The 56,026-nt window shown below is 75.0% G+C and carries 55 protein-coding genes (1 of these 55 only partly in view); 27 read left to right on the top strand and 28 right to left on the bottom strand.

The window, feature by feature from the left end; translation table 11 throughout:
• Positions 1 to 86, bottom strand: partial view of a LacI family DNA-binding transcriptional regulator gene (locus tag ACR9E3_RS04355; protein ID WP_460378837.1) — the 5' end (the start) only. The gene continues 964 nt to the left of window position 1, outside the view; only the first 86 of its 1,050 coding nucleotides appear in the window; its start codon is at positions 84 to 86; its stop codon lies beyond the left edge, outside the window.
• A 195-nt stretch (positions 87 to 281) separates the two neighbouring features.
• Between ACR9E3_RS04355 and ACR9E3_RS04350 the strand changes: the two genes are divergently transcribed.
• The 4 genes from ACR9E3_RS04350 to ACR9E3_RS04335 all read left to right on the top strand — a co-directional run bounded on the left by ACR9E3_RS04350 (position 282) and on the right by ACR9E3_RS04335 (position 4,665).
• A complete protein-coding gene (locus tag ACR9E3_RS04350; protein ID WP_460378836.1) occupies positions 282 to 1,583 on the top strand; it encodes an extracellular solute-binding protein in 1,302 nt (433 codons plus the stop codon).
• 67 nt (positions 1,584 to 1,650) lie between these two features.
• On the top strand, positions 1,651 to 2,592 hold the full coding sequence (locus tag ACR9E3_RS04345) for a carbohydrate ABC transporter permease (protein WP_460378835.1): 942 nt from the start codon (positions 1,651 to 1,653) through the stop codon (positions 2,590 to 2,592).
• A 2-nt stretch (positions 2,593 to 2,594) separates the two neighbouring features.
• Positions 2,595 to 3,428, top strand: coding sequence for a carbohydrate ABC transporter permease (locus ACR9E3_RS04340; protein WP_460378834.1), 834 nt, complete (start codon positions 2,595 to 2,597; stop codon positions 3,426 to 3,428).
• Between the two features lie 4 nt (positions 3,429 to 3,432).
• The gene (locus tag ACR9E3_RS04335) at positions 3,433 to 4,665 is read left to right on the top strand and encodes an ABC transporter ATP-binding protein (RefSeq protein WP_460378833.1); all 1,233 of its coding nucleotides are present in this window, start codon (positions 3,433 to 3,435) and stop codon (positions 4,663 to 4,665) included.
• Positions 4,666 to 4,852: 187 nt separating this feature from the next.
• Here ACR9E3_RS04335 and ACR9E3_RS04330 read toward each other — a convergent pair whose 3' ends face one another.
• Both ACR9E3_RS04330 and ACR9E3_RS04325 read right to left on the bottom strand, forming a co-directional pair.
• On the bottom strand, positions 4,853 to 5,824 hold the full coding sequence (locus ACR9E3_RS04330; protein WP_460378832.1) for a hypothetical protein: 972 nt from the start codon (positions 5,822 to 5,824) through the stop codon (positions 4,853 to 4,855).
• Positions 5,821 to 7,176 carry a sodium:proton exchanger gene (locus ACR9E3_RS04325; protein ID WP_460378831.1) on the bottom strand — a complete coding sequence of 452 codons (1,356 nt, stop codon included), beginning with the start codon at positions 7,174 to 7,176 and terminating at the stop codon, positions 5,821 to 5,823. The genes ACR9E3_RS04330 and ACR9E3_RS04325 overlap by 4 nt, the downstream gene beginning before the upstream one ends.
• Positions 7,177 to 7,380: 204 nt before the next feature.
• Between ACR9E3_RS04325 and ACR9E3_RS04320 the strand changes: the two genes are divergently transcribed.
• The 3 genes from ACR9E3_RS04320 (at position 7,381) to ACR9E3_RS04310 (ending at position 10,169) form a co-directional block, all read left to right on the top strand.
• Positions 7,381 to 8,247: a mechanosensitive ion channel family protein gene (locus tag ACR9E3_RS04320; RefSeq protein WP_460378830.1), complete on the top strand. Its 867-nt coding sequence runs from the start codon at positions 7,381 to 7,383 to the stop codon at positions 8,245 to 8,247.
• A 94-nt stretch (positions 8,248 to 8,341) separates the two neighbouring features.
• Complete coding sequence (locus tag ACR9E3_RS04315; protein ID WP_460378829.1) at positions 8,342 to 9,265, top strand: serine hydrolase; 924 nt, start codon at positions 8,342 to 8,344, stop codon at positions 9,263 to 9,265.
• A gap of 91 nt (positions 9,266 to 9,356) precedes the next feature.
• On the top strand, positions 9,357 to 10,169 hold the full coding sequence (locus ACR9E3_RS04310) for a serine hydrolase domain-containing protein (RefSeq protein ID WP_460378828.1): 813 nt from the start codon (positions 9,357 to 9,359) through the stop codon (positions 10,167 to 10,169).
• A gap of 141 nt (positions 10,170 to 10,310) precedes the next feature.
• On the opposite strand, the gene ACR9E3_RS04305 is transcribed toward ACR9E3_RS04310, so the two are convergent.
• The gene (locus ACR9E3_RS04305; RefSeq protein ID WP_460378827.1) at positions 10,311 to 11,042 is read right to left on the bottom strand and encodes a YaaA family protein; all 732 of its coding nucleotides are present in this window, start codon (positions 11,040 to 11,042) and stop codon (positions 10,311 to 10,313) included.
• A gap of 18 nt (positions 11,043 to 11,060) precedes the next feature.
• Between ACR9E3_RS04305 and ACR9E3_RS04300 the strand changes: the two genes are divergently transcribed.
• From ACR9E3_RS04300 to ACR9E3_RS04270, 7 genes are all read left to right on the top strand, one after another.
• Entirely contained in the window at positions 11,061 to 11,960 is a 900-nt protein-coding gene (locus tag ACR9E3_RS04300; protein ID WP_460378826.1) for a phosphotransferase, read from the top strand.
• A gap of 24 nt (positions 11,961 to 11,984) precedes the next feature.
• The gene (locus ACR9E3_RS04295) at positions 11,985 to 16,154 is read left to right on the top strand and encodes a TIGR02680 family protein (protein WP_460378825.1); all 4,170 of its coding nucleotides are present in this window, start codon (positions 11,985 to 11,987) and stop codon (positions 16,152 to 16,154) included.
• Positions 16,151 to 17,635, top strand: a complete 1,485-nt coding sequence (locus ACR9E3_RS04290) for a TIGR02677 family protein (protein WP_460378824.1) — start codon at positions 16,151 to 16,153, stop codon at positions 17,633 to 17,635. The genes ACR9E3_RS04295 and ACR9E3_RS04290 overlap by 4 nt, the downstream gene beginning before the upstream one ends.
• Positions 17,632 to 18,792, top strand: coding sequence for a TIGR02678 family protein (locus ACR9E3_RS04285; RefSeq protein ID WP_460378823.1), 1,161 nt, complete (start codon positions 17,632 to 17,634; stop codon positions 18,790 to 18,792). Before ACR9E3_RS04290 ends, ACR9E3_RS04285 begins: the two co-directional genes overlap by 4 nt.
• 106 nt (positions 18,793 to 18,898) lie before the next feature.
• A complete protein-coding gene (locus ACR9E3_RS04280; protein WP_460378822.1) occupies positions 18,899 to 19,300 on the top strand; it encodes an ArsR/SmtB family transcription factor in 402 nt (133 codons plus the stop codon).
• The gene (locus tag ACR9E3_RS04275; protein ID WP_460378821.1) at positions 19,281 to 19,766 is read left to right on the top strand and encodes an SRPBCC domain-containing protein; all 486 of its coding nucleotides are present in this window, start codon (positions 19,281 to 19,283) and stop codon (positions 19,764 to 19,766) included. Before ACR9E3_RS04280 ends, ACR9E3_RS04275 begins: the two co-directional genes overlap by 20 nt.
• A gap of 11 nt (positions 19,767 to 19,777) precedes the next feature.
• Positions 19,778 to 21,040: a DUF2399 domain-containing protein gene (locus ACR9E3_RS04270; RefSeq protein ID WP_460378820.1), complete on the top strand. Its 1,263-nt coding sequence runs from the start codon at positions 19,778 to 19,780 to the stop codon at positions 21,038 to 21,040.
• Here ACR9E3_RS04270 and ACR9E3_RS04265 read toward each other — a convergent pair.
• Together ACR9E3_RS04265 and ACR9E3_RS04260 are read right to left on the bottom strand one after the other, a co-directional pair.
• Complete coding sequence (locus ACR9E3_RS04265) at positions 21,013 to 21,780, bottom strand: EI24 domain-containing protein (protein WP_460378819.1); 768 nt, start codon at positions 21,778 to 21,780, stop codon at positions 21,013 to 21,015. The genes ACR9E3_RS04270 and ACR9E3_RS04265 overlap by 28 nt on opposite strands.
• 17 nt (positions 21,781 to 21,797) lie before the next feature.
• On the bottom strand, positions 21,798 to 22,667 hold the full coding sequence (locus ACR9E3_RS04260) for a LysR family transcriptional regulator (RefSeq protein ID WP_460378818.1): 870 nt from the start codon (positions 22,665 to 22,667) through the stop codon (positions 21,798 to 21,800).
• 70 nt (positions 22,668 to 22,737) lie between these two features.
• On the opposite strand from ACR9E3_RS04260, the gene ACR9E3_RS04255 reads away from it, so the two are divergent.
• Both ACR9E3_RS04255 and ACR9E3_RS04250 read left to right on the top strand, forming a co-directional pair.
• Positions 22,738 to 23,094 (top strand): nuclear transport factor 2 family protein, encoded by a 357-nt coding sequence (locus ACR9E3_RS04255; protein ID WP_460378817.1) that lies wholly within the window; start codon positions 22,738 to 22,740, stop codon positions 23,092 to 23,094.
• A gap of 50 nt (positions 23,095 to 23,144) precedes the next feature.
• Complete coding sequence (locus tag ACR9E3_RS04250; RefSeq protein ID WP_460378816.1) at positions 23,145 to 24,026, top strand: ABC transporter substrate-binding protein; 882 nt, start codon at positions 23,145 to 23,147, stop codon at positions 24,024 to 24,026.
• Here the strand turns inward: ACR9E3_RS04250 and ACR9E3_RS04245 are convergent.
• The 5 genes from ACR9E3_RS04245 to ACR9E3_RS04225 all read right to left on the bottom strand — a co-directional run bounded on the left by ACR9E3_RS04245 (position 24,010) and on the right by ACR9E3_RS04225 (position 27,145).
• Positions 24,010 to 24,588, bottom strand: a complete 579-nt coding sequence (locus ACR9E3_RS04245; protein WP_460378815.1) for a TetR/AcrR family transcriptional regulator — start codon at positions 24,586 to 24,588, stop codon at positions 24,010 to 24,012. The two genes, ACR9E3_RS04250 and ACR9E3_RS04245, sit on opposite strands and share 17 nt — an antisense overlap.
• The gene (locus ACR9E3_RS04240; protein ID WP_460378814.1) at positions 24,585 to 24,995 is read right to left on the bottom strand and encodes a VOC family protein; all 411 of its coding nucleotides are present in this window, start codon (positions 24,993 to 24,995) and stop codon (positions 24,585 to 24,587) included. The genes ACR9E3_RS04245 and ACR9E3_RS04240 overlap by 4 nt, the downstream gene beginning before the upstream one ends.
• A gap of 66 nt (positions 24,996 to 25,061) precedes the next feature.
• Positions 25,062 to 25,523, bottom strand: a complete 462-nt coding sequence (gene soxR / locus ACR9E3_RS04235) for a redox-sensitive transcriptional activator SoxR (protein WP_460378813.1) — start codon at positions 25,521 to 25,523, stop codon at positions 25,062 to 25,064.
• Positions 25,524 to 25,541: 18 nt separating this feature from the next.
• Positions 25,542 to 25,970: a hypothetical protein gene (locus ACR9E3_RS04230; RefSeq protein WP_460378812.1), complete on the bottom strand. Its 429-nt coding sequence runs from the start codon at positions 25,968 to 25,970 to the stop codon at positions 25,542 to 25,544.
• Between the two features lie 14 nt (positions 25,971 to 25,984).
• On the bottom strand, positions 25,985 to 27,145 hold the full coding sequence (locus tag ACR9E3_RS04225) for a DUF2786 domain-containing protein (protein WP_460378811.1): 1,161 nt from the start codon (positions 27,143 to 27,145) through the stop codon (positions 25,985 to 25,987).
• 135 nt (positions 27,146 to 27,280) lie between these two features.
• Between ACR9E3_RS04225 and ACR9E3_RS04220 the strand changes: the two genes are divergently transcribed.
• The gene (locus tag ACR9E3_RS04220) at positions 27,281 to 31,822 is read left to right on the top strand and encodes an AAA domain-containing protein (RefSeq protein WP_460378810.1); all 4,542 of its coding nucleotides are present in this window, start codon (positions 27,281 to 27,283) and stop codon (positions 31,820 to 31,822) included.
• Positions 31,823 to 31,833: 11 nt separating this feature from the next.
• On the opposite strand, the gene ACR9E3_RS04215 is transcribed toward ACR9E3_RS04220, so the two are convergent.
• Genes ACR9E3_RS04215 through ACR9E3_RS04195 form a run of 5 tightly spaced genes read right to left on the bottom strand, consistent with a single transcriptional unit; the run spans position 31,834 to position 35,122 of the window.
• Positions 31,834 to 32,898, bottom strand: coding sequence for an EcsC family protein (locus ACR9E3_RS04215; RefSeq protein WP_460378809.1), 1,065 nt, complete (start codon positions 32,896 to 32,898; stop codon positions 31,834 to 31,836).
• A 35-nt stretch (positions 32,899 to 32,933) separates the two neighbouring features.
• Positions 32,934 to 33,518, bottom strand: coding sequence for a nucleoside/nucleotide kinase family protein (locus ACR9E3_RS04210; protein WP_460378808.1), 585 nt, complete (start codon positions 33,516 to 33,518; stop codon positions 32,934 to 32,936).
• Position 33,519: 1 nt separating this feature from the next.
• The gene (locus ACR9E3_RS04205) at positions 33,520 to 34,251 is read right to left on the bottom strand and encodes a uracil-DNA glycosylase family protein (RefSeq protein ID WP_460378807.1); all 732 of its coding nucleotides are present in this window, start codon (positions 34,249 to 34,251) and stop codon (positions 33,520 to 33,522) included.
• Entirely contained in the window at positions 34,251 to 34,664 is a 414-nt protein-coding gene (locus tag ACR9E3_RS04200; RefSeq protein ID WP_460379066.1) for a nitroreductase family deazaflavin-dependent oxidoreductase, read from the bottom strand. The genes ACR9E3_RS04205 and ACR9E3_RS04200 overlap by 1 nt, the downstream gene beginning before the upstream one ends.
• A gap of 23 nt (positions 34,665 to 34,687) precedes the next feature.
• On the bottom strand, positions 34,688 to 35,122 hold the full coding sequence (locus ACR9E3_RS04195) for a DUF3293 domain-containing protein (protein ID WP_460378806.1): 435 nt from the start codon (positions 35,120 to 35,122) through the stop codon (positions 34,688 to 34,690).
• Positions 35,123 to 35,184: 62 nt separating this feature from the next.
• On the opposite strand from ACR9E3_RS04195, the gene ACR9E3_RS04190 reads away from it, so the two are divergent.
• The 4 genes from ACR9E3_RS04190 (at position 35,185) to ACR9E3_RS04175 (ending at position 37,924) form a co-directional block, all read left to right on the top strand.
• Positions 35,185 to 35,475, top strand: a complete 291-nt coding sequence (locus ACR9E3_RS04190) for a hypothetical protein (protein ID WP_460378805.1) — start codon at positions 35,185 to 35,187, stop codon at positions 35,473 to 35,475.
• Positions 35,476 to 35,481: 6 nt separating this feature from the next.
• Positions 35,482 to 36,666 (top strand): putative T7SS-secreted protein, encoded by a 1,185-nt coding sequence (locus ACR9E3_RS04185; RefSeq protein WP_460378804.1) that lies wholly within the window; start codon positions 35,482 to 35,484, stop codon positions 36,664 to 36,666.
• Positions 36,663 to 37,004 (top strand): hypothetical protein, encoded by a 342-nt coding sequence (locus ACR9E3_RS04180; RefSeq protein ID WP_460378802.1) that lies wholly within the window; start codon positions 36,663 to 36,665, stop codon positions 37,002 to 37,004. The genes ACR9E3_RS04185 and ACR9E3_RS04180 overlap by 4 nt, the downstream gene beginning before the upstream one ends.
• Positions 37,005 to 37,306: 302 nt before the next feature.
• Positions 37,307 to 37,924, top strand: coding sequence for a hypothetical protein (locus ACR9E3_RS04175; protein WP_460378800.1), 618 nt, complete (start codon positions 37,307 to 37,309; stop codon positions 37,922 to 37,924).
• Between the two features lie 152 nt (positions 37,925 to 38,076).
• Here ACR9E3_RS04175 and ACR9E3_RS04170 read toward each other — a convergent pair whose 3' ends face one another.
• From ACR9E3_RS04170 to ACR9E3_RS04140, 7 genes are all read right to left on the bottom strand, one after another.
• Entirely contained in the window at positions 38,077 to 39,930 is a 1,854-nt protein-coding gene (locus tag ACR9E3_RS04170; protein WP_460378798.1) for an RNA polymerase sigma factor, read from the bottom strand.
• Positions 39,927 to 40,850: an ATP synthase F0 subunit B gene (locus tag ACR9E3_RS04165; protein WP_460378796.1), complete on the bottom strand. Its 924-nt coding sequence runs from the start codon at positions 40,848 to 40,850 to the stop codon at positions 39,927 to 39,929. Before ACR9E3_RS04165 ends, ACR9E3_RS04170 begins: the two co-directional genes overlap by 4 nt.
• Before the next feature lie 149 nt (positions 40,851 to 40,999).
• Positions 41,000 to 42,127, bottom strand: a complete 1,128-nt coding sequence (locus ACR9E3_RS04160) for a M20/M25/M40 family metallo-hydrolase (protein ID WP_460378794.1) — start codon at positions 42,125 to 42,127, stop codon at positions 41,000 to 41,002.
• Positions 42,128 to 42,200: 73 nt separating this feature from the next.
• A complete protein-coding gene (locus tag ACR9E3_RS04155) occupies positions 42,201 to 43,262 on the bottom strand; it encodes a cobalamin-independent methionine synthase II family protein (RefSeq protein WP_460378792.1) in 1,062 nt (353 codons plus the stop codon).
• Positions 43,255 to 44,286, bottom strand: coding sequence for a hypothetical protein (locus ACR9E3_RS04150; protein WP_460378790.1), 1,032 nt, complete (start codon positions 44,284 to 44,286; stop codon positions 43,255 to 43,257). Before ACR9E3_RS04150 ends, ACR9E3_RS04155 begins: the two co-directional genes overlap by 8 nt.
• Positions 44,283 to 45,095, bottom strand: a complete 813-nt coding sequence (locus ACR9E3_RS04145) for an inositol monophosphatase family protein (RefSeq protein ID WP_460378788.1) — start codon at positions 45,093 to 45,095, stop codon at positions 44,283 to 44,285. The genes ACR9E3_RS04150 and ACR9E3_RS04145 overlap by 4 nt, the downstream gene beginning before the upstream one ends.
• Positions 45,092 to 46,846, bottom strand: a complete 1,755-nt coding sequence (locus ACR9E3_RS04140; protein ID WP_460378786.1) for a PEP-utilizing enzyme — start codon at positions 46,844 to 46,846, stop codon at positions 45,092 to 45,094. Before ACR9E3_RS04140 ends, ACR9E3_RS04145 begins: the two co-directional genes overlap by 4 nt.
• Positions 46,847 to 47,003: 157 nt before the next feature.
• Between ACR9E3_RS04140 and ACR9E3_RS04135 the strand changes: the two genes are divergently transcribed.
• From ACR9E3_RS04135 to ACR9E3_RS04125, 3 genes are all read left to right on the top strand, one after another.
• Positions 47,004 to 47,966 carry an AraC family transcriptional regulator gene (locus ACR9E3_RS04135; protein WP_460378784.1) on the top strand — a complete coding sequence of 321 codons (963 nt, stop codon included), beginning with the start codon at positions 47,004 to 47,006 and terminating at the stop codon, positions 47,964 to 47,966.
• Positions 47,967 to 48,035: 69 nt separating this feature from the next.
• Positions 48,036 to 48,644 (top strand): GNAT family N-acetyltransferase, encoded by a 609-nt coding sequence (locus ACR9E3_RS04130; RefSeq protein WP_460378781.1) that lies wholly within the window; start codon positions 48,036 to 48,038, stop codon positions 48,642 to 48,644.
• A gap of 19 nt (positions 48,645 to 48,663) precedes the next feature.
• Positions 48,664 to 49,896 (top strand): DUF998 domain-containing protein, encoded by a 1,233-nt coding sequence (locus ACR9E3_RS04125; protein ID WP_460378779.1) that lies wholly within the window; start codon positions 48,664 to 48,666, stop codon positions 49,894 to 49,896.
• 6 nt (positions 49,897 to 49,902) lie between these two features.
• On the opposite strand, the gene ACR9E3_RS04120 is transcribed toward ACR9E3_RS04125, so the two are convergent.
• Both ACR9E3_RS04120 and ACR9E3_RS04115 read right to left on the bottom strand, forming a co-directional pair.
• Complete coding sequence (locus tag ACR9E3_RS04120; protein ID WP_460378777.1) at positions 49,903 to 50,241, bottom strand: DUF6247 family protein; 339 nt, start codon at positions 50,239 to 50,241, stop codon at positions 49,903 to 49,905.
• Positions 50,242 to 50,338: 97 nt separating this feature from the next.
• Positions 50,339 to 51,163: a mycofactocin-coupled SDR family oxidoreductase gene (locus ACR9E3_RS04115; RefSeq protein ID WP_460378775.1), complete on the bottom strand. Its 825-nt coding sequence runs from the start codon at positions 51,161 to 51,163 to the stop codon at positions 50,339 to 50,341.
• Positions 51,164 to 51,289: 126 nt separating this feature from the next.
• On the opposite strand from ACR9E3_RS04115, the gene ACR9E3_RS04110 reads away from it, so the two are divergent.
• From ACR9E3_RS04110 to ACR9E3_RS04100, 3 genes are all read left to right on the top strand, one after another.
• Positions 51,290 to 53,602 (top strand): M20/M25/M40 family metallo-hydrolase, encoded by a 2,313-nt coding sequence (locus ACR9E3_RS04110; RefSeq protein ID WP_460378773.1) that lies wholly within the window; start codon positions 51,290 to 51,292, stop codon positions 53,600 to 53,602.
• A 21-nt stretch (positions 53,603 to 53,623) separates the two neighbouring features.
• A complete protein-coding gene (locus ACR9E3_RS04105) occupies positions 53,624 to 54,022 on the top strand; it encodes a VOC family protein (RefSeq protein ID WP_460378771.1) in 399 nt (132 codons plus the stop codon).
• Between the two features lie 195 nt (positions 54,023 to 54,217).
• The gene (locus ACR9E3_RS04100; protein WP_460378769.1) at positions 54,218 to 54,598 is read left to right on the top strand and encodes a YdeI/OmpD-associated family protein; all 381 of its coding nucleotides are present in this window, start codon (positions 54,218 to 54,220) and stop codon (positions 54,596 to 54,598) included.
• On the opposite strand, the gene ACR9E3_RS04095 is transcribed toward ACR9E3_RS04100, so the two are convergent.
• Genes ACR9E3_RS04095 through ACR9E3_RS04085 form a run of 3 tightly spaced genes read right to left on the bottom strand, consistent with a single transcriptional unit; the run spans position 54,595 to position 56,014 of the window.
• The gene (locus ACR9E3_RS04095) at positions 54,595 to 55,122 is read right to left on the bottom strand and encodes a nitroreductase family protein (RefSeq protein WP_460378767.1); all 528 of its coding nucleotides are present in this window, start codon (positions 55,120 to 55,122) and stop codon (positions 54,595 to 54,597) included. The two genes, ACR9E3_RS04100 and ACR9E3_RS04095, sit on opposite strands and share 4 nt — an antisense overlap.
• Positions 55,119 to 55,427 carry a DUF6092 family protein gene (locus ACR9E3_RS04090; protein WP_460378766.1) on the bottom strand — a complete coding sequence of 103 codons (309 nt, stop codon included), beginning with the start codon at positions 55,425 to 55,427 and terminating at the stop codon, positions 55,119 to 55,121. The genes ACR9E3_RS04095 and ACR9E3_RS04090 overlap by 4 nt, the downstream gene beginning before the upstream one ends.
• Before the next feature lie 11 nt (positions 55,428 to 55,438).
• Positions 55,439 to 56,014, bottom strand: a complete 576-nt coding sequence (locus ACR9E3_RS04085; protein ID WP_460378764.1) for a YdeI/OmpD-associated family protein — start codon at positions 56,012 to 56,014, stop codon at positions 55,439 to 55,441.
• Between the last annotated feature and the right edge of the window lie 12 nt (positions 56,015 to 56,026).

Raw genomic sequence — 56,026 nt, 5'->3', positions numbered from 1 at the left:
GTGGCCGCCGAGACCCCGGCCCGGCGGGCGACGTCGTCGAGCGTGGGGCGGACGGCCGCCCTCCCGTCGCTCGTGTCCCCGGTCACAGCAGTCCAGCATGACACTGCGCTGGAAGCGCTTCCAGAGCTGCGGCGACGTGCCCCGGAAGGGGTGGACCGCCGCTGCCCCAGATGTCCCACTGCGCTCGGTTCGTCGCTCTTCGTGCTTGACTTGTGAGACCTGTATCACCAGTCTCCCTCCGCAAGCGCTTCCAGCTCACAGCAGTGCGGGAGGGGAGACCGATGCGAGGCCCACGACGGCGGCTCACCGCGGTGGCCGCCGCGATCGCGGTGATCGCCGCGCTGTCCGCGGCGTGCAGTTCCGCGCCGGCCGGCCCCCCGACGCTGACCTGGTACATCAACCCGGACGACGGCGGCCAGACCGAGATCGCGGCGCGCTGCACCGCCGCCGCGAACGGGCGCTACACGATCGCAACGTCGACGCTGCCGCGCCAGGCCTCCGAGCAGCGCCAGCAGCTCGTCCGGCGCCTCGCGGCCAACGACTCGTCGATCGACATCATGAGCATCGACCCGCCCTACGTGCCCGAGTTCGCGCAGGCGGGCTTCCTGGCCCCGATGCCCCCGGCGGTCGAGGCGGCCGCCCGCGAGGACCGCGTGCCGAGCTCGATCGAGGCGTCGACCTGGCAGAACCGTCTCGTCGTCGTGCCGTTCTGGGCGAACACCCAGCTGCTCTGGTACCGCAAGGCGGCCGTCGCGGCGATGGGCCTCGACATGAGCCGGCCCGTCACCTGGGACCAGATCATCCAGGCGGCCGCGGCCAACCGGACCCAGATCGCCGCCCAGGGCGTGCGGGGCGAGTCGCTGACGGTGTGGGTCAACGCGCTCGTCGAGTCCGGCGGCGGCTCGATCATCACCAACGTCGGTGAGACCGACCCCGCGCTGATCCAGCTCGGCCTGAACGCCCCGCCCGGGATCGACGCCGCCCGCATCCTGCGGGAGTTCGGGGACGCCGGGGTCGCGCCACCGGGCTTCCCGACGGCCGACGAGGACACCAACGCCGAGTCCTTCCAGTCCGGCTCGGCGGCGTTCATGGTCAACTACCCGTTCATCTGGGGGAAGGCCAAGTCCGGGGTCGAGGAGGGCACCCTGCCGCAGTCCGTCCCCGACGACTACGGCTGGGCGATCTACCCGCGCACCTCGCCGGACCTGCCCAGCGCGCCGCCTCTCGGCGGCATCAACCTCGGCGTGGGCGCCTTCAGCGAGCACCCGGACCTCGCCTACGAGGCGACGACCTGCATCTCTAACCCCCAGAACTCCGCCTACTACTTCGTCTCGAACGGCAACCCGTCCTCGCGGATCTCGGTCTTCTCCGACCCGGCCGTGCTCGCCGAGTTCCCGATGGCCCCGGTCATCCGCGACTCGCTGACCCAGGCCAAGCCCCGCCCGCAGACCGCGTACTACGCCGAGGTCTCGGGCGGCATCCAGAGGACCTTCCACCCGCCGGGCGCGGTCGTGCCCGGCGCCACCAACCAGGCGGCGACGGACCTGATCACCGCGGTGCTCCGGAAGGAGGCTCTGCTGTGACCACCACAACGACCGCCATCGCGGTCGCTCCTGCGTCGCGCCCGCGCTGCCGTCGGTGGTGGGGGCTGTGAGCACGACGCTGGAACGCTCCGAGACGGTCGCCCCGGTCTCCAGCACGAGCGACAAGTCACGCGCCGAGCGGCGTCTCGGCTGGTACCTCGCCGGCCCCGCCTTCGCCGTGATGCTGCTGGTGACGGCCTACCCGATCGTCCAGGCGGTCTTCGACTCGCTGTTCGACTACCGCCTCACCGACCCGCAGAACTCCGCGTTCGTCGGCCTGGGCAACTACGGCGTGATCCTCACCGACTCGGTGTGGTGGACGTCGTTCGGCGTCACCGTGCTGATCACCGTCGTCACCGTGGCGGTCGAGCTCGTGCTCGGCTTCGCGCTGGCGCTGGTCATGCTCAACGCCCTGCGCGGCCTGCGCCCGGTCCTGCGCACGGTCATCCTCATCCCGTACGCGGTGATCACCGTGGTGTCGGCCTTCGCCTGGCAGTTCGCCTTCAGCGTCGACTCGGGCTTCGTGAACGCCTGGTTCTCGTTCCTCGGCACCACGGCCGACACCGACTGGTTCGGCACGCAGGGCTCGTCGCTGTTCGTCATCTGCCTGGCCGAGATCTGGAAGACGACGCCGTTCATCTCGCTGCTGCTGCTCGCCGGCCTCGCCCAGGTCCCGGACGTGCTGCAGGAGGCGGCCAAGGTCGACGGCGCGACGTGGTGGCAGCGGATGCGGCGGGTCACCCTGCCGAACATGAAGGCGGCGATCATGGTCGCGGTCCTCTTCCGCACCCTCGACGCCTTCCGCGTCTTCGACTCGGTGTTCGTCATGACCGCCGGCGCCAACAACACCGAGACCGTCTCGTTCCTCGCCTACCGCCAGACCATCGAGCGGGTCGAGATCGGGCTGGGCTCGGCGGTCTCCGTGCTGCTCTTCCTGTCCGTCGTGCTGATCAGCGTGCTGTTCATCAAGGGCTTCAAGGTCGACCTGTCCCAGGCGCGAGGGAAGTAGCGATGTCCACCCGCGAGAAGGTCGGCTGGGGGATCGGCGGCCTGGTCATCATCGTCTACTGCCTCTTCCCGGTGGCGTGGATCGTCTCCCTGTCGTTCAAGTCGTCCGACGACATCGCCAACGGGCAGTTCCTGCCCACCGTGTTCTCCGGCGCCAACTACGAGCAGATCCTCGTCGGCGACGCGGCCGGGCTCTTCCTCCCGGCGCTGGTGAACTCGTTCGGCATCTGCCTGATCGCCACGTTCATCTCGTGCCTGCTGTCGATGTTCGCGGCCTACGCGATCGCGCGGCTGGACTTCCCGGGCAAGAAGCTCATCCTGTCCACCGCGCTGGCCGTGGCGATCTTCCCGGTGATCTCGATCGTCACGCCGCTGTTCAACCTCTGGCGCCAGATCGGGCTCTACAACACCTGGCCCGGACTGATCATCCCGTACCTGTCGCTGACGCTGCCGATCTCGATCTGGACGCTCTCGGCGTTCTTCCGCGAGATCCCGTGGGAGATGGAGCAGGCCGCGCAGGTCGACGGGGCGACGCCGTGGCAGGCCTTCCGCAAGGTGATCGTGCCGCTGGCCGCGCCGGGCGTGTTCACCACCGCGATCATCGCGTTCTTCCTCGCCTGGAACGACTTCGTCTACGGCATCTCCCTGACCTCGACCGAGGCGGCCCGCCCGGTGCCCGCGGCGCTCGGTCTGTTCTCGGGCGCCTCGCAGTTCGAGTCGCCGAACGGCCCGATCGCGGCCGCCGCGGTGATCGTCACGATCCCGGTCGTGCTCCTCGTCCTGCTCTTCCAGCGGCGCATCGTCGCCGGTCTCACCAACGGCGCCGTGAAGGGATAAGACCATGGCCTCGATCGAGATGAGCCACATCGTCAAGCAGTACGGCGACGGCTACCCCGCCGTGAACGACGTGAGCCTCGACATCGCCGACGGCGAGTTCATGATCCTGGTCGGGCCGTCGGGCTGCGGGAAGTCGACGCTGCTGCGGATGATCGTGGGGCTCGAGGACATCACCTCGGGCGACATGGTCATCGGCGGGGCGCGCGTCAACGAGAAGGCGCCCCGGGACCGCAACCTGTCGATGGTGTTCCAGAACTACGCGCTCTACCCGCACCTGAGCGTCTACGAGAACATCGCCTTCCCGCTGCGCCTGGCGAAGGTGTCCGACGACGAGGTCCGCAAGCGGGTCGAGGAGGCCGCCGGCGTCCTCGAGCTCAAGGAGCACCTGCAGCGCAAGCCCGCGAACCTCTCCGGCGGCCAGCGCCAGCGCGTGGCCATGGGCCGGGCGATCGTGCGGGCGGCCGACGCGTTCCTGTTCGACGAGCCGCTGTCCAACCTGGACGCGAAGCTGCGCGGGCAGATGCGCACCGAGATCGCGCGCCTGCAGCGCCGCCTCGGCATCACGACCGTCTACGTCACCCACGACCAGACCGAGGCCATGACCCTCGGCGACCGCGTCTGTGTGCTGCGCAAGGGCGTCATCCAGCAGGTCGCCTCGCCGCGCGAGCTCTACGAGCAGCCGGTCAACCTGTTCGTCGCGGGGTTCATCGGGTCGCCGCCGATGAACTTCCTGCCGGCGAGCGTCGACGGCTCGAGCCTCGCCACGCCGTTCGGCACGGTCGAGCTGGGCGCCGAGCGCGCCGAGAAGATCCAGGGTCACGACCTGCTGCTCGTCGGCATCCGCCCCGAGTACTTCGAGGACGCGAGCCTGGTCGACGAGGCCAAGAAGCCGCACGGGTCGACGTTCAAGGCGCGCGTCGACGTCACCGAGTGGCTCGGCGACGCCCAGTACGCCTACATCCCCTACGAGGCGCCCGCCGAGATCGCCGAGCAGCTCAAGGAGCTCTCGCGCGAGCTCGACTCCGACCAGCTGCGCACCCAGGCCGTGGTGTCGATCGACTCGACGAGCCGCATCCGGGAGGGCCGCGAGGCGGAGTTCTGGCTCGACACCCGCAAGCTGCACGTCTTCGACCCCAAGACCGGCGAGAACCTCACCCGCGACGCCGAGGCCGGCCGGAAGCTGACCGAGATGGCCGAGGAGGACCGCGTCGAGCAGGTCGGGCGGGCGAAGGTCTGAGCCCGCGTCGGACGGGCGCGCGGGGCGCACACTCGCCGTCGATGTCGACCTACTGGCTGGTATCCCTCGCGAGGCGAGCGATACCGGCCAGTAACCGGTCGACGCCCCCGTGTCGCGCCTCTCGATAAGCCCCGGGGCGGCGGAGTGCCGCCGGATCACCGACGCCGGGGGCCGGGGCGAGTGAGGGTCAGAGCCGGTGCCAGGCCTGGGCGAGCTGGGACGCGATCGGGGTGACGACGCGGCGGTCGTTCCAGTAGTACGGGTGGGCCAGCGGGGTCCAGCCGAGCCACCAGGGGCCGACGTCGACACGCCGGTCCTCGGACACCGCCTTCGACCAGCGCTCGCTCAGCGGACGCAGGGGTGAGGCGATGACGTCGTCGGGGTCGTAGACGTTGACCCACTCGCCGCCCTGCCCCGGGTGGCGCCGGGTGAAGTCGGGGTGGGGCACGGCCAGCGGCTCGCCGAACCCGGGGTGGCGCTGCGCCCACAGCGCCAGCGGGCTGCCGAGCGTGTAGAACCAGCCGAACGTCTCCGCGCGCTCGAGCGGCGTGTCGCCGAGGACCGCGGCGGCCTGCGCGGCCAGCGGCGTCCCCGTGGCCACGCCCTGCAGGTCGTAGAGGAAGTCGCTCGCGACGACACTGCCGAGGCTGTGGCCGAGCACGGCGAGGGGTGCGTCGGGGCCGGCCCGCGTCGCGAGCTCGTGCAGGGAGCCGGCGAGGATCTCCTGCACGTGCTCGTAGTGCCCGGTCCCGTCGCGGCCCGAGTGGTAGGCGACGGCGTCGCCCAGGTAGTGGACGATCAGCCAGCGCAGGGTCGGGAAGTGCGCGTCGTCGAGTCCCGGCAGCCAGCGCAGGCCCGCGGTCGATGCGGCCGCGAGCAGCGCGGCGGTCGACCCCTGGCTCGCGCGGGCGGCGAGGCCGTCGAGGAGCCCGGCCAACCGTCGGGCCCCGCGGCCTCCGATCCGGTCGCTGAGCGCCTCCTGGCCCGGCTCGAAGACGGGCGCCCAGAACGTCGGTTCGATCACCAGCGCGTCGTCGGCCGGGACTCCCGCGATCCGGGTGAACTCCTCGCGCAGCAGGGCCGTCGCCCGGACCGCGTACTGCTCCCCGGCGCTCTCGACGCCGTGCACCAGCATGACGGCGAGCTTGCGACGCGTCACTTCGACTCCGTCAGCTCGGCGTACGGGGTGCGGAAGCCGTCCTTGACCAGCGCCACGACGGCCTGGCGGCGCAGCACGAACAGCACGATCGCCGCGACGAGGTAGACGCCGGAGACGATGAGGAGCTCGGCCTCCTGGAGCGCCTCCGGGAGCGTCGCGGCCAGCACGAACTGGGCCAGGAAGAGCACGAGGAGGCTGAGTGCACCCAGGACCGTGATCGACAACGTGACCAGCAGCGCGACGGCGAACAGCGACTGCGCCGCGGTGATCAGCAGCTCCTCGCGCTGGACCGCGTCCACCGGCAGGCCGTTCAGCGAGCCCGCCGAGATCGCGAACACGATCGGCAGGGTGCCGACGAGCAGTGACCACTGGTTGACCTTCGACGAGACGAGCGTCGCGAGCGCGTCGGTGGTCTTGAGCTGCCAGGCGTACAGGCCCGCGACGAGCAGTTCCGGGGCCTCCGAGGCGAGCGGCGCGAGCCACTGGACGAGGAAGAACTGGCTGATGCCGAGCTCGGTGCCTGTCTCGACCAGGGAGTCGGCGAAGGGCTCGGCGCAGGCCACGATGATCAGCGCGGAGACCACGAACAGGCCGATGTAGCCGGTGCGCCGTCGCGGCGCCTCCATCCGGCCGATCCACGCCGACGGCCCGATGAGGTCGGGGTCCTCGGCGGGTGCCTTGGAGACCCGGACGCTGTAGAGCACGAAGATGCCGACGAGGACGACGGTGTCGACCAGCGTGATGCTCTCGCGCAGCGGCAGGGTCAGCGAGTAGAGCGTCGCGACCAGCAGGAACACCAGCGGCACCGAGTCGGTGCGCATGAGCGTCACCTTGGTCGGGCGGCCCGGCTCGTGCGACGTCCCGGCCCCGCCCGACTGCCCCGCGTCGGCGCCCCCGACCCGCAGGCGGATCGCCGCGAGCAGCACGACGAGCGCCCAGCCGACGCCGACGAGGATCCGGTTGGCGCCGGTCATGTTGGCGAGCGCGAGCCCGCAGGGCGACTGCTCGGCCGACCCCGGCGGCAGGCACGTCGGGCCGTACTGGGCGTAGGCGGCGCCGCCCTGGGCGGTGAAGACGAAGTCGACGGCGTACTCGGGCAGCACCGCCACCAGGGCGAGCAGCGCGATCGCGAGCCCGGCCGAGATGTCGACCTGCGCGGCCTCGGCCGCCCACGACAGCAGGAACGCGGCGCCGACGATCGCCACGCCGAACAGCAGCGCGTCGACCGGCGGCGAGATGTGCAGGCCGCCGAACCGCAGCACGAGGCCGGGGACCGCGGCCGCCACAGCCAGCGCCACCAGCAGAGGGGAACGGTCGCCGCGACGGGTCGCGCCGCGGCTGCTGGTCGACATGTCCGTTTCTCTACCCCGCTCCCCGCTCCGGCACCCGCTCGACGCGCCCTTTCACATCCCGATCACGCCGAGCGCCGCATCCCGGCGCCGAGCGGCGGCCGACCGGCCTGGTGCGCAGGCGATTTGTCACGTCCCGCATTCTCCGGCACGGTGACGTGCCGGCATCCCAGCCCGATCGCTCCCCGCTCCCCCGAGGTGGTTGCCGTGTCACCCTTGCCTGCCCTGTCCGTCGACGCCCTCATCCGCATCGGCGTGACCGTCGCCGTCATCGTCGTCATCGCCGTCGTGCTGCGGTTCGTGGTCAACCGCGTCATCAGCCACGTCTCCGCCGGTGCAGGTCTGCCCGGCATGCTCAGCCTGCTGCGCAGGCGGCGCGGGGTCACCGACGCCGACCGCATCCAGGCCTTCGGGTCCGCCCGGCGCGCGCAGCGTGCCCGCACCGTCGGCTCGGTGATCAAGAACGCCGCCACGATCCTGATCTTCGGAACCGCGTTCATGATGGTCCTGGGCCAGTTCGGCGTGAACCTCGCGCCGGTCCTCGCCTCGGCCGGCGTGCTCGGGCTCGCCATCGGCTTCGGCGCCCAGAACCTCGTCAAGGACTTCCTGTCGGGGATCTTCATGCTCCTCGAGGACCAGTACGGGGTCGGTGACCACGTGGACCTCGGCGACGCCGTCGGCACCATCGAGCGCGTCGGCCTGCGCACCACGACGGTCCGCGATGAGTCCGGCATGGTCTGGTACGTGCGCAACGGCACGATCGAGCGCGTCGGCAACGGCTCGCAGGACCACGCCGTCGCCGTCGTGGACGTGCCGCTGGCCCTCGACACCGACGTCACGAACGCGGCGTCGATCGCCGAGGACGCCGCCGCCACCGGTATCGACGAGCACGGCCACGGCCACGACGTCCTCGACAAGCCGCAGGTGCTCGGCGTCCAGTCCCTGTCCGCCTCCGGCATGACGCTGCGGCTGACGGTCCGCACCAAGCCCGGCCGCCAGTGGGCCGTGCAGCGGGTCATGACCGAGCGCGTCGTTGCCGCCCTCCGGGCGGACGAGGTGGTCCTGGCGGCCTAGCAGCCGCTCGGTGTCGCGTGACCGGCGTGTGACGCCCTCGGCGGCTGCCGTGTGTCGGCGCGCGACCCCGTGGCAGGAGGCGCACGATCGAGGGGTGATCGTCGGCCGCCTCCGCCGCGGGACCCGTCTCGTCGCCGTGCTGCTCGCCGCGGCCGCCCTCGCCACCGGCTGCGCGCAGGTCCGGTCGTGGACGGGACAGACGCCGACCCCGCCCCCGCCGGTCGCGGCGCCGCCGCCGGTGGTGACCACCCCGCCGCCGACGACCACGACCACGCCGACACCCCCGGCGTCCCGCGCCCAGGAGGCCGTGGACGCGACCGCGCCGGCCGCCCAGGAGCGCGACGACGTCACGCTCGGGGTGGCCGTCCTGGACCGCACGACCGGGACGACGACGGTCAACGACGCCGGCGACACCCCGCTGCGCGCCGCGTCGGTGGCCAAGCTGTTCACGATCGTCGACATCCTCACCCGCCGGGAGGCCGGCCAGATCCAGACGAGCGACGGCGACGAGCAGCGGTTCCGCCGCGCCTTGAGCCTCAGCGACGACAACGCGATGAACGCGCTGTGGTCGAGCTACGGCGGGCCGGAGGGCATCCGGCGGGTGTCGGCGCTGCTCGGGATCTCGGAGACCAGCCCGCCCGACGACACCTCGCAGTGGGGTGAGGTCGAGACCTCGGCGCGCGACGTGGCGACGCTCTACAGCTTCGTGCTCACCCGCCTCACCGACCCCGACCGCGACTTCGTCCTGGAGTCCCTCGAGGCCGCCGCGCCCACCGCGGCCGACGGCTTCGACCAGGCCTTCGGGCTGCTCGACCCGTCCCGGCGCGGGACGGCGGCGGCGAAGCAGGGGTGGCTGTGCTGCCTGCAGTCGAGCATCGACCTGCACTCGACGGGGCTCCCGGACGCGAGCGGGCGCTACGTCGTGGTGCTGCTGTCCAACCAGCCGCGCGGCTACGACGCGGCCAAGAGCCTGCTCGACGACGCCGCGGCGGCGGCCCGCGACGCCCTGTCGACCTGACCGGGTGCGGCTCCGCCGCATGTGAGCACTTCGGAGTGCTGGAGCACTCCGAACTGCTCACCAGCGCGCAGCCCACCTAGGGTCGGGCGCCGTGCAGAGCCTCGCCCAGATCGACGACTGGCCCGTCGAGCACGCCGCGGCCGGGGTGATCGCCGCCGACGGCACCGTGCGCGGCACCCGCGGCGACACGGCCCGCCGCTTTCCGCTCGCCTCGGTGACCAAGCCCCTCGTCGCGACCGCCGCGCTGGTGGCGGTCGAGGAGGAGGCGGTGACGCTCGACCAGGCCGCCGGCCCCGAGGGGTCCACCGTGCGGCACCTGCTCGCGCACACCTCGGGGCTGGCGTTCGGGGAGCACCGCGTCGTCGCGGAGCCGGGCACGCGGCGGCTGTACTCGTCGGCGGGGTTCGAGGTGCTGGCCTCGACCATCGAGGACGCCACCGGCATCGGGTTCGCCGACTACCTGCACGAGGCGGTCCTGGCGCCGCTGGGGATGACGTCGACCACGCTCGACGGCTCGGCGGGCCACGGGGCGACCTCGACCGTCGACGACCTCCTGCGCCTCGCCGCCGAGCTCCGGGCGCCGACGATCCTGCACACGTCGACCCTCGCCGAGGCGACGTCGGTGCAGTTCCCGGGGCTCAACGGCACGATCCCGGGTTTCGGGCACCAGAAACCGAACGACTGGGGCCTGGGCTACGAGCTGCGCGACGGCAAGTCGCCGCACTGGACGGGGACGGCGAACTCGCCGCGCACCTTCGGGCACTTCGGCCAGTCCGGCACGTTCCTGTGGGTCGACCCCGAGGCCGGCGCGGCGTGCGTGGCCCTCACCGACCGGGACTTCGGCGACTGGGCGAAATCCGCTTGGCCGACCTTCTCCGACGCGGTCCTCGCCGACCTCACCTGAGCGATCGTGTCAGCCTGGCGTCCACGCTGACGTCAGACATCAGGAAATCAACCACGATCTTGGTCGCGTCGAGCTGGTGGAAATACTGACGTTGAACGTCAGCCTGGACGCCAGGCTGACACCACCCCGTGCGTCGCCCACCTAACGCGGCACCACGAGGACGAGGGCGTGCTCGCTCGCCTGCTCGACGGCCAGGCCCGCGTCGCGGAGCAGGGCGAGCACGCCGCCCGCGTCCTTCGGGCGGCGGCGGGACGAGGCGAGCAGGCGGGCGGCGTGGCCCTTGTGCGACTTGTTGGCGTGGCTGACCACCGTCCGCGAGCCGTCGGCGGCCTCGCTGTGCACGTCGAGGGTGACGGCTCCGCGCGCGGGCCCGAGCGCGGCGTACGGGCCGGAGCGCAGGTCGACGACGAGGTCGTCCATCTCGTCGAACAGCGGCATCAGCTCGGGGCGCCACGCGACCCGGAGACCCTCGCGCCCGGGCAGCGTGCTCCCGCCCGAGAGCCGGTAGGCCGGGATCGGGTCGGTGCCGCCGACCAGCCCGAACAGCGCCGAGCAGACGAGCAGCCGCTGCCGCGCGGCGGTGGTCAGCGAGCCGGGGTCCAGCGCGTCGTAGAGCACACCGGTGTAGCGGCGCAGCGCCGGCGCGGTCGGCGACGACCACAGCGCGGCGTTGCGGGCGATCTCGTCGTCCTGGCGCTCGGAGATCCCCAGCGCCGCCCTGGACGCGGGCAGGTCGGCGGCCAGCGCGACCACCTCGTCCACGAGCGCCTTGCGCGTCGGGTTCAGCGACGGGAACGACAGGGTGTCGAGGTCCAGCGGGCGTCCGCGACCCCCGGGCGCCTTGGTCTCCGAGGGCGGCAGGACGACGAGCACGTGCGGCACGGTAGCCCCGTGGAGGAGCGCGGCACCGAGGCGTGGCGGCACGAGGTGCTCGCCTGGGTGGCCGCGACCACCGGCCTGCGCCCGACCGCTCCGGTCCGGCAGCGGCACCGCGCCTGGTCGACGGTGTTGCGGATCCCGACACGGGAAGGACCGGTCTGGCTCAAGGAGCCGGTGCCGGGGATGGCGCACGAGGTCGGCCTGCACGCGCTGCTCGCCCGTCTCGCACCCGACGCCGTCGCGACCCCGCTCGCCGTCGACACCGCCCGCGGCCGGCTCCTGCTCCCCGACACCGGCCCGAGCGTCCGGGACGTCGGCGCCGACCCGTCCGCCGCGATGACGGCCGCGCTCCCGCGGTACGCGAGGCTGCAGCGCGCGGTGGCGGGGCACCTCCAGGACATGTCGGCGCTCGGCGTCCCGGACGCGACGCCGCCCGCGCTGCCGGCCCGCTACGCCCAGGCCGTCGCCACGATCGGCGGCGAGGCGCGGTGGGCCGCACAGATCGCCGACTGGGCCGCCCGGCTCGACGGCCCCGTCCCGTCGAGCGTCGACCACCAGGATCTCCACGTCGGCAACGTGCTGGTCGACGGCCGGTTCCCCGACTGGGGTGACGCGGTGCTCGCCCACCCCTTCGCGAGCCTGCTCGTCGCGCTGGGCTCGCTGCGCCGGACGCTCCAGGTGGCCACCGAGGATGCGGCGATCACCCGCCCCCGCGACGCCTACCTCGAGGTGTTCACCGATCTGGCCCCGCGCGCGGCACTGGCCGACCTCGCCGCGACCGCCTGCCGCGCCGCCGTCGTCGCCCGCGCCCTGACCTGGACCCGCGGCGCCGCCGCCGACCCCCGGTTCACCCACACGCCGCGCGAGGTCCTCGACGTCCTCGGCGACGCCGACTGGCTCGCAGGCACCTGAACCACGCTCCGTACCCTCGTCCGGGTGCCTGCCGAGGATCAACAGCGCTGGAAGCCCTCCCGCGCCGGCATCCTGAACGTCTACCAGTACCAGGACGAGGTGCTGGACTTCGCCGACGGACGGCTGCTGCTGCGCGGGGTCAACGGCTCTGGCAAGTCGACGGCGATGAACATGCTGCTGCCGTTCCTGCTCGAGGCCGACGTCCGCAAGATCGACGCGGCGGGCGAGCAGCGGGGCGTGCTGCGCAGCTGGATGCTCTCGGACAACGACGACACCCAGCGCACGGGCTACCTGTGGATCGAGTTCGAGCGTCAGGGCGAGTACCGGACGGTCGGCTGCGGCATCCGCGCCAACCGCAGCACCGACCGCGTCACGGTGTGGTGGTTCTCCACCGATCGCCGGGTGCGGATCGACCTGCGCCTCACCGAGGCCGACGTGCCGTTCTCGATCGACGTGCTGCGCTCGGAGCTCGGCACCCGCGGACAGGTGTTCACCTCGACCGCCGAGTACCGCGCCGAGATCGCGCGGCGGTTCTTCGGCGGCGTCGACCCCGGGTCGTACTTCCGGCTGCTGCACCAGGTCCGCAACCCGCGCGTCGGCGACCGCATCGACACCGACCTCCCGCGCACGCTGCGCGAGGCCCTGCCGCCCGTGCCCGAGGACGCGGTGCACGACGCCGCCCAGCCGCTCGAGGACCTCGAGGACCACCGCCGCAACGTCACCGACCTCACCCGCACCGCCGAGGCGCTCGACGCGGTCGTCGAGGTCTACACCGACTACGCCCGCCGCGTGCTGATGACCGAGGTCGAGGCCGCCGGCTCCGCGGTCGACGTGGCGCGTACCGCCGCCCGGCGGCTGGACCGCGACCGCGCCGCGGCGGAACGCGCACGGACCGCCCAGGCCGCGTCGGTCCGCGACGTCGACGAGCTCGCCGCGGAGGAGCGGCGCGCGACCGCCGAGCGGCAGGGTCTGGTCAGCCTGCCCGAGTTCACCGCGCACGCGGAGCTCCTGCGGCGCCGCGACGAGCTCGCCCGGGCCGACACGCAGGCCCGCGGCCGCGAGGCCGACCGGGACCGCGCCGCCGAGCGCACCGGGGCCGCGGCGTCGCGCGTGGCCGGGGCGCGGGGGCAGGTGGAGTCCGACCTCGCCGGGGTCACCGAGTACCTGGCGGCGGTCGCGACCGCGGCCCGCACGGCCTCGGCGACGGCGGTCGTCACCCGGCTGCCCGACCCGCCGTCGCTGGTCACCGAGCCACGCCGGGACGAGGGCGGGCAGACCACCGTCGACGCTCCGCCGGACCCCGACGCCGCGGACCCGACCGCGGACCTGCCCGGAGCCCTCACGGGGATCGGCGACGCCCTGCGGTCCCACCGCACCACCGTGCGCGGCCTGCGCGAACGCGCCGTCGCCGCCGACCGGGAGACGACCGCCGCCGACCGCGCCGAGGCCGAGGCGGCCGACGCCCGCGGACGTGCCGGGGAGGCCGCGGAGCAGGCCGACGCCGCCCGCCGGGCGGCCCGCTCCGCCGCGGACGAGCACCGCGCCGCCGTCGGGACCTGGGTCGACCGGTTCCAGGCGCACGTCGCCGCCGTCCCCGCGGCCGAGCCGGACGGCACCTCGGGCTGGTTGCCGCTGCCGGACGGCGACGACCACCACGACGACCCCGGCGACGTCGACGCCGGCGCTGACGACCCCGGCGCTGACGACCACCGCGACGACGACCTGCGCGCCGCCGCCGACCGTGCCGTGCGCGCCGCCCGCACGCAGGCCGACGCCGCGTCCGCCGCGCTGGCCGACGCACGGTCGCGGGCGGGCACCCGCGCGGAGGCGGTCGAGGCCGAGCTCACCGAGCTGCGCGCCGAGCACGCCCGGGTCGAGGCCGCGGCGGAGCTCCCGCTCCCGCGCGCCCCGTGGCGGCGGGACACGCAGGTCGAGGACGCCGCGCTGTTCGCCGCGGTGGTCGACTTCCGCCCCGACGTCGACGACGCCGCCCGCGCCGGGCTCGAGGCCGCGCTCGAGGCGTCCGGCCTGCTCACCGCGCACGTGCGCGACGACGGGACGGTCCGGGACGGTGACGGCGAGCTGCTGGTGGCGCCGACCGGCGCCACGGGTCCCGACGACGGTCTGGGTCGGTGGCTCGCCCCGGCCGACACCGGCGCGGTCGCCCCCGACGTCGTCACCCGGGTCCTCGCGGCGGTGGGGACGGCCCCCGGACCCGGGCTCTGGGTCTCCGACGACGGGGCGTTCGGCGCCGGGCCGCTCCGGGGCCGGCACCGCAAGGACGCCGCCGAGCACGTCGGCGCCGGGGCCCGCGCCCAGGCCCGCGAGCGGCGTCTCGCCGAGCTCGCCGCCCGGGCGGCGGACACCGAGGAGCGGCTCGACGCCGCCCGCGCGGTGCTCGCCGCCCTCGACGGGCACGCCGACGGCCTGCGGTCCCTCGTTCGCGAGCTGCCCCCGACCCGCCCGGTCGACGACGCCGTCGCCGCGGCCACCGGCGCCGTCCGCTACGCCGAGGAGGCCCAGGGCCGGGCGGCGCAGCAGGCGTCGGCGGCGGACGAGGCCCGGCGTCGCGCCGACGACGCCTGGGCCCGCCTCCAGCAGGAGGCCGGTGACGCCGGGCTGCCCACCGACCCGTCGCGGCTCGAGGAGCTGGGCGAGGCCGTCGGCGACGCCGAGCGAGCGCTCGCGGCCGTCGAGGCCGCCCGGGAGCGGACCCACCGCAGCGTCGGGGTTTGGCTGGAAGCGATCACCGCGTGGGACCGGGACGGCGCCGACCACGCCGCCGCCCTCGCCGCGCACCGCGCCGCCGACGAGCACGCCGGGTCGGTGCGCACCGAGCTGGAGACGATCGAGGCGTCCCTCGGCGAGGAGCCCGCCAAGGTGGCCGCCCGCGTCGCGGAGCTCGACGACCAGCTGCGCGACGTCGCCGACCGGCTGGAGACCGCGCGCGGGGCGAAGGAGTCGGCCGCGGTCGCGCTCGCCCAGGCGGACGGCCAGGTCGAGAGCGCCGTCGCGACGGCGGCCGAGCGCGAGGCCGCCGTCCGGGCCGCGCGCCGGCGTCTCGCCGACGTCGTCGAGACCCCCGGGCTGCTCCCCGCCGCGGAGCGGCACGTCGACACCGCCGCGGAGCGGAATGACGGCGAGGACGAGCCGGAGCCCGTCCCCGCCACCGCCGACACCCTCGAGGGCGCGCAGGAGCTGGTCGCCGCCCTCCGGGAGCGCCTCTCCGCGCCGCGGAACAACGTCAGCGAGGACGCGCTGGAGAAGGCCCTGCGGACCGCGCGTGACGCGCTGGGCGGCGGCGGTCGGGACATCGAGAGCCGGCGCACCGCCGACGGGATGCCGATGGCGGTGTTCGTCACCAGCGGGTCGCGGGCGACGCTGCCGCAGATGGTGCTGCGTGTCGCCGTCCAGAAGCGTCAGGCCGAGGGGCTCTTGTCGGCCCAGCAGGACCAGGCGCTGCGCAACCTGCTGCACGGCCGCATCGCCCGCGAGGTCGCCGACGCGCTGTTCGCCGCGCGGGAGCTGGTCGACCGGATGAACCGCATCCTGCGCGGGGTCACCTCGAGCCAGGGCATCGGCGTGAAGCTGCAGTGGCGCCCGCGCTCCGATCTCGACGCCGACACCGCGACGGCGCTGGAGCTGCTCGGCACCCACCCGGACCTGCGCAAGCCCGAGGACGACGACCGGGTCCGCGAGGCGGTGAAGGGTCTCGTCGAGCAGGCCCGGGCGGAGAACCCGGAGGCGTCGTACCGCACCGTCATCGGCGAGATCCTCGACTACCGGACCTGGCACGAGATGCGGATCTACCTCCGCCGCCCGGGACGCTCCGACGAGCTGCTCACCCGTCGCACCACGCTGTCGGAGGGCGAGAAGAAGCTGGTCACCGTGCTGCCGATGGCGTCGGCCGCCGCCGCGAGCGCCGCGGCGCACGATCCGCACGGGGTCGGCGCGCCCCGCCTCGTGCTGCTCGACGACGCCTTCGCCAAGGTGTCCGAGGACAACCACGCGAAGCTCTTCGGCCTGCTGGTCGACCTCGACGTGGACTTCGTCGTGACCTCCGAACGGCTGTGGGGCACGCACCCGAACGTCCCCGCGCTCGCGATCACCGAGGTCCTGCGCGACCCCGAGCTGCGCGCGATCGCGCTCGTCCACTACCGCTGGGACGGGTCCGCGCTGGCGGTCTCGGCGTGACCGGCGCGTCCGCCCCTCGGGACGGTGTCCGGACGTCGGTCTTCGCCTACGTCACCGAGTCGCCGGACTACCGCGCGATCCTCGCCGTGTTCGCCGGGACGTTCTTCGCCGAGCTGACGCCGGCCGACGTCACCGCGCGGCTCGACGATGCCGGCACGGCGATCGACGAGCAGACCGTGACGCTGCGCCTGGAACAGCTGCGGGCCTGGGGGAACCTGGAGGTCTCGGCGTCGGTGGGGCAGGTCGGCACCGTCGAGGACTACTACCGGCGCCGCAACCGCTACCTGATCACCCGCGTGGGCCAGGAGGTCCACGACGTCGTCGAGGGCGTCCTCGCCCAGGTCGACGACGTACGGGACGTGTCGCTGGGGCGGTTGGAGCAGCTGCGGGCGGGGCTGGAGACCCTCGCCCGGCTCGACGCCGCGACCGCGCCGCCGGACCGCCTCGCCGAGGCCGTCCGCGGCGTGTTCGACCCGCACGTCGCGTTCTCCGCGGAGATCACGCAGTTCTTCGCGGCGATCAACCAGTGGCAGTCGCGGTTCGACCTCGACGCCGACGAGTTCGCGTTCTTCTCCGAGGTCCTCGTCGGCTACGTCGGCGAGCGGCTCGAGACGCTGCGCCGGGCGGCGCGGCCGATCGCCGCGCTCCTGGAGACGGTGGGCCCCCGCGTCCCGACGATCGTCGACCGCGCCGCGGACGGCCTCGCCGCGCGGGTCGCGGCGGCCGGGCTCTCGGCGGTGCGGGTGCGCCGCGAGCCCGGGGCTGCGGTCGCGGACTGGGAGAACCTGGCGTCGTGGTTCGTCTCCTCCCCGGGCCGGCCGTCGCGCGTCCAGACCCTGGAGCGCGACGCGGTCGACGCCGTCCGGACCCTGACCCAGAACCTCACGCGGCTCTCACGGACCGGCACCGCCGGGTCGTCGCGGCGCGTCGATTTCCTGCGGCTCGCGATGTTCTTCGGACGGTCCGACGCCACGCGGGCCCACGAGCTGGCGGCGGCCGCGTTCGGTCTCCACGGCGCCCGGCACCTCGGGGTGGCCGGGGGCGACGACACCGACCCGGTCTCGTCGTCGATCTCGTGGTGGGACGCGCCGGTCGCCCCGGTGCCCGTGTCCCTGCGCGAGCGCGGCGACACGACCAGCCGGGGCCGGACCTCGCGGGTCGCCGACCGCAGCCAGGAGCGTCGCCACCTGCTCGCCCGGCGGGCCGAGGTCGAGAAGCGGGCGGCCGCGGCGCGCGCGGAGCTGCTGGAGGCGGGCGCCGCGGCGTTCACCGACCGGCTCTCCGAGCCCGCCCTGCGCGAGCTGCAGCGTGTCCTCACCCGCGCCGTCGCCGACCTCGGCCCGGCTGCGGCGTCCGGGTCGGTGGCGCTCGACGGCGTCCGGTGCGTGGTGACAAGGACGCCCGGCGAGACGACCACGGTCCCGACGCACGGCGGGTCCCTGCGGCTGGAGGGGCTGGCGCTAACCGTGGAGCCCACGTGACCGCGCCGCGGACCGACCCGCAGCGCGACACCGAGCTCGTCGTCGCCACCCGGGCGCTGCTCGCCCGGCCGTGGCGCACCGTCGAGTCCGACCCGGACCTGTTCGCGCTCATCCGCCGGCACGCGGACGCGCTCGACACCTGGTTCTCCACCGAGCTGACCTACCGGCTCGTCGTCACCGCCGACACCGCGCGCCTGGTGAAGACCGGTCACGTGCCCACCGACCGGCCGCTGCGCACCGTCTCGACGTCCCCGCGGGCGTTCACGTCGGCGGAGTACACCGCGCTCGCCCTGGTGCTGGCGGCGACGACGAGCGGCCCCGACCGGACGAGCCTGCGGGACCTGGTCAACGCCGTGCACTCCGCGGCGGCCGAGGCGGGCGTCGTCCAGGACACCGATCCCGCGTCCCGGCGGGCGCTGGTGACGGCCCTGCGGTGGCTGATCGCGCACGGGATGCTGCGCGAGCTCGACCGCGGGGTCGCGAGCTACGAGCACGACGCCGACGCCGACGCGCTGCTCGAGGTGCGCCAGGACCGGATGGCGCTGCTGCCGACGGCGGCGCTGGTGGGGGCCGAGACGGCGGACGAGCTGGTCGAGCGCGCCGGCGAGCGGGGGTCGGCGACGACGACGGTGCGGCGCCGGCTGGTCGAGGACCCGGTGGTCCTCGCCGAGGACCTCGAACCGGCGCGGTTCGCCGAGCTGCGGCGCCGGGCCGCGGACGAGGCCCGGCGGATCGAGGCGCGGACCGGGCTCGTGCTCGAGGCGCGGGCCGAGGGCGTCGCGGCGCTCGACGTCGACGGCGGGTGCTCCGACACGGCGTTTCCCGGCAGCGGCACGGTGGCGCACGCGGCGCTGCTGCTGGTCAGCGAGCTGATCTACCAGTTCCGGCCCGCCGAGGACCCGGAACCGATCGCCTGGCCGTCGGTGCGCGAGGTGCTGGGCGAGCTGGTCGGCGAGTACGGGCGGTACTGGTCGAAGGCCGCGATCGGCGACCCCGAGCGGTTCTCCCTCGACGTCGTCGGGCTGCTCGAGTCCATGCGTCTGGTGGTACGCGAGGCCTCCGGCGCCCTGCGCGTGCTGCCGGCGGCCGCCCGCTACGTCCCGGCGGTCACCGTCGCCGAGGGCGACGAGGAGGACGAGCAGCCGACGCTGCTCTGAGGGTTTGTCAGCGAAGTGCCGTCGCAGACGCTCAGCGTCCGTATCGGGACTTCGATCACCGACGTGTAACTGGACGGTTCATGAAGCTCCTGGTTACATATCGGAGGTGTTCCCCGCCGAGGCGCTCGCCGACCCGGTCCGCCGGGCGATCGTCGAGCGTCTCGCGGAGGGCGAGGTCGGGGCGGGCGAGATCGCCGAGGCGTTCCCGATCAGCAGGCCGGCGATCAGCCGCCACCTGCGGGTGCTGCGCGAGTCCGGGCTCGTGGTCTCGCGGGTCGCGGGCCAGCACCGCATCTACGCCCTCGACCGCCGCCCGCTGGCCGAGCTCGACGCCTGGCTGGAGCGGTTCCGGCCGCTGCCCGTCGCCGGTCCTGCGCGCCGGCTCGACGCCCTCGACACCGAGATCCGCCGCGGGCGCCGCGCCCGTCGCGCCATCGAGAACCCCGAGAACCCCGAGAACCCCGATAACCCCGACCAGGGAGACGACCGTGCCGACACCGCCGGCTGAGACCCGCACCGAGCCCGACGGCGCCACGACGCTGGTCTGGCGCCGCCCGTACCCCGACCCCGTCGAGGACGTCTGGGCCGCGATCACCGAGTCCGAACGCCTCGGGCGCTGGATCGGGACGTGGACCGGCGAGCCCGGCGTCGGCCGGACCGTCGCCTTCACGATGACCGGCGAGGCGGACGCCGGCGGCGAGGTCGCCGAGCCCGTCGACGTGCGGATCACCGCCTGCGACCCGCCGCACCGGCTCGCCGTCGAGTTCCCCGAGAACGAGTCCGACCGCGTCTGGCACCTCGACCTGCGCGTCGAGCCCGACGGCGACGGCGCGGTCCTCGTCTTCGCGCAGTCGCTACCCGAGGGCCTGAGCGCCTCGGACCTCGACGCCGGCTGGCGCTGGTACCTCGACCGCCTCGCCTCCGCCCTCGCCGGCACCCCGATGCCCGACTGGTCGGCGTACGAGCCCGCGTGACGAGGCACGGGGTGTCTCAGCCTGGCGGCCACGCTGACACTGGACGTCAGGAAAGCCACCAGCTCGCGGCCGTTCCGCCCGTCCTCCTCGACGCCACGTTCGATCCGCTGTGGCGCCAGATCGCCGCGGCGCTCGACCGGCGCGGTCTGGCCGACCGACGCCCGGTCGCGCTCCCGCGGGGCCTCGATGCGCGGGTTCACGCGCGTCTCGGCGAGGTCCTCGGACACCGCTTCCCCACGACACGGCACCGTCTCGACCTCACGGCCCTGGACCGCGGGCTGGCGGCCCGCGGCACGGACCTGCTCGCCGTGCTCGCCGCCGCGGGCCACACCCCGGCGGGACGCAAGGAGGCCCGCGACGACGATCGCGCCCGCCGCGACGACCGCGACGCGGTGCTGCGCGACGAGGCCCGCGCGCGTCTGGGCGCGGAGCCGTGGGTGGACGCGTGGGCGCTGTCCGCCCGGCGCTGGGCACCCGACGCCGGGCAGGCGCGGCGCGCGGTCGACGTCGTGGCCCGTGTCCTGGACCAGGCGGATCACCGCCGGAGCCGCGGCGAGGTCGCCGCCCGCGTGCTCGGGTCCGCGCACGCCCTGGACCGTGGCACCGCCGAGCGCCGCTGGGTCCGGGCGGCCCTGGCGCACCGGGCGGGCGACGCGCACCGCGACGACGCCGACCTGTGGAACGCTGCCGGCCTCCCCGGCGACGTCGTCTCCGCGCCGACCCTGACCTGGCACCTGCCGCTGCTCGGTGACGGCGTCGCGGCGGGCGTCCGGGCGATGACCGCCGCCGGTGCCCCCGCACCGCTGACCACCCTGACCGTGCGCGACCTGGCGGTCGCCGTGCCGCCCGGGTGCGTGGTGCTGTCCGTGGAGAACCCCCGCCTGCTCGAGGCGGCGGCGCAGCAACGTCTCGCGGCCCCGCTGGTCTGCACCGCCGGTGAGCCGACCGGCGGTGCGCTCGCGCTGCTCGAGGCCCTGCGGGAGGCCGGCGCCGTCGTCCGCCACCACGGCGACGTCGACGCGGGCGGCCTGCGCATCGCGTCGCGGCTGTACGACCGGGGCATCGAGCCCTGGCGGATGACCGCCGACGATTACCGGACCGCCGTCGCGGAGGCCGACGTCGACCTGCCGGCCGTCGACCCGGACGCCGTGCCGCCGACGCCGTGGGACCCGGAACTGCAGCTCGCCGTGCGGGAGGCGGGCCTCGCGGTCGAGCAGGAGCGGGTGATGGACGACGTGCTCGCCGCTCACGTCCTCGAGGCCGGGCGTTCCTGACCCGTCGGTTCCCCGCGCAGCTCGCGGGCGAGCAGCGTCGCGGCAGCCGAGCCGGAGGGGATCGCGACGATCGCGACGAACGGGATCACGGCGAGCAGGTAGGTCGGGATGCCGACGCCCCAGGTCAGCAGCCGCCGGGTGCGCAGCAGCGCGCGCCGGCCGCGGAAGTCCAGGCCGCGGCGCTGCAGGGCGGGCGCGGCGAGCTCGATCATCAGCAGCCGCCCGCCGACGAGCGCGGCGCACACGGGCGCCAGCACCGGGCCGACGACCGGGATGAGGCCGAGCAGGAACAACGGGATCGCGGCGAGCACCGAGAGCCCGACGAGCACCAGGCCGTCGCGCGCGCCGCGGGCGATCGAGCGCACCCACGAGGGCTCGGCCGCGGCCGGCACGGGGCCGACCTGCTCGTCGACGATCTCGGCGAGCTTCTCGTAGAACGGCCCGCCGACGGCGAGCGTGACGGCGACGAACGTGACCACGGCGATCGCTCCGGCGGCCCCGACGAGCGCCGCGCCGGCCGCGACCCGCGCGATCGTGCGCGCCGTCCCCGACCACCCGTCGGCGAACGGGGTGAGCCCGGACGTGAGCTCCGGGAGCCAGGCCACGAGCGCCACGATCCCCGCGACGTAGAAGATCGAGACGATCAGGGCCGGGATCGCGCCGAGCAGGAGCAGGCGCGGCGTGCGGAACACCGTCGCGGCGCCGCGGACGAAGAGCCGTACCCCGAGCAGGAGGTCCACCGGTCCGATTCTCGCGGTCACGGGATCCAGTCACGAGCCCGGGCGAGCAGCGCGCGGGCGGCGGGGCTCAGGGGCGTGTCGCGGCGGCGGGCGAGGTCGATCCGCGCCCGCACCTCGGGGGTCAGCGGCGCCACGCGCACGTCGTCGCGGCCCGCGACCGCCGGTGCCGGGACCACGGCCACGCCGAGACCCTGACGGGCGAGGTCCACCAGCACGGCCGGCGAGCCCGCCTCGAGCGCCGGGCGCAGCGTCACCGCGGCGTCGGCGGCCGCGCGGTCGAGCGCCGCCCGCACCCCGGCGCCCACCGGCAGGGCGATCACCGGGTGCTCGGTCAGCTCGGCGGCCGTGACCGTGTCGCCGAGCGGGGAGTCCGGAGGGAGCACGGCGACCAGGGGGACGTCGAGGACGACGTCGACGTCGAGATCGGGTGGTGCGTCGCCGTCGCGGCCGACCCAGGCGAGGTCGAGGTCGTGGGCGCGCAGGCCGTCGAGCAGCGCGTCCGTGGCCGCCTCGACCAGGCGGATCTCGACGCCGGGGTGGGTGCGGTGGAAGTCGCCGAGCAGCCCGGGGAGGTCGACGACGCCGCCGCCGCGCACCATGCCCACCGAGACCCGGCCGCGGACGAGTCCCGCGATCTCGTCGGCGGTGTCGCGCACCGCGGCCACGGCGGCGAGCGCGGCCCGGGCGTGCGGCAGGACCGCCTCCCCGGCCGGCGTGAGCCGCACCCCGCGCGCCGACCGGTCGAACAGCACCTGCCCGAGCTCCCGCTCCAGCCGCGCGATCTGGGCGCTGATGCCGGGCTGGGCGACGTGCTCCCGGGCGGCCGCCCGCGTGAACCCGCCCTCCTCGGCGACCGCGACGAGGTACCGCAGCTGGTGCAGCTCCATCATCAGAGCTTATCGCGGGGACCATTGACAGCTCTTGGACTTCTGGAGCGCTCCGGCCGAGGCTGGAGTCATGAGCGAGAACAGGACCCCCGCCGAGACCATGACCGCCTACTTCGACGCCTGGCGCCGCCACGACGCCGAGTCGCTGCGCGACGTCCTCGCCGACGACGTCGTGTTCGACGGCCCGATGGGCCACGTCGAGGGCGTCGACGACAACGTCACGGCTCTGCACGGCCTGCTGGGCATCGTGACCGCCGTGGACGTCCAGCACGTCTTCGTCGACGGGCCCGAGGTCTGCACCGTCTACGACTTGCACACCACCGAGACCGACGCGCCGCTGCGCACCGTCAACTGGGCCCACGTCGCCGACGGCCGCGCCCGCACCATCCGCGCGATCTTCGACCCCCGCCCGCTCCTGCGTACGTGAGTGAACTTTGGTGCTATAGCCCCAAAGTTCGCTCACATAGGGTCGGGGACGTGCGGATCGCGTCGCTGCTGCCCGCGGCCACGGAGATCGTCGGGGCGCTGGGGCTGGCCGACGATCTCGTGGCCGTGACGTTCGAGTGCGACGAGCCCGCCGGCATCCGCGAGCGGCGACCCGTCGTCGTCGACACCGCGCTGCCGGCGGGGCTCACGCCGGGCGAGATCGACGCGATCGTCCGCGACCGGGCCGCGCGGGGCCTCCCGCAGTACGACCTCGACCGCGAGGGCCTGCGGGCCGCCGCGCCCGACCTGGTGCTCACCCAGGACCTGTGCCGGGTGTGCGCGCTGCCCGAGGCGACGGTGTCCGAGGCACTCGACGAGCTCGACCTCGACGCCCGCGTGCTCACCGTCGACCCCCACACCCTCGACGAGGTGCTCGCGGCCGTCGGCACCGTCGCCGACGCCGCGGGGGTGCCCGAGGCCGGCGCACGCCTCACCCTCGACCTGCAGCGACGTCTGCGCGCGGTCGACGAGGCCCTGGCCGGACGACCACGACCCCGCGTCCTCGCCCTCGAATGGGTCGATCCCCCGTTCCTGCCCGGTCACTGGGTGCCGGCGATGGTGCGCCGTGCGGGCGCCGAGCCGCTGGCCGGCATCGACGGCGGACGCAGCGTCGCCACGACGTGGGACGAGGCGCGCGCCCAGGAGCCCGACGTCGTGGTCGTCGCCCCGTGCGGGTTCGGGCTCGACGACGCGGTGGCTCAGGCGGCGGACGTGCGGGCCCACCTCCCGGGCGTCCCGCTGGTCGCCGTCGACTCCGCCTCCTACGTCGTGCGCGCCGGCCCGCGGCTGGTCGACGGGATCGAGGCGATCGCCCACGCCCTGCACCCCGACGCGGTGCCCGCCCCGCCGGGCCGGGTCACACGCCTCGCGTGATCATCTCCGCCAGCTGACCGGCCAGCTCGCCGGCCTCGGCCGGATCGCCCAGCGCCTCCGGCAGCGTCAGCTGGTCGAGGATCAGCCCCTCCATCGCGTGGTGGAGCAGCGCCACGGCCCGGCGACCACCCGGCGCCCCGGCCTGCTCGTGGAACGCGACGTCCTGCTCGAAGCGCGCGCGCACCGTCGCGGTCAGCGACCGACGCAGCGCGGGGCGCCGGGTGGCCTCGAGGCGCAGCTCCAGCAGCGCGACGTAGACCTCGCGGCGCTCGAGGACGCGGGCGAGCAGCCGCCGCATCACCGCGGGCGTCGGCGCACCCGCGAGCGCCGCACCCAGCTCCTCCTCCCCGGGCTCGAGCCGGGCGTGGATGCGCTCGCCGAGCTCGGCGAGCAGGGCGTCGCGGTCGGTGAAGTAGTTGGTCGCCGTACCCGTCGCGACCCCGGCCCGCGCGTCCACCGCCCGGAACGTCAGCCCCCGCGCCCCCTGCTCGGCGAGCACGGCGAGCCCGGCGTCGAGCAGCTGGTCGCGCCGCGCGGGATTGCGGGGGGCGCGGGGGCTCACCCGGCGGCCTGCTCGGCCAGCCACGCCGGGTCGGGCGTCGTGACCTGCACGATCTCGATCCCCGTACCGGCCGGGTCGCGCACGAGGAAGCGCCGCTGACCCCACGGCTCGTCGCGCGGCGGGACGCCGACGGGCACCCCGAGGGCGCGCAGGCGCGCGTGCTCGGCGTCGACGTCGTCGACCAGGAAGGCGAACACCACACCGCGCACCGGGCCGGCGAGGTCCTCGCCCAGCGCGTGGTCGCGGTGGACGACACACACCTCGAGGTCGTCGTGCCCGTGCTGGCGCAGGCTCACGAACCAGCCGATGTCGAACGCCACGGTGAAGCCCAGGACGTCGACGTAGAACGCGCGGACCGCGGCCACGTCCTCGGCGTGCACGCACATCCCGACGGTGCTGAAGCGCATGGGACCTCCTGACCACGTCATCTGTCGTGGTCAGAGATTAACCACGACGCATGACGTGGTCAACGGTCAGCCGACGAGCCGGCGCGGGCCGGGTCCTTCCTCCCCGAAGCGGTCGCCCGGGTTCACGAGCGAGCACCGGTCGATCGACAGGCACCCGCACCCGATACAGCCGGTGAAGTCGTCGCGCAGTTGCTGGAGGCGGTGGATGCGGTCGTCGAGCTCCTCCCGCCACTGCGCGGAGAGCCGTTCCCAGTCCTGACGGGTGGGCGTGCGGCCGTCGGGCAGCGAGTCGAGCGCCGACCGGATCTCGGCGAGCGGGATGCCGACACGCTGGGCGATGCGGATGAACGACAGCCGCCGCAGCACCACGCGGCGGAACCGGCGCTGGTTGCCGGCCGTCCGCCGGCTGTGGATGAGGCCCTCGCGCTCGTAGAAGTGCAGGGCGGACACCGCGACACCGCTGCGCTCGGCGACCTCGCCCACCGACAGCTCCTGGCCGGGATGCGGGCGCACGGGGTGGTCGGTCATGGCGACGACGGTAGAACCTCAACCATTGTCGAGGTCAAGGCCCGAGGTGGCGAGCAGCCGCACCGTCGCCACCGCCGCCTCCTCGGTGCGCGCCCCCGCCCGCTCCGCCCACGACGACACGGTCTCGCCCACGGCCAGGGCGGCGCCGAGCCGGCCTTCGGCGCCCTCGAGGTCGCCGGGAACGACGACCCCGGCGGTCACCGCGTCACACGCCTCCAGCACCCGCTCGCGCCGGCGCGCGAGGTGCTCGGCGAGCACGTGGCGCAGCTCGGTGAGCGCGGCGTCGTCACCCCCGGCGAGGTCGGCGGCGGCCCGGCGCAGCAGCGCCTGCAGCGACTCCGGCGGCAGACCGGGGTCGGTGGGCCGCGGCGCGGCCTCGGGCGCGTGGCCCCGCTTGGCGTCGCGGCGACGCTGCTTGGCGGCGCGTCGCTCGCGGTTGCCGGCCATCCGCCCATCCTCGCCTACCCCTCAGAGAGGGCGTCGCGGCCCGGGGTGAGGCTGGCGGCGTCCGCGGCGGCGCGCCCCGCCGCCCATCCCGCGCCGTTGCCGACGCTGAACCGACGCCGCGTCAGTCGCGGGAACAGCTCGCCGACGGTGCGTTCGACGACCTCCGCCCGCGCGGCCAGCACCGGCAGCAGGGCCTCGCCGAGCTCCGCCCGGGCGTGCGCCTGCGCCTCGTGCGCCGCGGCGGTGAGCCGCTCGCCGATGCGGGTGGCGTAGGCGAGCAGGAAGGCGTGGCGGAACGAGCGCCGCCGGGCGCGGGGCACCGTCTCGTCGTCGGCCGCGAGCATCGCGCGGTCGGCCTGCACGAGCAGCGAGGTGACCAGCAGCTCGACGGTCGCGAGGTCGGCGGCGTGCCCGACGACGGTGACCATGTCGAGCGCGCCGAGGCTGATCGCGCGGCACCGGTTGGCGGTCGCGACCTGGTGGACGAGGCTCGACTTCGCGCTCGCGTAGGGCGGGTCGAGCCACAGGCGCCGGGCCGACGCACGCGGCTCGGCGTCGACCGGAGCCCCCACCAGCGCCTGCTCGAGCGCGTGGCGGCCCATGAGCTCCTGGGCCTTGGCCGAGAGCGCCTCGGCCTCCTCGGGGAACTCGGTGGACTCGGCCTTCGCGAGCAGCCCGCGCACCCGCGCGAGCACCCGGGCGTCGACCCCCTCCGGCGCGCGGGCCTCCTCGCCGAGCCACGGCAGCGCGGGCAACGTGCGCATCAGGCCCACGAGGGCGACGCTCGCGGCGAGCGCGTCGTCGGGGTCGAGCCCGCGCACGCTGCTCCACTGCGCCACCAGCGGGACGTCACGGGGCAGCGGCGTCCCCTCGAGGTCGGGGGCATCCCCCCGTGGCCGCCGGGCCGCCGCGGCCCCGAGCACGTCCACCGCCAGCACGACCCGGCCGGCCGTGAGCCGCCGGCGCACCACCTCGGTGACGTCGCGGGCGCCCCAGCCCCGCTCGTGCAGCGTGTCGGCCGCGTCGAGCAGGGCGAGCTGCGCGCCCATCAGCAGCGTGCGCCCGGCGCCGTACCGCGTGCGCAGCACCCGTACGGCCTGCTCCGCCCGTCCCCCGGAGGCCGCCAGCCCCGTGAGGAACCGCGCGGCCTCGGCCGGATCGTCCCCCGTGCCCATCCGCCCCGCCTCCTTCCCGCTCCGTCACGGGGTTCGACGGTGGCGACGCCCCCACGGTTCCATCCCGGCGACCGGCCACGCGTGATCACCTCCGGGATGCGATTCTGGACCGCCGGTGACGTGAGGGAAGGGAGCGTGGTCGTGCCGCAGGAGGCGCCCGCCGAGCGCCCCGAGAACGACCCGGCCCTGCGCGACCGGGTCCAGCGGTTGGTCGGGGTGCTGCGCCGGGTGGCGCTCGCCCGGGCCCGGCCGGTCCGGCACACCCGCCACCACGTCGGCGAGCTCGCCCTGGTCGACGTCGCCGACCAGTCGGCCGTGCGCCGCCCCCGCGAGGCCGGCGACGAGATCCTCCGTGCCCGGCCCGAGGGCCCGATGCGCGCGACGTTCGACGCGCTGTTCGACCTCATGCGGACCGCCGCCGACCAGCCCGAGGCCGTCGAGCTCGTCCTCGCCGGCGGGCTGCTCCACGCCCCCGGCCACGACGTGCGCGTCCCCCTGCTGACGCGCCCGGTGCGCATCGAGCACCGCGACGAAGCTATGGTCGTGACGCTCGCGGGCGACGCGACCCGCTGGGAGGACGACGAGCTGCTCGCCGGCACCGGGATCGTCGACGACGCCGCGCCCCCCGAGGACGGAGCGCCGACCTCACCGCTCGACACCGACCTCGTGACGCTCCTGGAGAGCTGGGCCGACCGCCACCTGCGCGTCCCGGCCCGCCGCGGCGACGACTGGATCGGCCCGACCGGGAGCGAGGCGGCCCTCGTGCCGGCGCCGACCCTCGTCGCCCGCCGGCGCGGGGCCGCGGCGCTGCGCGCGTTCTACGACGCGATGACGGCGGACCTCGCCGACCCGAGCAGGCCGCTGCCCGTCGGCCTCGCCCAGCTCGTCGCCGCGATCGAGCCGCGCGACCGTGCGGCCTGGCTCGCCCGCGCCGGGCACGACGAGCCGCCCGTCACCGACCCGCTGTTCCCGCTGCCGGTCGGCGCGGCGCAGGGCCGCATCCTGTCGCGGCTGGGTCGCGACTCGGGCGTCGTCGTGGAGGGTCCGCCGGGCACCGGCAAGACCCACACGATCGCGAACCTGCTGTCCGCGCTGCTCGCCGAGGGCCGCCGCGTGCTCGTCACCAGCGAGAAGGCGCAGGCCCTGCGCGTGCTGCGGGACAAGCTTCCCGCCGAGATGCGCGACCTGTGCATCTCGCTCGCCGAGGCCGACGACGAGCCCGGCGTCGGGGCGGGCATCGCCGGCCTGGCCGCCCGCAGCACGGAGTTCGACCCCGACGACGCCGAACGCACCGTCGCCGAGCTGACCGAACGCCGGGACGGGCTGCTCGCCGAGCGGGACACGGCGCTCGACGCGCTCGTCGCCGACCGCGCGGCGGAGACGGCCGTGCAGCGCGACCTCGGGCCGGGGATGACCGGGACGCGCGCCGAGATCGCCCGCCGGGTGCGCGACGCCCACGACCGCGACGGCTGGCTCGCCGACGTCGTCGACCCCGACGCGGACCTGCCGGCCACGCCACCGCTCGACGCGGCGGAGTTCGCCGAGCTGCGGACGCTGCTGGCCGGCGACTCCCCGGCGCGGCGGGCGCGGGCCCGCCAGCTGCTGCCGCCGCCGGTCGAGCTGCCGCCCGAGGAGCACATCGCGGATCTCGCCGCCACCGTCCTGCGCGGGCTCGACGCGACCTCCGGCGACACCGGCGATCTGGTCGCCGCGCTGGGCCGGCTGCCCGCGGACGCGGCCGAGCACCTGCCCGCGGTCAGCCGCCGGGTCGCGGACGCCCTCGCCGACCTCGACGAGTCCGGCGACGAGACCCCGTGGGCCCGGGAGGTCGCCGACGCGGTCCTGTCCGGGCGCGCCGGGCACCTCTGGGGCCGCGCCACCGACGGGCTGCGCGACGTCGACGTGGTGCTCGAGCACGATCGCCGCGCCGGGTCCGCCCAGGTCCGCGTGGAGGACGGCGTCGACGTCGCCGCCGCCGCGCCGGCGTTCGAGCGCTTCGCGCAGTTCCTGGCCGACGGCGGGCAGACGCGCCGGATGTTCAAGCCCGACGAGCAGAAGGCGGTGGAGCCCTACCTGGCCGGGGTCCGCCTGCACGGCGCCGAGCCGGCCACCGTCTCCGGCGCGGAGGCGATCGTCCGCCACCTGCGGATCCTCGAGATCACCGACCGGCTCTCCGAGGCCTTCGCCCCGCTCGGGCACCCGCTGCGCCGCGCCGAGCACCGGGCCATGCTCGTCGAGCAGGTGCTGGCGCTGCGTGCCGCGTGCCTGTCGGTCGGCCGGGTCCTGACCGCCGCGGTCGGCGTGCGGCGCCTGCTCGCGGCGTTGCCGCCCGACCAGCGGCCGCGGATCGACTCGCTGGCGCGGTTGCGGGTGTTCGCGACGCTCACGCTCGACGTCGACGACACCCGCGCCGCCGACCTCGCCCGCGGCGAGCTCGACGAGGTGGTCGAGCGTCTGGAGAGCGGGGCGCCGCCCGATCGCCGCGCACCGGAGCTCGTCGCCGTCCTGGAAACGCTGCGCCGCCGCGACGCCGACGGGTACGCCGAGGCCGTGCTCGGGGTGGAGTCCGCGCACGACGAGGCCCGGGCCCAGCGCCGCACCGACACCCTGTCCGCGCGGCTGGAGAAGGCGGCGCCGGGCGTGGTGTCGCTGCTCTACGCCCACGCCGGCGAGCCGTGGCCCGACCGTGAGGAACGGTTCGAGCAGGCCTGGGCCCACGCCCGGGCGGCGGCGCGCGTGCGCTCGTGGGCCGACGCGGAGTCGGCTCCGGACCGTCTCGCCGACCTCGACGTCGAGCTCGCCCGCGCGACCGCCCGCCTGGCGTCGGCACGGGCGTGGCGGGCCTGCCTGACCCGGATCGGCGCCGAGCAGATGCGCGCGCTGCAGAGCCACCGCGCGTCGATCGCCGCGGTCGGACGGGGCACCGGACGCCACGCCGACCGCTACCGGGCCGCGGCCCGCGAGGCCGTCGAGGTCGCCCGCGACGCCGTCCCGGCGTGGGTGATGCCGATCCGCGAGGTGCTCTCGGCCGTCGCCCCGCGGCCCGACGCGTTCGACGTCGTGATCGTCGACGAGGCCAGCCAGGCCGACCTGACGAGCCTGTTCCTGCTGTGGCTCGCGCCGCGGGTGATCGTGGTCGGCGACGACCGCCAGTGCACCCCGGCCGACGTCGGGGGCGGGACGCTGGAGTCGTCCTTCGCCCGTCTCGAGCACGACCTGCCCGACGTGCCCTTCTACCTGCGCAGCCAGTTCACGCCCCGGGCCAGCGTCTTCTCGGTGTTCCGGGCGACGTTCGGGCCGCCGATCCGGCTGCGCGAGCACTTCCGGTCGATGCCCGAGATCGTCGGCTGGTCGTCGCGCGAGTTCTACAGCGGGCCGGGGGAGGAGGACCTCCCCCTCGTCCCGCTGCGCCAGTTCGGCGCCGACCGCCTGCCGCCGCTGCGGGCCACGTTCGTGCCGGACGCGCAGGCCAGCGGCACGGGGTCGGGGCTGACCAACGACGCCGAGGCATCCGCGCTCGTCGACGCCGTCGCGCGCTGCGCGGCCGACCCGGCGTACGCGGGCGCGACGTTCGGGGTCGTCGTGCTGCAGGGCCACGGGCAGGTCGAGCTGATCGAGAGCAAGCTGCGCGACCGTCTCGGCGTCGCCGCGTGGGAGGCGCGCCGGCTGCGGGTCGGCGTGCCCGCGGACTTCCAGGGCGACGAGCGCGACATCGTGTGGCTCTCGATGGTCGTCGCTCCCGGCCGGCGGCTCGTCGCCCTCACCGCCGAGCGCTTCCGCCAGGGGTACAACGTCGCCGCCTCGCGCGCCCGCGACCAGTGCTGGCTGTTCCACTCGGTGCGCGCCGACGACCTCGCCGAGGCCGACCTGCGCCGCAAGCTGCTCGAGCACGTCACCGCCACCGAGCCCGTCGGCTCCGCGGGCGCCCCGGAGAACCGTCCGGCGCCCGCCGAGGTCGACCGCGACCACCGGCATCCGGCGTTCGGGAGCCTGTTCGCCCAGCGGGTGTTCGCCGACCTCTCGGCGCTCGGCTTCGCGGTCGTCCCGCAGGTCGAGGTGCACGGGCGCACGCTCGACCTCGTCGTGACCGGCGCGAACGGGCGGCTCGCCGTGGTGTGCGACGGTGACGAGCAGCGCCGCCCGGCGACCCGCGCCGACGTCGAGGCCGAGCACGACCTGCGCCGGTGCGGCTGGCCGGTCGTGCGCGTCCCCGAGTCCCGCTACGTCGCCGACCCCGAGGGCGCGCTGACCCCGGTGCTCGACGCCGCGGCGGCCGCCGGGATCACGCCGTCGGCGCCGACCGGTCCGCTGGCCGTCGTCGAGACGGCGCCGGGGGAGGGCGGCGAGTACCGGCCGCGGCGCGGACGCTCCGGGCGCGCGGTGCTCGGGGAGGCGGCGCCGGAGACGCTCGAGGACCTCGTGGACGACCTCGCCGCCCAGGGCTTCCCACCCCCGCGCCGCGACGCCCGCGTGCACGACCCCCGCGGCGGCGGTGTGCTCGCGGACGCCGCGATCCTCTGGCCGACCGGCATCAGCCGCCGCGCCCTCGCCCCGCCCGTCGTCCTCGACCCCGAGCTGGGAGAACCCGCCCGCGACCGCCTCCGGGCGCTCGGCTACCAGGTGTTCACGTCGATCGCCGACGTGCGCGCCCACGTCGCCGCAGCGGCCGAAGGATAGTTCGGCGCGGCTCAGGCCCCCGCGAAGATCTCGTCGCCCTCGTCGTCCATGTCGTCGCCGCCGTCGTCGGGCTCCCCGTCGACGTAGGGCCGGTAGGTGGCCGGGTCGAAGGGCAGGTCGACGCCGAAGGGCAGCTCGTACTTGTCGTGCAGGAAGCGCTCGCCGTAGAGGTGGACGGCGGTGTCGACGACCTTCGCCAGCAGCCGCGCCGAGAGCACCGCCCCCACGCCGATGCCGAGGACCGGCACGAGCTGGGCGGCCTCGCGCTGACCGATCTGGCTCAGCAGGCGCCGGTGCACGGCCCCGCCGAGCCGCTTGATCTGCGCCTGCTGCTGCTTGCGCTTCTGGTTCTCCTGCGTCTTGGCCGTGATGAGCTCGATGACTTCCTGATAGGCCCCCGGCGTCTCGTCGTCCCCCGAGAGTCCGACGGCCAGCACGGCGAGGGCGATGAGCTGCTCGGACCGCTTCGTCACGTCGTAGCCGTGATAGGCCGCGACGTGCGCGACGGCGCGCGTGCAGGACGCGACGGTGAGCAGGGCGTCGCCGGTGAGCGTGACGATCGTGACCGCGATCCCCGGCAGGCTGCCGATCCCGGCGCCGTTGGACCCGCCCGCCACCGCCGTGACGCCCGCGCCGGTGAGGAAGCCCGTGACACCGCCCTGCACGCCGGCGAACACCGTGTAGCCGAGGTCGAGGCGCGGCATCGCTGCCTGCACGTCGGCGATGTCCAGCCCGCGGATGTCCTTGAAGTCGGTGACCTCGTGGCCCAGCGCGCGGAAGTCGGCGAACACCGCGTCGCGCCGCAGGGTCGCGGCCCCGGCTCCGGCACCCGCCGAGGCGAGCTGGTGGAGCGCGTTCTGGACCCCGTCGTCGACCTGCGACACCCCGGGGATTCGCCGCAGCAGGCCGGTGACCTCGGCGCGGACCCCCGCCACCCCGTCCCACAGCGGGCTGAGCAGGCCCGACGAGCTGGTCAGCTCGCGATCCTTCCACTGCACGACCTCGCGCCAGTGCTCGGCGTCGCCCGGCGACAGGTCCGGCGGGGGCGCGGGGATGTCGTCGGTCGTCGTGCTCACGCCGGGGACGGTACCCACAAGGTGGACGTTCGACCTCATCGACGACGTGACATCCGCATGTCCAGCGACCCGTCGGGGCGCCGGCGGACGATCACGTCGGCGGCGTCGGGCAGATTCTCGTGGGCGGCCAGCACCTGCTCGCGCGCCCGCCAGGTCGCGCGGTGCGGGGCGTAGAGCGGCCAGTCCTCGCGGGCCCGCAGCCGCCGTTCGCGCTCGCCGGGCTCGGCGTCGACCCAGACGGTCAGCGCCTCGTGGGCCCGCAGCACCGTGGCCCCCGCCCCGCAGCCCTCGAGGACGACGACCCGCGCGGTCAGCGGCCGCTCGAGCTCCGGGCCCTCCTCGCCGCGCTCCCAGTCCCACGCGCGCCACCGGGGTGTCCGCCCCGCGCGCAACGGTTCGACGAGCCCCGCGACGGCCCGCGCCGGACCCTCCTCGAGGCCCGCCCAGCCGCGGTAGAACTCCTCGATGGAGACGACGTCGACGTCGTCCTCGTGCCCCAGGTCCTGCGCCAGCGCCGTCTTGCCCGCCCCGGAGAACCCGTCGATCCCGACGACCGCGGTCGCGCCGACCGACGGCGGCAGCGTCCTCAGGTGGTCGGCGAACGACGCCGGCGACGTCACGTCAGAACGGCCGGCGACGCCCGGCCGGCCCGCCGGCGGCCGGGCGCACCTTCTCGCCCCGGGCACGCTGGCCGGCCAGGCGCATCGCCTCCACGATGAGGTCGCTGTTGCCGCGCCCGGTGGCGGCGTCGACGCGCGGGTAGACGAGCGGGCTCGGGTGCGGGGCGAAGGCGACCGTCGCGTCCCGCAACCCGCCCGGCAGACCGCGGCGGGCGATCCGCGCCCACGCCCGAGCCGCCGGCCGGCCCAGGACCACGACCTCGGTCGGCGCGGGGTCGAGCAGCTCCAGCAGCTGCTCGAGGTAGGGCAGCGCGCGCACCGACTCCTTCTCCAGGGTGCGCACCGGCTTGGCCGGGTTCGCGACCCACCACGGCACGACGTTCCAGTGCAGGCTGATGTCGTAGCCGAGCTTCGCGCGGTCGCTCGCGACGTAGGTGTTGTGCGCGGTCGGGTCGTTGTTGTGCTTGCTGACGAAGCCCGACCCCTCCTCCGCCTCGCCCGACGGGTCCTGCAGCAGCACCAGGACCCGTGCCCCCTGCCCCGCGCTCGCCGGGTCGAGGTAGGGGAGGTTCTCGTACGTGGTGTCCCGGACGTGGTCGACCCAGCGGTTCAGCACCCCGACCGTGCCGTCGTAGCGCTGCGCCCAGCGCTGCGCGTGCACGTCCGGGGCGAGGTCGCGACTGAGCAGCTCGCCCCGCTTGTGGGCGAGCGCGTTCCACACCGGGCGGGGCATCAGCGCCGTTCGAGCAGCACGACCGGGATCGTCCGGTCGGTCTTGTCCTCGTAGCCCTGGAAGCCCGGGTAGTCGGCCTTCTGCTTCTCCCAGATCGGCGCGCGCTCGTCGGCGGGCAGGTCGCGGGCCCGCAGCGCCTCGCTGCCGGTCCCGATCTCGGCGGTGACGTCCGGGTGCGCCAGCAGGTTGCGGTACCAGTCCGGGTGCGTGTCGGCGCCGGCCTTGGACGCGAAGACCGCGTAGGCGTCGCCGACCGCCTGGTACATCATCGGCGTGACGCGCTCGGTGCCCGACTTGCGTCCCGTGTGGTGCAGCAGGAGCAGGGGCGCGCCCTCGAACGGGCCGCCGACCTTCCCGTCGTTGGCACGGAACTCGTCGATGATCTGCTGGTTCCAGTCGCTCACTCCCGCCATCCTGCCCTCGCCGCGGGTGATGGTCATGCGGAGAGCGCCCATCCGAGCTCCACCGGGGGACGGTCGTCGCACGCGAGCACCGTCCACGCCGTCGCGCTCCACCGGAACACCGCGTCCTGGCCCCACGCCGCGCCGAACGCCCGGGCGGCCTCGTCGTCGAGCCCGACGACCAGCGCGCCCTCCTCCGCGTGGCTCCCGTCCTCGGCGCCGGCGACGGTCCGGTGGTGCCGCAGTCCCCGCCGATCGAGCTCGGCGTCGAGCCCTGCCTGGCGGGCGGTGTTCTCCGCCGGGCCGGGTCGTAGCGCCCCGGGGTTGTGGGCCGTGACGACGTGGACCGGCGCGTCGAAGGGGAAGGTGCCGCAGACCTGACCTGCCGGCCGGGGCTTCAGGAGGAGCCCGAGATCCGGCACCCGCAGGACGGCCCGCGTGTAGGCGTCGGTGCGGTCGGCGCGGCTCATGACGGCGTCCGATTCTGCCGAACGGCACGTCTCCGCGCGCCGACCTGCCTACCGTCACGCCCGTGGCCGACGTGCGGGTGGTGCTGCAGGCGCTGCTCGTCGCCGCGCACGGGGTGGACGCGGTGATGGTCGAGCTGGTCGCGCACGACGTCGCCGACCTCGTGACGGCGACCGCACCGTTCGGTCACGACGTCCTCGGGGCCGTCGTCGTCGACTTCGGCGATCGGTGGTCCCACGGCCTGGCCAACCTCACCGACGACGGCAACGCCCTCGCCCGCGGACTCCACGACGCCGCCGGCGCGTACGCCGAGGCAGAGGGCCTGACCATCGACCAGTTCCGCTGGGGTCGGTGAGCCCGCGTGCCGCCGCTCGGGTCGGGCGCGGACCCCGCAGCCCTCGTGCCCGGCGACCCGGACGCGGTGCGGTCCGTCGCCTCGGCGATGTCCCGCCTCGGCAGCGCCCTGGTCGGCGCCGGGGACGGGTTGGGCCGCATCGACACGGGCGACTGGCAGGGCGACGCGGCCGACGCCTTCCGCCGCGCGTTCGATCCGGTGCCGCCGCAGTGGAGCGGGACGGGCGAGGCGTTCCTCTCCGCCGCCGACGCCGTCGCCGACTTCGCGGAGGTCCTGGCGTGGGCGCGATCCGAGGCCGTCGGCGCGGTGCAGGACTGGGACACGGCGCAGGCGCTCAGCGCGCAGCTGCTCGGCGCGGAGCAGGTCGACCCGGGTGAGGCCGGCCGGATCGCGGCGACGGACCGTCTGCGGGCGGCCCGCACCGCCGTCGCCGAGGCGGGGGACCGTGCGGCGCCGATCGTCGCGCGGGCCCGTGACCTCGCCCCGGCGATGCCTTCGGTCGCCCAGCAGATCGGCGGGTTCCTCGGTGATCTCGGTGGCGGCGCGTGGTCGGAGCTCGCGACCACGGGCCAACTGCTCTGGCAGGTGAACCCGACGCGGTTGATCGTCGAGCCGGCCGAGGCGGTCGCGGGGTGGGGTGAACTCGCCACCGGTGTGGCCCACGCGGTCACGCACCCCGGCGAGACCGTCGAGCAGGCCGTCAACCCCCGCGAGGCGGCCACGAACCCGACGCGTTGGGCGGGCGGGATGCTCACCGGCCTCGGGCTCTCCGCCCTCGGCGGTGCGGGCGCGGCCGGGCGGGCGTCGCGCGCGGTCCGCGCGGCCGGGGTGGAGCCTGCCGACGCGACGGGGCCTTCGGGTGTGCCCCTGGGCCGGTACCGCGGGCTGACGGCGGCGGAGCACGCGGCGAACGAGGGCGTGCTGATCGGGCGGCGCGGCAGTGCGCGGAGCATGAAGATTCCGGTGCGCGAGGTCGATACGGTCGCCGAGATCGACGAAGTCTTCCGGGCGTTGTCCGACGGTGGCCAGGTGGTCCACACCTCGGACGCGAGGATCGTGGTCCTGCTCGATGACGGCACCTACATGACGTACCGGCCGACGTCGTCGACCCCGCCGCACGATCCCGCCGTCGACATCAACGCGGGGCGTGATCGACAGGTCCGCGTCCACACGCCGAGGGAGGACGGATGAGCGACGGTGATCTCGCGATCATGGACGACATCGTCGGCGAGGCCCACGTCGACTGGATCGACATGGGCCACGCGATCGGCATCGTCGCTCTGGCTGAAGGAGGCGACGACGATCTCGCCCTCCTCCACCGCGCCGGGGGTCTCGTCGCGCGGTTGGTCCGCGACGGACGCCTGGTGCCCGGCGACGTCGGGACCGCGCCCGGGGCGTTCATCTCCTGGTCCACAGCCCCGGAGGCGTCGGCGAGGTTCATCGAGGAGTACATCGCCCAGGTCGTCGCCGGCAGCAAGCCGTTCGAGCCGTGGCAACCCTGCTTGTTCGCGCCGGGGGAGGGCGCATAGTTCGGTGACGACGCTTCGGTTTCCGAAGTGTCGCGAGCGCCTGCGCGCGGTCGTCCCGGGGAGGAAACCGCTGCAGCCCCGAAGGACTTCGACCAGAGGTGAGCCGAGGGCGAGTCGCCCGACGTTGCTGAGGATGCTTCGAAAAACGAAGCGTCTCTCCAGCACCTCGACCCTCCCCGCGCGGTTGTCCACAGGCGCCACGTCCGCGGAACCGATGGAGCCCCGCGGCTCTCCAACCAGGAGAGAGCCGAGGAGGCGACATGGTGAAACCCGCGCGATCGCGGAGGAGCAAGGAACGCACGGTGGCCGGGCGCCATCACGAGGACGTGGACGCCGTCGTGCGCCGCACTCTGGGTCGGCCGGCGCTGCGCGAGGAGCGCCCGGAGGGCGAGCTGACCGTCCAGCTCCTGCCGCACCACCTCGCCGCCGGGGCGCTGACCCTGTCCGTCGGTGACGAGACCGAGGTCGCGCCCGCGATCTACTCCGGCGGGCACCTGCCGGCGCTGTCGGACCGCCAGACTTGGTCGGTCGACGAGTTCGGCTGCTTCGACGGGCGCGGCGAGGTCATCACGGCGCCCGTGTCGGTGGACGAGTGCTCCTGCCACGTGGACGTGCTGGATGTCGCCGGGCGCCTGTTCCCGCTCAACTGGGCGGCGTCGGAACCGACCGACGGCCGCGTGTGGATCGAGGGTGCGCTCTACCTGGAACCCGAACTCGCTGCGGGGACCGAGCACGGCGAGGCGGTGGCACTGTGCCGTCGGAACTACCGGGTGCGGGCCATGCGGCGCTACCGGCGGACGACGTATCGCCCGGTCGACCCGGTGCGCCTCGAGACCGTCCCGGCGCCCGACCGGGTCACCGACGAGGCGATCTACGTCGCCGACCTCCGGCTCGTCGACACGACCGTTCCGGAAGCATGATCTCTCCCGGTGCTCCTCTGACCCTGTGACATCGGGTCAACGGAGCACCGGGGCGGATCAAGGTCGTGGCAGCCCCGGCACGAACTGCGCGGGTGCGCGCCAGCACGGGGAAGTGCTCCGGAAATCGAAGCATCTCCGGGAGTGCTTGGCGGTCAGCGCGCGCCGCGCCCGCCTTGGCCGCCGTTCACGCCTTGCCCGCCGTTCACGCCTTGCCCGCCGTTGCCGCCTTGGCCGCCGGCAGCACCGCCCTGGCCACCACGATCGCCGCCGCCACCGCCGCTGTGGCCACCACGGTCGCCGCCGCCTTGGCCACCGCGGTCGCCGCCGCCGCGAGGACCGGCGTCGCCCCGATCGCCGCCGCCACCTCCGGCCGAGGCGCCGGCACGCGGCGGAGGTCCGTCGTCTCCACGGCCCCCGCCGGCGTTCCCGCCACCGCCGCCGTTGCCACCGCCTCCGTTGCCACCGCCTCCGTGATTGCCGCCGCCGGCGTTCCCGCCACCCCCATTGCCACCCTGGCCACCGCCACCGGCCTGGCCGCCGGAGTTCCCGCCGCCGCCACCACCACCGCCACCGGTCTGGCCACCGCCACCGGCCTGGCCACCGCCACCACTACCGGAGTTCCCGCCGCTTCCGTTGCCACCGGAGGGCTGGGTCGGCTGGGTGCTCGGGCCGGGGTTCGCGGTGGACGGCTGGGGCGAGCCCGCCGAGGATGCCGGCGGCCCGTCGGCTCGCGGCCCCGCCGGCACGGCGCGCGGCGTCCCGCCGGGCACGCCGACCGGGGCGGGGCGGACGCCCGCGGCCAGAGACGGCGTGACGGGACCGCTGGGGCCGGCCGGCGCAGAACCGGCGGACGTCGCATCGCCCAGGCCGAGGTCGAGGGCGGCGTCGCCAGCCGGGGCGGCGGGCGTGGCGCCCGCTCCGACCGGCGGCAGGGCACCGCCGAGTCCGGGCGCCGCACCGGGTCCGGCGGGCAGCGGAGCCGAGCCGCCGCCTGTGGTCTCCGGGGCCGCGGTGTGGTGCGCCGCCGTGGCGACGGCAGCGCCGAGGGCGGCGACGGACGCCGCCGTCAGGGTGGCCGCGACGAGGGGCAGACGGTTGCGGCGCTCGGCCGGCGGCGTCTCGGCGGGCAGTGCGGCGCCGGCCGCGAGACCCGCCGCCGCGCCGGACGACGCGACCCCGCCGCAGCCTCGGGCCGGGGTCGTCGGACCGCGGGAAGCGCCCGCGCGAGTCGGGGCGTCCGGCGTCCACGGACCGGCCGGGTGCGGCCCACCGGCGGAACGACCGGCGAACGCGCCCGCGGCAGCGCCCGCCAGGCCGACCGTCGCCGCCGTCGCGGGGCCGCCCGCCGCCGCCCCGTCAGAAGAGGACGCTCCAGAAGCAGACGCTCCAGAAGCAGACGCACCAGTCGCGGCGACGGTCGTGGTCGTCGCCAGGGTCGACGTCACGCCCCCGTCGCCGTCGCGGTCCGTCGCGGGCTCGCGGCTCACCGCGTGAGCAGCGACGCCCGCCGCGGCGGCGTCGCGCCCACCCCGCCCCCATCCACGGCTCAGGCGCGAGCGCGCCGAGGTCGCGTGCATCGGGGCGAAGGTGGGTCCCGCGATCGAGGCGTCGGGCAGGTCGGCGAGCGGGGCGAGGTCGCGCTCGGCCACGGCACCCGGCGTCTCGGGCCCGACCGCGAGGCCGAGGTGGTGGGCGAAGGCGAGCTCACCGTGGGTCAGGCGGCGCTCGACGACGTCGACGGCCACGCGGTCGGCGGCCGCGATGTCCTCGGCGTCCATGCCGCGGATGTGGCGCATCACCAGCGCGCGGCGCTGGACGGCCGGGAGGGCGTCGAGCGCGGTCAGCGCGGGCGGGGCGATCGGGGTCGCCCGGGTCTCGTCGGCCACCACCGGGGAGATCACGGCGGTGTCCTCGGCCGAGCGCGCCGGGCGGCGGTGGCCGTCACCCGGCGACTCGCCGTAGGTCCACGTCAGACCACGGCCGACCGCCATCCCCCCGGAGGTCATGCGGGGCCGGCCTCACCGGACTGCGCGCCGTCGTCGTCGCCGGTCTCCTGCGGACCGAAGTGCAGGTTGGACCGCGGCTCCTCGATCGTCTCGCCGGCCGGAGCGGACGGCGGCGCGGACGACGGCCCGGACGACGGAGCGGACGGCGCCATCGCGGGCGACTGCACCGCCGCGGCCGCCTGGGCGACCGAGAGGTGACGCCCGCCGTCTCGCGCCGGCAGCTGCCCGGACAGCGATTCGAGCAGGCGGCCCAGGTCGGTACGGACGCCGTCGTGCAGGCCCTTGAGGCGCTCGAGCTCGTTCTCGGCCTCGGTGTGGCGGCGGCGGATGAGCGCCTCGGTGTCCTCGCGACGGCGCTGGGCCTCGGCCTCGGCGTCGCGGGTGATCTGCTCGGCGCCGGTGCGGGCCTCGGCGAGCGTCTGCTCCGCCTCCTCCCGGGTGGTGGCGGCCTGCTCGTCGAGCTCGCGCTCCCGCTCGTCGAGCTCCGAGCGGCGCCGCGAAGCCTCCTCGTCGAGCGAGGCGCGGCGCGCGGAGAGGTTCTGCTCCACCTCGCGGCGGTGCGAGTCCGCCTCCTTGCGCGTCCGCTCCATGAGCGCCGAGGCCTCGCGCGCCGCGGCGGCCCGCGCGTTCGAGGCCTCCTGCTCGGCCACGCGGAGCACCCGCTCGACGCGGTGCCCGAAGCCCTGCTGGACGGTGGAGTCGCCGGGGTCGGCATCCGCCGGGCGATCGGTGCGCGACCGCGCCCGGGTCAGCTCGGCCTCGGCCTCCTCGGCGCGCTGCTGCTCCTGGTGGTGCGCGTGTTCGAGCATCTCCACGCGGGCCAGGAGGGCCTGGACGTGCCCGTCGACCTGGTTCGGGTTGTATCCCCGCTTCGTCAGGTCGAACACGTTGGTCTGAGAAGCATCGCCCGTCTGGCTCACAAACGCGGACCTTAACTCACCCGTTCGCGCGTTATCACCCCCACTCCGCAATACATTCGTGACCCATCTGTGACGCCTTCTGAACGACATCGATGCCATTCATCGCCGGTTCGGATGACGGCCATCCGGACGCCAACGACGTCGGGCGCTCAGGTCCCCAGCGAAGATCCGGCGATCAGCCCCGCAAGCAGGGCGATCCGTACCGGCAGGTCACCGAGCACGACGTACTCGTGCTCGGCGTGCGCGCCGCCGCCGCTCGCCCCGAGGCCGTCGAGCACCGGCAGCCCCGCGGCGGCGAGGATGTTCCCGTCGCTGCCCCCACCGACCTCGCGCGGATCGAACGGGACGCCGAGCGACGCCGTCACCGCACGCGCCCGGTCGACCAGCCACGTCGCCGACGCCTGCCACGGCGGCCGGTTCCAGCCGCCGGTCACACGGAGACGCACGCGCGGATCGGGCGGCGCCCACGCCGCCAGCGCCGACCCCACCCGCTCGGCCTCCGCCGGCGTCCGCGCCCGCACGTCGATCTCGAGGCGCGCGTGCTCGGCGACGACGTTCGCCCGCGTCCCGCCCGCGAGCACCCCGACGTTGACGGTCGTCCCGGCGGCCGGGTCGGCCAGCCCCACGAGGTGACAGATCAGCGCCGCGAGGGCGTGGACCGCCGAGGAGCCCGCCTCCGGGTCGAGGCCGGCGTGTGCCGCGATCCCGGTCGCGGCCACCTGCCAGAGCCCGACGCCCTTGCGCGCGGTCTTCACCGTGCCCGCCTCGGCCCCGGGTTCGAGCACGAGCACGGCCGTGCAGCCCGACGCCGCGGCCACCATCGCGTCCCGCGAGGCGACGGTCCCGATCTCCTCGTCCTCGTTGACGATCAGGCGCACCGTCGGGCGCGGGATCCCGAGCGCATCGAGCGCGGCGACCGCGGACACGCCCTGGACCAGGCCCGCCTTCATGTCGAACACCCCGGGCCCGCGGGCGATCCCGTCGGTCACCGTGAACGGCCGGCGGGCGACCGTGCCGGCGTCGAACACGGTGTCGATGTGGCCCAGCAGCACCAACGTCCCGGGCAGCGAGCCCGGCGTGTCGACCTGCAGCACCGGGCCGGGCAGCGTCGAGGCCGCCGCGTCCGTCCAGGACTCCAGCACCCACCCGGTGAGCACGGCCCGCCCGTCAGCGAGCAGGACCGAGTCGGTGCTCGGCGTCTCGGTGTCGACGAGCACGGCGAGGTCGTCGACGATCTCGTCGAGCCGCTCGGCCGCCCAGTCGCGGACCTCCTCCATCGCGCCCCCCGGCGGTCACGGTCTCCGTCAGACCGACGACCTTCCCGCGACCGCCCGCGAGGATCAAGAACGGCTACGGCCAGACCAGCTCCGCGGTGCGCACGACCGTCTCGAGCTTGCGACGCTGGTCGTCGGCGCCGAGCTCGTTGCCCTCCCACGTGCTGGCGAACCCGCACTGCGGGCTGAGCGCGAGCCGCTCCAGCGGCACGTGCTGTGACGCCTCGTCGATCCGGCGGCGCAGGTCGTCGACGGATTCGAGGTCCGGGTGCTTCGTCGTCACCAGCCCCAGCACGACCGTGCTCTCCGGCCGCACGAAGCGCAGCGCGTCGAAGCCGCCCGCGCGCGCGTCGTCGTACTCGAGCAGCAGCCGGTCGTAGCGCGCCTCGGCGAACAGGACCTCGCCCATCTCGTCGTAGGGCACGGTGCTCTCGTACATGCTGCGGTAGTTGCCGCGGCAGATGTGGATGCCGGTGACGACATCGTCCGGGAGGCCGTCGAACACCCGCCGGTCGGTGCGCATCAACTCGGCGAGCCGCGCGGCCCACCGGTCCGGGTCCGGGAACAGCCGCCGGTTGTCCAGGAACGTGTACTTCGGCGCGTCGAGCTGGAGGTACCGCACGCCCGCGTCCGCCAGCGCGCGCGCCTGGCGCTGCAGGATCGTCACCAGGTCGTCGAGGAACTCCTGCGGGTCGGGGTAGGCGCGGTCGGAGACCCCGGCGGTCCAGTAGCTCAGGAAGTTCGTCGGGACCGGCAGGGTCACCTTCACCGGTCGGTCGGCGTGGGCCAGGACGAAGCCCGCCTCGACGTCGACGAGGCTCCCGCGCTCGGTCAGACGGGAGGCCACGACGGGCGAGGTGTGCGACGCGGTGCGCCCGTCCTCGCTCGTCCACGTGCGCGTGAAGCCCTCGGGGTCGAAGCCGTCGGTGACGTCGAGGACCGGTCCGTGCCAGATGCGCCGGCGCATCTCCCCGTCGCCGACGACGGGCAGTCCGACCGACCGCTGCAGCTCGAGGACCTCCAGCACGGCCTGGTCCTGGACCTCGCGCGACGCCGTGCCGGCCGCCATCGCGTCCCGGAGGTACGGAGGCCGCAGCAGCGAGCCGACCGTCTCGGCGCGGACATCGAGGTCAGCCATCCCGGCGCACCCGCTCCGCGGCCCGGGCGGCGGCGGTCATCTTCGCCATCGCGAGGTTGCGCGGCACCCGCCGCAGCCCGCAGTCGGTGGAGATCTCCAGCGCCTCCGGGGTCCGGTACTTCAGGCACGTGTGCAGGCGCTCGACGAGGTCGTCGGTGGTCTCGGCGTAGTGCGTCTTGATGTCGACGAGACCCGCGGACAGCAACCGTCCCGGGTCCCACTGCCCGACCAGGTCGATCTCGGCCATCTCCCGCCCGCCGAACTCCAGGCTGAATCCGTGGACGTGGGCGTCGAGCAGGGTCGGGAAGAGCCATCGGTAGGTCCGCTTGGCGTAGGGCAGGCGCCGGAACGAGCCGAAGCAGATGTGCACGGTGAAGGTGCAGCCGTCGAACCCGTCGACCACCTTGTTGATGATCTCGACCATGGAGGCCGGGCTGCGGTCGTCGTCGGCGACCGCGGGGGTGATCGGCTCCTCGAGCTGGATGTAGTCGCAGCCCGCGTCGATCAGCTCGCGGATGTGCCCGCGCAGCGCCGGCACGAGCGCCTCCGCGCACGCCTTGCGCGACGGGTAGACGTCGCGGAAGTCCAGCTCGGTGGTCATCCCGTACGGGCCGGGCATGCCGACGCGGGGACGGCGGTCGGTCGCGGCGCGCAGGAAGCGGTACTCGCCGACGAAGTCCCACATCCAACTGAGCTCGTCGAGGGGCTGGGTGACCTTCCAGACGTCGAGCATGTCGTAGCCCAGCGCGCCCAGGCGGCGCGGCGCGGGCTGGAGCTCGAGGCCGGGCAGCGCGGCGGTGATGTTCTCGATCCACCCGCGCCGGCGGTGCTCGCCGTCGGTGACGATGTCGAGCCCGCAGCGCTCCTGGTCGTCGATCGCGAGGCGGCAGTAGTCGTCGTAGAGCTCGCGCTCGTCGTCCGGCCCGAACCGTCCCGCGGCCTCGGCGGGCTCGACCACGTCCCACCACCCCGGACGCGCCCAGCCGCCGGTGGTGGTCACGGCGATCTCGGTGTTGACGATCATCCGCCCTCCTCGAAGCGCAGGCCGGTGGCCTCGACCAGCTCGTCGTGCACGGCCCTGCCGACGCTGGCGACGACGTCGTAGCGGGTGGAGGCGTCGCGGACCTCGCCGGCGAAGTCGGTGACGCGCCCGCCGGCCTCCTCGACCAGCAGCCGTCCGCCGGCGACGTCCCACGGCGGCATGTCGCGCTCGACGTAGCCGCCGAGGTGCCCGGCCGCGAGGTGGGCCATGACCAGCGCGGGGGCGCCCGGGAAGCGCACACCGCCGGAGACCGTGAGCATCGCCCGCATCAGCCGGGCGAACTCCGCGATCACCACCGGGTCCGACGACTGCGCCTGCACGACCACCACGACCTCGGCGGCCTTCTCGGCGCCCGACACCCGCAGCGGCGTCCCGTTGCACGTCGCCCCGCCGCCGCGCACGGCCCGGAAGAGCTCGTCGCGCAGCGGGTCGTAGACCGCGGCCACCACCGGCTCGCCGCCGAGCGTCACCGAGACCGCCGTCGCGAACCACGGGAAGCCGTCGATGAACGAGCGGGTGCCGTCGAGCGGGTCGACCCACCACTGCAGGCCCTCGCCGGGACGGCTGACGTCCGGCGCGTCCTCCTCGCCGAGCACGACGTCGTCCGGGCGCTCGGCGCGGATCGCGGCGATCGTCGCCTCCTGGGCGGCGAGGTCGGCCGACGAGCTGACGTCGACGCGCGCGTCCTTGAGCGTGACCTCGAGGACCTTGTCGCGGTACTCGAGCAGGACGGCGCCGCCGGCGCGGGCGGCCCGTTCGGCGGTGCCCGCCAGCGCCTCCAGATCCGTCACAGCACCTCCACCACGCCACGGTCGCCGTCGATGCGCACCCGGTCGCCGGTCGTGATCGTCGAGGTGGCGACGCCCGTGCCGACGACGCAGGGGATGCCGTACTCGCGGGCGATGATCGCCGTGTGGCAGAGCGTCCCGCCGGTGTCGGTGACGCAGCCGCTGACCAGGCCGAACACCGGCGTCCACTCGGTGGTGGTGCCGCCGCAGACGAGGATGTCGCCGTCGCGGACCTGGTCGATGTCCTGCGCCGCGCGCACCACTCGCGCGGTGCCGACGACGGTGCCGCGGGACGCGGCGAACCCCGACAGCGTGGCCGTCGTCTGCTGCGCCTTGATCGTCGCGAAGTAGTCGGGGGTCAGCCCGAAGAGCTCGGTCATGATCGGGTCGTGGACGGCGTCGGGGACGTTGCCCATGACCGGCGGGAGCTCGCCGCCGCGCGCCGACCAGTGGTCGTAGTAGTCGCGGCGGGCCGTGACGAGGTCGCCCCAGCCCGACGGTCCGGAGCCTGCGAGCTCGTCGAGCAGCTCGTGGCGGAACAGGAAGAAGACGTCCTCGCGTGCGTCGAGGCGGCCGTCGGCGACGAGGCGGTCGGCCGCCGCGAGCGTGAGCCGGCGCAGGGGCAGGTGGATGCGGCGGTCGATGAGGAAGTTGTGCTCCTCGTTCCACCACACGAAGTTCGCCGCGCGGTTCGAGGCCAGCACCTCGTCGAAGCGGGCGCGGTCGCCGTCGTCGGCGATCGCGGCGCGCGCCGCGGCGACGAGGCGGTCCCGTTCGGCCAGCACCTCGCGCCGGGCGGCCGCGAAGTCGTGGCCCTCGGGGCGGGTGAGGAACTCGCGGATCGTGCCCAGCGGCGTCGCCGGGTGCTCGGCCCAGGACGGGCGGTCGAGGGTCGCGGTCTCGTCGGTGCGCTGCCCCCACACCGCGAGGAACTCCTCGAGCTCGGCCCACCACGCCGACCCGTTCGCCTGCGTCGCCAGGGCGGCGCGGACGCCCTCGACGGTCGGTTCGGTGAGCGCCTCGGCGACGCCCAGCTCCCGGGCACGGCCGGCGAGGCGCCAGAGCTCCGCGTCGGTGCGCAGGTACGAGGTCTCCTCGCCGGCGAGCCACTGCGCGATCTGCCCGGTCTCGAGACCGAGGTCGGTCGCGAGACCGAAGAGCGCGAGGTAGTTGGCGGCGAGCAGGTACATGACCTCGAAGTGCACGCCCCACGCCCGGCGGTGGAAGGCGATCGCGTCGACGAGCGCGGCGTGCAGCTCGGTGCGGTCCATCGCGTCGACGTCGAGGGCGTCGAAGTGGGCGTAGGCCGCTTCGAGCTCGGCGCGGTAGCCGGCCCAGTAGCCCTCGAAGTCGGCGAGGCGCGGCGCGGCGAAGGCGCCGAACCGGTCGGCCCGCGTCCCCATCTGCCACGCCGACGTGATCGGGCACTGGCCGAGGTAGACGTGCACGCCGGCGATCCGGTTGACCATGCCCGCGGTCGGCGGGATGCCGACGATCTCGGCGCCGTACTGCGTGCCCCAGGTCTGGGCGTCCTCGAGCAGGGCCATGCTCGCCGGGGTGATGCCCTCGGCGAAGTGCTGGGAGTCCCGCATCCAGAAGCGGCCCTCGTCGGCGCGCGTGAACGGCGCGAGGGGCTCGGCGAGGAACGGCCGGGACTCCAGCCGGGGCTCGTAGCCGGGGTAGAAGTCGGCGTCGGCGTACTCGCCGAGGGGGATGACCGTCCCCGCCTGCATTGACTCGTCGGTCGTCGTCACCGGCGTCACGTCCTCGGGTGTGCGGTGGATCACTCGACGCTAGGAGGCGTCGCGGCGTCCCGGTAGCCGCTTCCGGCGGCGCCGTCCGCTTCCGGCACGTCTTGACACCCGCGAGGCCTCCGGCCAGCGTCGAAGCTCGGCACGAGGAGGTGCGGGGATGGCGGCAGCCGGGGTCGTGCGCGGCGGCTTCCGCACCGCCGACCCCGAGGAGGCCCACGAGCGCACCGAGCGCCTGATGACCGGGCACCGGATGGCGGTCGGCCGCGAAGGCGCGTTCCGGGCCGACGTCCGCTGGGTCGCGGGCGACGGGCTGGGCCTGCTGCGGTTCTCCTACGGCGCCGGCGTGGAGATCCGCTCGCACCCGCTCGACGACTTCGCGACCGTCCACCTGCCCTCGCGTGGCGGGTTCCGCGCCGAGCACCGGGGCATGCGGGTGCGGGCCTCGACCGCCTGCGGGGCCGTGTTCTCGTCGTCGGGGCCCCTGACGATGCAGTGGGAACCGGGTCTCGACCTGCTCGTCCTCAAGATCGACCGAGTCGACCTCGAGCGGGAGCTCGCGTCCCTGCTCGGGCGCACGCCGGACCGCCCGCTGAGCTTCGACCTCGAGGCGCCCCGCGGCGGCGGCACGCTGAACGGCGCCGCGGAGCTGGTGCGCAGCACGTGCGTCGCGGCCGGGCCGGAGGGGCCGCCGGAGCGGGTGTGGGCGGCGCTCAAGCACGTCGTCGGCACCGCGCTGCTGCTCGGGCACCCGCACTCGTACCGCGACGCGCTGCGCGAGCCGGCCTCGCCCGCGTCGTCGACGGTCGTGCGCCGGGTGCTCGACCGCGCGGCCGCCGACCCCGCCCGCCCACCCACGGCCCCGGAGCTCGCACGGTTGACCGGCGTCAGCGAACGCACCCTGCGGACGATCTTCCACGCGGAGTTCGGCGTCGGGCCGGTGACCTATCTGCGCCGCCGGCGCCTCGACGCGGTGCACCGGGATCTCAGCTCCGGCGACGATGCGTCCGTGGCCGACGTGGCCCTGCGGCACGGCTTCGCCCACGCGGGCCGCTTCGCCGCCGAGTACCGGGCGCGCTTCGGCGAGGCGCCCAGCGCGACGAGGTGCGCTCCGCGCAGGTGAGCAGTTTGGCGTGCTGGGGCACTTCTTTCTGCTCACAGGCGCGCAGCGCACCTGGGAGGATCCCAGGCCATGGGGGACGCCGCCGTGGACGTGGCGCCGGACGACGTCGACGAGGTCGCCGCGGCGATGGCGCGCGCGTTCGCCGACGACGGGATGTTCACGTTCGTCTTCCCGGACCCCGCGCGCCGCCCCGCGAAGCTCGACCGCTTCTTCCACGGCGCGGTGCGCTACGGACACCTGTGCGGTCACGCCCTCACCACGCCCGACCGCTCGGGCGGGGCGATCTGGCTGCCGCCCGGGAGCACGTCGATGTCCGTGCTCGGCATGCTGCGCTCCGGGATGCTCGCCTTCCCGGCGACGCTCGGCCCGGGCGCGTTCCGGCGCTTCGTCGCCTACACATCGTGGCTCGACGGCCAGCGCGCCGCGCTCGCCCCCGACCCGCACTGGTTCCTGCTCGCGCTCGGCGTCGACCCGTCCCGGCAGCGGATCGGGATCGGGTCGTCGCTCCTGGCGCCGATGCTCGACGACGCCGACCGCCGGGGTCTGCCGTCCTATCTGGAGACGACGAGCGAGGCGAACGTCGCCTACTACGCGCGGGCGGGCTTCGCCGTCGTCCGCGACGCCGTCCCCGACACGGGGCCACGGACGTGGCTCATGGTGCGGGCGCCGCAGCCCTGATCGCGGGATGATCGGGGGCATGGGGGGAACGATCACGCGGCGGGACGCCGAGACGCGCCGGCCGCCCCGGACCGGGCTCGCGGCTCCGGTCGTGGTGGCGCTCGCCCTGGCCGCTCCGGTCGTGCTCGTCCTCGGCGGGATCGCCGCCCAGCTGGCCCAGCCGCCGGGGACCTACGACGCGGTCGGGCAGACGGTCAGCACGCTCGCGGGCCGGGGCGCGGTCGACCGCTGGATCATGGCGACGACGCTCGCCGTGGTCGGCGGCATCTTCGTGCTCGTCGCGGCGGGTCTGCGGCGGGTGCCGCGGGCGTCGCGCCTGATCCTGGGCGCCGGGGGCGTCGCGGTCGTCGTCGCCGCCCTGGCCGCGCAGCCGGCGCACGGCAGCTCGGTGCTGCACATGACGGCCACCGCGACCGCGTGCGGGCTCTTCGTGCTCTGGCCGGTGCCGGTGGCCCTCGACCGGACCCTGGCCGCACGGCTGCGCCGCGACTCGCTCGTCGCGGCCGCGGCGATGACCCTCGCCCTCGCGTGGCTCTGCGCGCAGGCCTGGACCGACGGGACGTGGCTCGGGGTCGCCGAGCGCGTGCTGATCCTGAGCCAGACGGTGTGGCCGGCGCGGGTGGCCGTCGCCGCGTGGCGCGGTCCGACCCGCGAGCGTCCGGGCACCGGCTCCGGGGCGGCGACCCTCGCCCTGGCCGTCGCGGCGCCGATCGTGCTCGTCGCCGGGCTGCTCGCGGCCCAGGCCGCCTGGCCCGGACCCGACGCGTGGGACCAGTCGCTGAGCACGCTCGCCGGTCTCGGCGCGACCAACCGCTGGATCATGTCGAGCACCCTGGGCCTCGTCGGCGTCCTGCTCGTGCTCGTCGCCGCCGGGCTGCGGGGCCGGGTGCCGACCCCGTCGTGGGTCCTCCTCGCCGCGGGCGGCGCGCTGCTCGTGCTCGCGGGCCTCGAGCCGCAGCCCGTCGGCGGCTACAACATCGTGCACATGGCCACCGCCGGCCTGGCCTGGGCGGCGTTCACGCTGTGGCCGCTCGGACTCGCGTTCTCCCGTGCGGTGGACCTGCGGCTGCGGTGGGCCTCGACGATGACCGTCGTCGTGCTGATGGTGCTCGTGGGCTGGTTCGGGATCCAGCTCGTCACCAGCGGCACCTGGTACGGGGCGTCGCAGCGGATCGTCGTCCTCGCCCAGGCCGTGTGGCCGATCGTCGTGGCCGCCGTGGTGCTCGACCACCGGGGCGCCGCGCACCGATGACGTCGCTCAGGGGCCGGCGTCCCCGCGCGCCTCGGCGAGCGGCTCGCCCTCCGGGCCGGACCGCCCGATGTTGACCTCGGCGGCACGGCGCGCCACCCGCCGGAACCGTTCCGGGTCGCTCTGCAGGACGGCGATGCGCCGCCACTGGTCGAGCATCCGGAACAGCTCGGTCAGGTCCCGGCTCGCGTTGACGTCGTCGAGCGCGGCCGCCAGCGCGGCGTCGAACTCGGCCCGATCGTCCGGCCCGGCCAGGTGCGCGCGGATCGCGTCGGGCGACGCCCCCTTTCTCAGCGGGTGGTCGGCGGGGTCCGCGGGCTCGTCGTCGACGGAGTAGGTCGTCGTCATCTCGAGACGGTAACGCAGACGCCCGACACCACGGCCGCGCTCGCGGTCGGGGTGCGTTGCCGGTCGAGATGCTTCGATTTCCGAAGCGTTGCGCCCCCTACTTCACGCAGAACCCCGCGTCGACGGGCAGCGTCACGCCGCTGACGTAGCGCCCCGCGTCGCTGACGAGGTAGAGGATCGCGTTGGAGATGTCGACGGGCTCCACCATCTCGACGGGCATCAGGTTGGCCAGCGCGTCGCCCTTCTCGGGGTTCGCCGCCATCCACGCCTCGAGCTGCGGGTTCACGACCATCGGCGTGTTCACCCCGGTCGGGTGCACGGTGTTGACGCGGATGCTGTGCGGCGCGAGCCAGTGCGCGAACGTGCGCATCAGCCCGACGACGCCGTGCTTGGCCGCGGCGTAGCCGCTCATCGCGCCGCCGCCGTCGCCGCCCCGGCCCGACAGGCCCTGGGTGGAGCTGGTCAGCACGATCGCGCCGCCGTCGCCCTGCTCGATCATCCGCGGCGCGGCGATCTTCACGGTGTTGTAGACGCCGGTCAGGTTGATGTCGATGACGGTCTGCCAGCCGAGGAACTCGTCCTCGGGCTCGCCGCCGACCTGGTTCGCGATGCCGGCGTTGGCCAGGATGATGTCGACCCGGCCGAGCTCGGCGACCCCGGCCTCGAAGGCCTCGCTCAGGGCGCGGTGGTCGCGGACGTCGGCCTGGCGCGTGACGATCCGGCGGTCGAGGTCTTCGACGCGCTTGGCGGTCTCGGCGAGGTCCTCCGGCGTCGCCCCCGCGTACTGCACGGTGTCGACCTGCTCGCAGAGGTCCACGCCGATGATGTCGGCGCCCTCCTGTGCGAGCCGTAGCGCGTGGCTGCGTCCCTGGCCGCGCGCCGCGCCGGTGATGAAGGCGACCTTCCCGTCGAGCTGTCCCATGGCTCTCCGCTCCCTCGATCGACATCCTCGTCGCCTCCACCGTGACCCACGCCACGTCGATCTCGGAAGGGCCGGACGGCCGATCTTGTGGTTCGCCGGTGGCGCGCGGTGCGCGGGTGCGGGACGGTGCTCGCCGTGATCGGGCGCCTGCTCGCGGTGGTCCTCCTCGCGGTGATCGGCGTCGTCGCCGTGCTCGCCGAACGCCCGCCCGACCCGGTCCCCGCGTCCGCCCCGCCCGCCGACTTCAGCGCCGAACGGGCCACGGCGGCCGTCGACGCCCTCGCGCGCGCGCCCCGACCCATCGGCAGCCCGGCCTCCGACGCCGCCCGTGACTCGCTGGTCGGGCGCCTGCAGGCCGAGGGCCTCGCCACGCGCGTCGAGACGTCCGCGTCGCTGTACTCCGAGGATGGGCAGACCGGCGCCGGCCGGGTCGAGAATGTCGTCGCCACCCTGCCCGGCACCGCCTCGACCGGGTCGGTGGTGCTGATGGCGCACTACGACTCGGTGACGGCCGGGCCGGGTGCCGCCGACGACATGTCGGGCGTCGCGACGATCCTCGAGACGGTCCGGGCCCTGCGCGCCGGCCCGGCGCCGCGGAACGACGTCACGGTGGTGCTCACCGACGGCGAGGAGGCGGGCCTCTACGGCGCGCGGGCCTGGGTGCGGGACAGCATCCCAGGCGGCACGCAGCGCAGCGGAGCTGCCGCGCCGGAGGCCGGAGACAGCCGTCCGACCGTCGTCCTCAACTGGGAGGCCCGCGGCGTCTCGGGGCCGTCGCTGCTGTTCCAGACCTCGCCGGGCAACGCGGGCCTCGTCGACGCCTGGGCGAGCTCGGTGCCGTATCCCCGCGGCGACTCGTCGCAGGTCGAGATCTACCGCTTCCTGCCCAACGACACCGACCTCACGCCCGTGCTCGACGCGGGCCGGCCGGGGATGAACGCGGCGTTCATCGAGGGCGCGCACCAGTACCACACCCCCGGCGACATCCCGCTGAACCTCAGCCGGTCGTCGGTGCAGAACCACGGCGGCAACGCGCTGGCCCTGACCCGCGCGCTCGGCGACCGCGACCTGGCGCCGCTCGACCCCGCCGCGTCGCGCCAGCCCGCAACGGGCGACCGGACCTACTTCACGGTGCTCGGCCGCCTCGTCACCTACGACACCTCCTGGGCCTGGCCGATCGCCGGGCTGGCGCTGGTCCTCGTGATCGTGCTGATGGTCGTCGGACGTCGCCGCTCCTCGGTCGGGGGCGTGCTCGGGGGCGCGGTCGTCTACGTGGTGGGCCTCGCGGCCGCGCTCGCGGCCGGGATCGGGTTCTGGCAGGCGCTCGTGTGGCTCCGGCCGTCGTATGCCGACACCGGCCCGTTCCTCGGGCAACCGCTGCTCTACGAGATCGCCGCGGGCGTCCTCGCTTTCGCGGTGACGACGCTGGTCGTGAGCCTGCTGCGGCGCAAGCCCGGAGGCGCCGCGCTGTGCACCGGTGCGCTGCTGGTGCTGGCGCTGCTGTCGGTCGGGCTGGCCGTCGTCGCGCCCGGCTCGGTGTTCCTGCTCGCGTGGCCGGTGATCGGGCTCGCGCTCGGGATGATCCTGGTGCTGGTCTCGGGCGAGCGGCTCTGGCTCGCGACCCCGCTGCTCGTACTCGGCGCGGCACCGGCCGTGGCGCTACTGATCCCGTTCGCGGTGTCGTCCTTCGGGGTCGCCGGGGTGTCGGACGGGCTGGCGGTCGCGGTGTTCACGCTGGTCGGCATCCCGATCGGGGCGGCGCTGTCCGCGCTCCCGCGGCCGGGGGCGGTCCGCGGCTACGCGCTGCCGATCCTCGCGATCGTGTGGGTGCTGATCCTCGGCGGTGGCGGCCTGCTCTACGACCGCACCGACGACGGCAACCCGCAGGGCAGCGCGCTCGCCCTCGTCGTCGACGCCGACCGCGGCGGCGCCGGGCAGTGGGTCACGACGGACCAGGCACCGGCCGACTGGACCCGCGGCTACGCCGGTGGAGCGCCCGCACCGGACGTGCTCTGGCCGGGCGACGACGCTGTCGGCAGCGGGCCGGGGCCGGTGGTGCCGGTGCCGGGTCCCTCGGCCGCGGTGGTGGGGCGTTCTGCTGACGGTGTCCGCCTGCAGGTGACGTCGCCCCGTGGTGCCCCGACGATCTTCGTCCGTTCCGACCTCCCCGTCGCCGGCGGCACCGTGACGTTCCCCGGCGCACCGCCGCTCGCGCTCCCGCCGTCGCCGGGCCCGCTGGACCTGCGGCTCGACGCCGTGCCGCGCGAGGGCGTGACCGTGGACCTCGTCGCCACCGGGCCGGTCCAGCTCCGCGTCGACGACCAGACCCTCGGGCTCGACGGCGTCCCCGGGTTCACGCCACGGCCGCCGGACCTGCGGCAGGCGCGCGGGAACGAGAGCGACGTCGTGGTCGTGTCCCGCCAAGTCGCCGTCCCCTGAGGCCTGCGGCACCATGGCGATGTGACCGATCCCACACTGTTCGCCTACCTGAGCTACCGGGACGCACCGCAGGCCCTGGACGCACTGGCTTCCCTCGGGTTCGAGGTCGTCGTCCGCCAGGACGGTGAGCACGGGACGGTGGTCCACTCCGAGGTGCGGCTGGGCTCCGTGGTGCTCATGGTCGCGAGCGACGACGCCGGCTACGACGTCCCGGCCCTCAAGGGACGATCGACGGGCGGCGGGCTGTACCTGCGGGTCGACGACGTCGACGCGCTGTTCGCCCGGGCCGTCGCCGTGGGTTGGCGCTCGGTGTTCCCGCCGGAGTCGACGGAGTGGGGCACGCGGCGCGCCCGCCTCGTCGACGAGGAAGGGCACGAGTGGAGCTTCGGGACCTATGAGCCCGGGCAGAGCTGGGGATGACCGGCCGCAGGTCCAGCTCGAGGACCGCGCGGCGTGGCGGGCGTGGTTGACGGCCCACGCCGCGACCAGCGCCGGCATCTGGCTCGTCTACGACAAGGGACCCCGACGTCGGCTGAGCTACGACGACATCGTCGACGAGGCGCTGTGCTTCGGGTGGGTCGACAGCCTGCCCCCACTCTCGACGACGAGCGCGCGATGCTCCTGCTCGCGCCCCGGAAGGCGACCAGCGCGTGGTCGCGGGTCAACAAGCAGCGGGTCGAGCGTCTGACCGCGGCCGGCCTCATGACCCCCGCGGGCCAGGCGGCGATCGAGGCCGCGCGGGCCACCGGCCGGTGGGCCGCGCTGGACGCGGTCGAGGACCTCACCGAGCCCGACGACCTCCGCAGCGCGCTCGACGCGGTGCCGCGCGCCCGGGCGGCGTGGGACGCGTTCCCCCGCTCGGTGAAGCGGGCGATCCTCGAGTGGATCGCGGCGGCGAAGAAGCCGCCGACCCGCGCTGCGCGGATCGCCGAGACGGTCGGTGAGGCTGCGGAAGGTCGTCGGGCCCACCAGTGGCGACAGCCGCGGGGTCGCTAGGGCACCCACTGCGTGAGGTCTCGCCAGCTCAGCGCACGTTTGGGCTGCATCGCCCCCGGCTGGACCGGCGCGGGGTGACCGAGACAGATGATCAGTTCGGCGGTCCAGGTCTCCGGCAGGCCGAGGACGACCCCGACAGCCGCCTTGCTGAACGAGCTCACCGGCCCGGCGCCCACGCCGACCGCCTGCGCGGCGAGCAGGACCGTCGCGGTCGCGGTGCCGACGTCGATCCACGGGCCCTTGTTCTCGGGCGGGAAGCCGTACTGCTCGACCAGCCCGTGGTCGATGCAGATCGCGATCGCCGAGGTGGGCTTCGCGATCATGCCGGGCGAGACCATGCGCAGCACCCGCAGCGTGCCCGGGTCGGTCGTCGCGACGAAGCGCTGGAGGTGCCGATTGCCCGCGGTCGGGGCCCAGCGTGCGGCTTCGAGGATGGTCTCGACCTGCTCGCGCGTCACCGGCTCGTCGCTCATCGCGCGGGTGACCCGACGGCGGCGGATCGCGGCGAGGACGGGGTCGGTCACGGCGCGTACCTCTCGCGCAGGTGCGCGGCGACGGAGCGGCAGACGCCGTCGAGCTGCTCGACGTACGCGCCGCGGTCGTCGCGGGGGACGGCGAGCAGGGGCATGTCCTGCAGGGGGCCGTTCAATGCTTCCGCCGTTGCCTCGGTGGCGCGGGGACCCATCGCCTCGGCCAGCCGGTGCGCGGCGGTCAGCAGGCGCATCGGCCCGTACTCAGCGGCCTCGTCGACCTGGGTGCGGGCCGACGTGATCAGGTAGGCGAGCAGTTCGAGCGCGTCGTCCTCGTCGAGGACCCAGGGTGCGGCCACGGGCTCATCCTTCACGTCGTCGGGTACGCGATCTCGCCGGTCGCGGCGCGTGCGGCGATCTTCTCGATACGCGCGGCGCGCGTCGTCGCCTTCTTGGCCTCGACCAGCCAGACGAGCATCGCCCGGCGCTTGGAGCGGCTGAACGCGTCCCAGTGCTCGCGGGAGCCGGGGTGGCCGGCGAAGGCCGCGGCGAGGTCGGGCGGGACGACGAGGTCCTCGACGTCGTCGAGCAACGTCCAGGAGCCGTCGGCCTTGGCGGCGTCGATCAGCGCTCTCCCCGGCGGGGCCATGAGGCCGGCACCTTCGAGTCGTTCGATGCGCTGCTTGTTCGACCGGGCCCAGCCGCTACCGCGCCGGCGCGGGCTGAACCACATCGCCGTGCGCTCGTCGTCGAGCGAGCGCGTGGTGCTGTCGATCCAGCCGAAGCACAGGGCCTGCTCGACGGACTCCTCGTACCCGACGGTCGCGCGCCCCGTGCGGGGCTTCCAGGTGACGAGCCAGACGCCGGTACCGCGGTCGTGGTGCTCGGCGAGCCAGGCGCGCCAGGCGTCGACGTCCTCGGGGTGCACCTGCTCGTCCGTCACCACGACCGACAGCAT

This window comes from Actinomycetospora sp. C-140 (assembly GCF_054796175.1).
The sequence above is the reverse complement of the archived record's forward strand: the minus strand, read 5'-3'. Positions and strand labels throughout refer to the sequence as shown.

Bases quoted from the DNA above. Each gene is read 5' to 3' on its own strand.
- ACR9E3_RS04350 (WP_460378836.1), top strand. From the start codon at position 282: ATGCGAGGCCCACGACGGCGGCTCACCGCGGTGGCCGCCGCGATCGCG.
- ACR9E3_RS04340 (WP_460378834.1), top strand. From the start codon at position 2,595: ATGTCCACCCGCGAGAAGGTCGGCTGGGGGATCGGCGGCCTGGTCATC.
- ACR9E3_RS04335 (WP_460378833.1), top strand. From the start codon at position 3,433: ATGGCCTCGATCGAGATGAGCCACATCGTCAAGCAGTACGGCGACGGC.
- ACR9E3_RS04325 (WP_460378831.1), bottom strand. From the start codon at position 7,176: ATGTCGACCAGCAGCCGCGGCGCGACCCGTCGCGGCGACCGTTCCCCT.
- ACR9E3_RS04260 (WP_460378818.1), bottom strand. From the start codon at position 22,667: ATGGAGCTGCACCAGCTGCGGTACCTCGTCGCGGTCGCCGAGGAGGGC.
- ACR9E3_RS04255 (WP_460378817.1), top strand. From the start codon at position 22,738: ATGAGCGAGAACAGGACCCCCGCCGAGACCATGACCGCCTACTTCGAC.
- ACR9E3_RS04240 (WP_460378814.1), bottom strand. From the start codon at position 24,995: ATGCGCTTCAGCACCGTCGGGATGTGCGTGCACGCCGAGGACGTGGCC.
- soxR (WP_460378813.1), bottom strand. From the start codon at position 25,523: ATGACCGACCACCCCGTGCGCCCGCATCCCGGCCAGGAGCTGTCGGTG.
- ACR9E3_RS04230 (WP_460378812.1), bottom strand. From the start codon at position 25,970: ATGGCCGGCAACCGCGAGCGACGCGCCGCCAAGCAGCGTCGCCGCGAC.
- ACR9E3_RS04225 (WP_460378811.1), bottom strand. From the start codon at position 27,145: ATGGGCACGGGGGACGATCCGGCCGAGGCCGCGCGGTTCCTCACGGGG.
- ACR9E3_RS04205 (WP_460378807.1), bottom strand. From the start codon at position 34,251: ATGCCCCGCCCGGTGTGGAACGCGCTCGCCCACAAGCGGGGCGAGCTG.
- ACR9E3_RS04200 (WP_460379066.1), bottom strand. From the start codon at position 34,664: ATGGCGGGAGTGAGCGACTGGAACCAGCAGATCATCGACGAGTTCCGT.
- ACR9E3_RS04195 (WP_460378806.1), bottom strand. From the start codon at position 35,122: ATGAGCCGCGCCGACCGCACCGACGCCTACACGCGGGCCGTCCTGCGG.
- ACR9E3_RS04180 (WP_460378802.1), top strand. From the start codon at position 36,663: ATGAGCGACGGTGATCTCGCGATCATGGACGACATCGTCGGCGAGGCC.
- ACR9E3_RS04170 (WP_460378798.1), bottom strand. From the start codon at position 39,930: ATGACCTCCGGGGGGATGGCGGTCGGCCGTGGTCTGACGTGGACCTAC.
- ACR9E3_RS04160 (WP_460378794.1), bottom strand. From the start codon at position 42,127: ATGGAGGAGGTCCGCGACTGGGCGGCCGAGCGGCTCGACGAGATCGTC.
- ACR9E3_RS04155 (WP_460378792.1), bottom strand. From the start codon at position 43,262: ATGGCTGACCTCGATGTCCGCGCCGAGACGGTCGGCTCGCTGCTGCGG.
- ACR9E3_RS04150 (WP_460378790.1), bottom strand. From the start codon at position 44,286: ATGATCGTCAACACCGAGATCGCCGTGACCACCACCGGCGGCTGGGCG.
- ACR9E3_RS04135 (WP_460378784.1), top strand. From the start codon at position 47,004: ATGGCGGCAGCCGGGGTCGTGCGCGGCGGCTTCCGCACCGCCGACCCC.
- ACR9E3_RS04130 (WP_460378781.1), top strand. From the start codon at position 48,036: ATGGGGGACGCCGCCGTGGACGTGGCGCCGGACGACGTCGACGAGGTC.
- ACR9E3_RS04125 (WP_460378779.1), top strand. From the start codon at position 48,664: ATGGGGGGAACGATCACGCGGCGGGACGCCGAGACGCGCCGGCCGCCC.
- ACR9E3_RS04120 (WP_460378777.1), bottom strand. From the start codon at position 50,241: ATGACGACGACCTACTCCGTCGACGACGAGCCCGCGGACCCCGCCGAC.
- ACR9E3_RS04115 (WP_460378775.1), bottom strand. From the start codon at position 51,163: ATGGGACAGCTCGACGGGAAGGTCGCCTTCATCACCGGCGCGGCGCGC.
- ACR9E3_RS04100 (WP_460378769.1), top strand. From the start codon at position 54,218: ATGCTCCTGCTCGCGCCCCGGAAGGCGACCAGCGCGTGGTCGCGGGTC.